The organism is Pseudoalteromonas sp. PSi26 (assembly GCF_054960575.1).
In genome coordinates this window covers 115343-173013 of the sequence record NZ_JBHNYT010000004.1, presented here as the reverse complement: position 1 = coordinate 173013, position 57671 = coordinate 115343, and the positions used below count along the sequence as shown (strand labels likewise).

Below are 57671 nucleotides of genomic sequence, written 5' to 3'. Positions count from 1 at the left end.
ATGGACATGACCCTTGCAGTCCATCAAGCAACCGCGAGTATGCTTTACGAAGGTATTACCACCACTGAAGTAGAAGCCTTTATTAAAAAGGCGCATCAAAAAGTAGGCGCTCCGGGCAACTATTTTTGCATTGTATTGTTTGGTGTTGCTACGTCATTCCCCCATGGTGTTAAAGATGCGCAAGTACTTAAAAAAGGCGATATGGTATTAATAGATACCGGCTGTAAAGTACACGATTACCTATCAGACATAACCCGCACCTATGTATTTGGTGAACCAACACTGCGACAGCGCATGTTTTGGGATCATGAGAAAGCAGCGCAACTCGCCGCATTTAACGCCGCGAGTATTGGTGCTACCTGCGAAAGTGTTGACGCAGGCGCCCGTAACTATTTAGCAGCACAAGGATTAGGGCCACAGTATCAAACACCGGGTTGCCCGCATCGAACTGGCCATGGTATTGGCTTAGATATTCACGAATGGCCCTACTTGGTAGGTGGAAATAAAACCCCACTTGCATCGGGCATGTGTTTTAGTAACGAGCCAATGCTAGTGATACCCGATGAATTTGGGGTGCGTTTAGAGGATCATTTTTATATGACCGACAACGGCCCACATTGGTTTACACAACCAAGCTATAGTATTGACGACCCGTTTGGGCTTAACGCTTAAACCCTATATAAAGAGCAGCAATTAGCTGCTCTTTTTAGTTTGAGGATTGATAATGCATACTTCATCCCAATATCCCTGATATACCAAAGCAATCCGCAAAAGGATGAATATGAAAAACTTTAAAATTGATATCGTGTCAGACGTAATGTGCCCATGGTGTGTGGTAGGTTATAAAAACCTAGAGACAGCGCTTGGCCAACTCAAAGACGAAATGAGTGCAGATATTACATGGCATCCTTTTGAGCTAAATCCAGATATGCCAGTTGAGGGTCAAGACTTAAACGAACATTTAATGCAAAAGTACAACCTAACTGAAGAGCAAGGCGATGAAAATCGTAAAAACATGTTCGAAGCAGGAAAGCGTGCTGGATTTACGTTTAACTTTGATGGCAAACGTATCATGATCAACAGCTTTGATTTGCATCGTTTATTAATGTGGGCACGTGAAGAAGGTAAGCAAACCGAGTTAAAACTCGCCTTTTTTGAAGCGCACTTCACCGATTTAAAATACTTAAACCAAGAAGACGCTCTGCTTGATGTTGTCGAAAGTGTTGGCCTTGATAAAGAAGAAGCCCGAAATATTTTGCACTCAGATAAATACGTTCAAGCTGTACGCCAAGAGCAAAATAACTTTAAACAAATGGGTATTACCTCAGTCCCTACGTTTATCATAAACGATAAATACGCACTCACTGGCGGACAACCAAGTGACTCATTTATTCAAGCACTAAAACAAATTAGCGAAGAAGAAGCCAAGCAAGACGCTTGATATACAAATAAATTTTAAAATAAAGAAAGGCTGCACATTGCAGCCTTTCTTATATATTTATGAGTTCAAAAATAATACAAACTTGTTATTTACCTTCGTTCTCTTTTGGTGTCATTATAGAAACTACATTTAACAAATCAATAATAGTACCTATAAAGGGATTTATAATGAAATATATAATTACAACACTAACTTCACTGTTTCTTTTAACTGCATGTTCGACAACACCTTTAGCTGATAGCCCTCACTCTACGCTTATAATGCCGAGCCCTCCGGAATATCCAATTAAAAACGCCCGTGAAAAGATAGAAGGTAGCGTGACAATGTCTTTTGATGTAGATACATCTGGTAAGCCAATTAATATTAAGGTGATCAAAGCTGAGCCTGTTAAAACTTTTGATAAAGCTGCAATTCGCTCTCTTTCTAAATGGCGTTACGCACCTAAAGTAGTTAATGGTATTGCAGTAGTTGATGAAGACTTAGAAATGACTATAGATTTCAATTTAGAAAAATAATAACTAACTAAAACAAAAAAAGGCTGCACATTGCAGCCTTATTTATATACCCAAAGATGCATCTTTAATTAAAGTGAACTAAGTACGATAAAGCACTTTAATAACATGCCAGCCAAATTTAGTTTTAACTAGGTGTGGCTCTAAAATAGCGCCATTAAAGGCTATTTTGTCAAACTGCGGAACCATTTGCCCGCGTCTAAACTCACCTAAGTCACCGCCTTTTTTACCCGATGGGCACGACGAATATTTTTTAGCTAAGGTTTGAAATTTTGCACCTTTACCTAATTGCTTAATAATGTCTTCTGCTATTTCTTTGTGCTTAACCAATATGTGGAGTGCGTGCGCTGTACTTGCCATTTCAAAGCCCTGATAATTTAAAACGCGGCGATTTTAGCACAGCCCCTGTTTGAGGGCATCTAATTGATTCTATAAATAGTGAAGCTCATCACATTTAGAGGGAATACGGCAATACTGATATTTTCCAAATAAGGTATAGCGGTTTAAAGCAATTTTATCGTATAGCCAATTATTAAAGCTATTTGGTAAAACACTAAATACAGTGGCTAGTTTATAGGGGTAACCTAGCTGCTTAACCACTTCAAAAAAAGCATAGCTTTGTGTGAACACTTTGCCGTTTTGTAAGTACACCATCGAGGCGTATTGGGTAGTTGAAAAACCAAAGTGAGTTAATAGCATTTCACCTTTTGGGGATTGCACGCTACATAATTTAAAAATAGCATTGGTATCGTTACTAATTATAAAATTACACCACGCACTACATAACTTACATTGTGAGTCGAATAATATAATTTTTCGATTACGCATTAGTGTGGCTGCATTTTCACTCATTTATTTACCTTAAGCGGTTAGTGCTGAACCGGCTTTTTTTGTAACTTACGTTGCAATGTGCGTCTATGCATATTTAATTGCCTAGCTGTGACCGATATATTGCCATTATTACTGTGTAGCACTTGCTGAATATGCTCCCATTCTAGGCGTTCAGGCGACATAACAGCATCATCAATACTCGCTTGAAGTTCACTTGTTTCGTTATTAAGTGCTTTTAATAATGTTGCCATATCAATAGGTTTAGTTAAATAATCGTTTGCCCCTAAGCGCATTGCTTCAACCGCAGTGGCAATGCTAGCAAACCCAGTAAGTATGACGATATGTGTATTTTCTAATAAGTTGCGCAGTGGCTTTATAAGCATTAAGCCATTGTCGTCCCCGAGTTTCATGTCTAATAAAATAGAGTCGGGTACTATTTGGCGCGCACGAAGTAACGCATCACTTTGATTATGCGCAACGTCACACATAAAGCCTTGCTTAGTTAAACGCCTAGCAAGCGTACTGGCTAAATTTATATCGTCTTCAATTATCAGTAACTTCATTGTGCTGCTTGCTCACTATTGATAATAGCTAATTGTACCTTTGCTACGGCACCGCCTTCTTTATGGTTAAATAAGGTTAGCGAGCCATTTAGTCGCTCAAATGTGACGTTAGATAACAACACGGCCAAACCCATGCCTTGCTCACTAGGCATTACTTGCCCGCCTAGTTCAGCTAGTTGTGAGGACGTAAAACCATCGCCAAAATCACGGATTAATAAGTCTATACATTGATCTTGCTGGTTAAGCTCCCAGCTTAACTCAAGCTTTGTTTTACCTTTCTTTTGATTTGCAATAGCCGCATTTTGCAACAAATTTAATATAGCCGGTAATAACATCGCATCACTTAAAAGCACGGCAGTAATTGAAGAGGCAGCCCACTTTATGTTTTGATCAGGGTATTGTAATAAAAAGGCATCAGTGATAGCTGTTTGTAATTGCGCTAGGGTCATTTGATCTTTAGCATTTTTAACCCGTATTTGCTCCGATAGCGCTCTAAAACTATTGAGCTGTTCGCGACATTGTTCAAGTGGGGTTTGCATCTGTTTAACTATAGTATTGTTTGGTTGCTCCTCTAATAATTCTTCAAACAACAATTGTAAGTTAGCTATCGGTGTTGCTAACTGATGAGTTATTTGTGCTGCTGCGCCATCAAGCGTGACTAACTGCTCATTTCGTAGTTGTTTTTCTCTTGCTTTGGCAATAATGCGTTCGCGTTCTTTTAGCGTGCGGCTCATAGCCCCTATCACAAGCGCTATTACACTGGTACTTAAAACAAAGTTAACCCACATGCCAACAAAGTGACCGCTCATGTTCATTTGATGCATACTGTGATCGGGCATATTTATTAACAAAAAGCTGTATGCAGCAATGGCAAGCAAAGCAATATAAGCTAAGCCTTTTTCACGTAGCGTTACCGCTGCTATCATAATGGGTAGCAACAACAACGACACAAAGGCATTAGTTGCGCCGCCACTTAAAGAAAGCAAAATAGTTAAAAACAAAACGTCAGCAGTGAGTTGCATTAACATAACTGAGGGCTTAGCGTGACTAACCTTTCGGTAAGCAAATAGACTGATTAATTGAAATACAGCTTCTAAAGCAATAACACCAAGTAAGGGCAGTAATGCCAATTGGTAATCAAGTAAAAAATAAACACTTAATACTGCAATTAATTGTACTGCAATAGCGCCGCTTCGAAGCATAAGTAAACGGCTGATAGTGGGATCAGTTTGCATTAACAAAACAATGATTTTCCAATTTAATAGATAAAAATGAACTGAGGTAAAACGTTACTCATCGTCCATTGAAATTGTAAAAGCAGCGCATGGTGTGCCTTGATGAAACACCATTTGCCATTGCTGTGCGCTATTTTTACGCCATAACGACATGCGAAGTGAATAATTAAATTCGGCACGGACCGAGCGTCTATACGCTGCTTGATAACTTATTTGTGCCACATCAACGCTCAGCATTCGGCCTTTAAAATGCTGATTATAAAACTGCGGCACCACTTCAGTGGGTAGGCGTGTGAGTACTTGGTATTTATTAAACGACGTGCCATTAGCAGCAATTTCGATAAACTCATCGTCAAGTAAAGCATCGAGTGCACGTTCTGATTGGCGAACTTCAGGCTCAAGTAATTGACGCTCAGCCTCAATTAAATGATTAAACAACGACGCTTTAATTTTGCTGCTCATGTGCTTCCCTATTGCTTGTAAATTTGCCCCGCTTTCATGACAAATTGCACGTTTTTAAGTACGTTTATGTCTTCAAGTGGCGAGCCATTTACGCTGATAATATCTGCTTGTTTACCAACACTCAAGTCGCCTAAGTGATGGCTTTGTCCTAACAATTTAGCAGCATACACTGTGGCTGACTTTATTGCATGCGCCTCAGTCATTCCATTATCAACCATTAAACTAAATTCGTTTGCATTAAGGCCATGGCGCGATACACCCGAATCGGTACCAAAGGCAATATTCACCTTATTTTTGAGCGCTAATTTAAACGATGCTTGCATTTTAGGCGTTACTTCTCGCACTTTATTGGCAATTGCCGCTGGCATATTAGGATTAGTAAGTACCTCTTCACTTACCGTGGCACCAGCAAGCAAAGTAGGAATTAAATAGGCCTGCGTTTTATTGAATAAATCGACTGTTTTTTTATCTAAATAAGAACCGTGCTCTATTGAATCAACCCCAGCTCTAAGCGCTGCTTTTATACCTTCTGTTCCGTGGGCATGCGCTGTTACCTTGCGTCCTAAGTGATGGGCTGTATCTACAATGGCAGCCAGCTCATCATCAGTGAGTTGCTGATTTACTCCCGCTGCGGTATTACTTAAAACACCACCCGTTGCGGTAATTTTAATTACGTCGGCACCGCTTTTAATAACTTCTCTCACTGCACGGCGGCAATCGTCAGCGCCATTACAAATGCCTAATGTCGTTTTAAACACATCGGTTATATCTTTTCTATAGCCATGCATATCAGCATGACCGCCGCTTGGCGATATTGTATTACCCGCTGCAAAAATACGAGGACCGGCAATATCTTGTCGCTCAATAGCGCGTTTTAGCGGAAAAATAACTTGGTAATCGCTGCCTAAATCACGCACCGACGTAAAGCCCGCATCAAGCGTACGCTCTAAATACTTAATAGAGCGCAGCGCGTAATCAGCCTCATACTCTGTAGCCCAACGGTGAGGGTTTGCTTTAGCATCACGTTCAAAAGTTACATGCACATGCATGTCAATCAAACCAGGCATAACGAACTGGTTTTTTAAATTAACTATGTCAGCATCGGGTAAATTAAGTGCTGACTTTGATATATAACCATCTTTAATAGCCACTATTTTGTCATGGGTAACAACCAAGGTTTGTTCTTTTTTTAGCGCCTGCTCAGGTGCCGCAAGTAAACTACCTGCGTAAATAATTTTAGAGTGTGCTGCGCTTACATTATTAGCGAACATTACCAATACAATTGAAGATAATGTTGTGAGTGCTGTTTTCATACATGCTCCTTTTTTATACTAGCTTTACCTTAAAAAAACTTTAATAGCGAATATTTACGATACAAAGCACGCTATAAACTAGTCTTATAAGTTGATTTTTGGTATAACTTGCCGGTAATAAATTGAAGTTATACCACCTTAAGAGAACACACTATGCCATACGCACATATCACTGGTTGGGGCAAATGCATACCACCAGCAAGTATTAGCAACGATGAAATTAGCGAAATAGTTGATACCACCGACGAGTGGATCACCACGCGTACTGGCATCAAATCTCGCCGTGTAAGCCATGTAAGTACAGCAGAGCTGGCAACCATTGCTGCAAAACACGCGCTTGCTTGCGCAGGTGTTGACGCAAAAGACATTGATCTTGTCATACTTGCAACCTGTACGCCTTCAACAGTTGTTGCAAATACCGCATCGCAAGTACAAAAAAATATCGGCGCAACAGGCGCAGCCGCTATGGATACAAATGCTGCGTGCTCTGGCTTTTTATATGCATTACAAGCTGCTACTGCGCAAATTCAAGCTGGTATGATAAAAAAAGCGGTTGTTATTGCTGCTGAGCGAATGACTTGGTACGTAAACTGGGCGCGCCGCGACAGTGCAGTGCTGTTTGGTGATGGCGCTGGTGCCGTTGTACTAGAAGCGGCAGAAACACCCGCAGGTTTGCTTGGCACTAAAACAGGATGTGATAGTGAAGACCGTGACATCCTTCATATCACTAATTTTGGTAGTGATTTAAACAAATATGAGCCCATTGGCCCGTCTGATCTGTTATTTGAAGGCAGAGAGATATTCAAACGTGCCGTAAAAGGTATGAGTGAAGCCTGTGACGACGTTCTTGAGCAAGCTAATTTAAGCTTAGACGACATAAACGTACTAGTACCGCATCAGGCTAATTTACGCATAATTCAGGCAATTCAGCACCGTTTAAAAGTGCCTGATGAAAAAGTAATGGTTAACATTGCAGATTATGGCAACACATCAGCTGCAACCATTGCTATTGCGCTATGTGAAGCAGTTGAACAAGGGTTAATAAAGCCTCATTCAAATATTATGTCTGCGGCTTTTGGCGCGGGTTTAACATGGGCTGCAAGCTACATAAAATGGGGCGAACGTGTAACTCCAATTAGCGTTAGCGACGCACAATTAACACCTTGCACCCAAACAGGTTTAGAGCTTGTGGCGCCAGCTGTAAAAGCATGTAAAGACGCTGAATAAGATTGCTTTAAAAACGTATAATTAAAACGCACTTTTTAGTGCGTTTTTTATTTAAGGAAAATAAATTTATGGAGCTTCTAGGTATTCATCATGCTGCAATTATTTGCAGTAATTATCCTCGCTCTAAACATTTTTATAGTGAAATTTTAAAACTCAACATTATTAACGAGCATTATAGGGAAAAGCGTAATTCTTATAAGTTAGACTTAGCAATGCCTGATGGTAGTCAAGTTGAGTTGTTTTCGTTTGAGGGTGCGCCCTCAAGGCCTAGTTACCCGGAAGCACAAGGCTTACGCCATTTAGCGTTTAAAGTCGACAATGTAACTAAAGCAAAAGAATATTTAGAAAGTAAAAGTGTGGCAGTTGAAGAGATTAGAATTGATGAAATTACAGGTAAAAAATTTACTTTTTTTGCCGACCCAGATGATTTACCGCTAGAGCTATATGAAGTTTAAGCTTCATATAGCACGCTAATGTTTTACGGGTAATTAATGATTAAAGCGGTTTTGCAAATAGTTAAACACGGCTCTAATGCCAAGTGCTTCACCGCCAGCAGGGCGACCTGGCAGCGCACGTAAATTCCATGCCATCACATCAAAATGCACCCAAGGCGTGGTTGGCTCTACAAATTCTTTTAAGTAAAGTGCGGCGGTAATTGCGCCACCAAATGGTGTACTTGCACTATTAGCCATATCTGCAACATCACTTTTCAAAAATCCGCGGTACTGCTCAAATAAAGGCAACTGCCAAACAGGGTCATTCACACTGAGTCCTGCATCTATTATACCGTTTGCTACATCTCGTTCTGTAGAAAAGAAACCAGGTAGCTCAGTACCTAACGCTACACGACATGCCCCTGTTAATGTTGCAAAATCAATAATAAGTTCTGGATTATCGTTTTGTGCTTCACTTAGCGCATCACACAGAACCAAACGTCCTTCAGCATCCGTGTTATCTATTTCAACCATAATACCTTTGCGCGTTTTTATTACATCACCTGGGCGAAATGCATTTCGCGACACCGCATTTTCAACTGCGGGTACTAACACACGTAAACGAACAGGTAATTTAGCCGCCATGATTAACTGGGCTAATGCAATTACATGCGCTGCTCCGCCCATGTCTTTTTTCATGTTGCGCATACCAGAGCTTGGCTTTAAATCGAGCCCGCCGGAGTCAAAGCACACCCCTTTACCAACAAGCGTTATAAGTGGTGCATCATCGGCTCCCCACTTTAAATCAAGTAAACGCGGTTTATTTTCACTTGCACGGCCTACCATATGGATTGTTGGATAGTTTTGCTCTAACAGTTCATCACCAACCCATTGTGAAAACTCACCACCGTGAGATGAAGCTAAATCTTCCATCACTTGCGATAAATGTTGCGGCATCATATCGACGGCAGGCGTGTTTACTAAATCACGCGCTAAAAAAATAGCTTCCGCTTGCTGTTTGATACGCGTGTATAGCTTTTCATCACCAATACACAACTCGGCTTTAACAGTTGGTTTTTCTTTGTATTCACTAAATTCGTAGCCACCAAGAACAAATCCTAATGCCACAAACTCTATAAACGTATCGTCACCTTGAATTCGATAACTACCCACAGGTAGCGTATTGGCCAAATTGCCAGCAGCCCAAAAGTCGTTTGGGCTTTGCATTAAACAAATTACTTGGGACAACTGCCCCGAATTGCTATCAGGAATTAACGCTAAACCTTGCTTTTCAAAGCCTGTATTGTTTAGCCAATTTTGAATAAATGTAGGCTGCTTTGCTTGCCAATCAGAGAGTTCGCTTTTAAGAATAAATGATAAAGGAATACCAGAAGATGTATTGCGAAGTAATGCACTCATTAAATAGCTCATAAATTGTAAAAATTGTTCTTACGAGCATACCAATAAGCACTATTAAAAGGTATCGCTAATTGTCGAGTTTTTAGTGTTATTTATTGTGTATATTTTTTTTAACTGATTCTTGATGCGATTGTTCTATTTCGTTATCAAGTTCTTTTATTGATTTATTAATGCTAAACGAGCTGGGCAATACATCCACCCCCACTAACCGCCCTAACTTAACAACAAGTGGAATAGTAACGGGCGAAAATGGAAGCACAGCAAATACGCCCAATCCAAGGCCTTTTAAAATATCGACAAACTGCTCATTCGCTCGTTTAAGCTCTGCACTATTTGTCTGCCCTTGTGTGTAACGCTTGTATATGGCCAACATTTCTTTAGTTTCTTGTTTTTCTTGTGCAAGTGCAATTTTAAGCGCCACCATAGCTCGACGAAAACGAAGCTGCTGACGCTTTTTACTAATTTTTACTACACGCCAAGGAGCACGGTGAATAACTTTATATAATCGCATTTCTATATTTTCACACATGCTGTTGGGTTAACAAAGAATAATTTACTTGATTATGACTATACTTTATCCTTTGCACCAAACTAGTGCCCAAAAAATATAAACTATGACTGATTTTACAACTCAAATTCCACAAAAACCTGAAAAACCAAAATCTGATGAATGTTGCGGCAGTGGCAATTGTTATTCATGTGTGTGGGATGAATATAGAGAAAAATTAGCAACATGGAAATTAACAAATTTGCAAACTAAAACAAAAAAACAGGATGAAATTTAAAAAGCTAACCTCGAAAAACCCTTCTCACCTGCATTAATATTCCCAATTACAACTTAACCTGCACACTAATGGTTATAAGCAGCACTAAAATGCACCACCTTTGGATTTTTTACCTAATTAAAGTTTTGTTATTTAATAGTTAATTAATAATTGCTCTTGTTGTTTTTTATGTATAGTCTGTATTCAGGAGTTAACAGAAGATGAGTATTTACGCTCTTTTGATTCGATATTTCAATCGCGTTAAACCACTCTGTTCGTTCCACCATTATGATTAAAGCGTGCTTTAAAGTACGACTAAAACAAAATTATTCTAACTGGGGAAATTTAGAATGAAATTAAAAAACAATGCGCTAAACCAAGCGATTAAATTTGCATTAGCCACAACCACCGCCGGATTATTCATCTCGGGCTCTGCAATAGCAGCAGATGAACAAAGCGAAGTTAAAGTTAATAAAAATGTAGAGAAAATTGCTGTAGTAGGTACGCGTTCAGCTCCACGTTCAATTGGCGATTCACCCGTTCCTATTGATATCATAGGTGGCGAAGAGCTAGAAAAGTCAGGTAACACTGACATGCTAGAACTTCTTAAAGGCTCAGTTCCTTCTTTCAACGTTCATCAAAACCCTATTAGTGATGCAGCATCACTAGTTCGCCCTGCTAACCTTCGTGGTTTACCATCAGACAGCACGTTAGTACTTTTAAACGGCAAACGTCGTCACCGTGCATCTGTAATCGCATTTCTAGGTGGTGGTATTAACGATGGTGCACAAGGCGCCGATATTTCAGTTATTCCTAGCATTGCAATTAAACAAGTAGAAGTACTTCGTGACGGTGCAGCCGCTCAGTACGGTTCTGATGCTATTGCAGGTGTAATGAACTTCCAATTAAAAGACGCTTCAGAAGGCGGTAAATTTGAAGTTCGTAAAGGTCAATATTTTGAAGGCGACGGCGATACAACTCAAATTTCTGGTAACGTAGGTTTACCGTTTACAGACAGTGGTTTTGCAAACTTAAGCTTCCAATACAAAACAGCAGATGCAACGAGTCGTTCAGTTCAACGACCAGATGCAGCAGGTTTTGCAGCAGCAGGCGTACCAGATGTTTCGTCTCTTGCTCAAGTTTGGGGTGCACCAGAAGTTGATGACGATATCTCACTTTTTGGTAATGTAGGCCTAGACTTAACAAACAACTCACAATTTTACATGTTTGGTAACTACTCTGAGCGCGATGTACGTGGTGGCTTTTACTATCGTAACCCGCATACTCGTTCAGGTGTATATTCAAACGATGATGGCGCAACACTCCTTGTTGCAGACTTAACTGACGACATGAGCGGTAACTGTCCTACCATTTCAATTACAGATGGTAATGTATTAGACGACCCGGCTTACGTAAACGGCGTAGCTAACAATCCAGATTGTTTTGCATTTAACGAAATGATCCCAGGTGGTTTTACACCAAACTTTGGTGGCAACATCACTGATACCTCTTTAACCATTGGTACTAAAGGTGAATTTACAGACGGCTTCATGAAAGACGTACTGTATGATTTAAGCGGTACTGTGGGTCTAAATGAATCTCGTTACTTTATTTACAATACAGTTAATGCATCTTTAGGCCCAGACACACCTCGTGATTTTAGCCCGGGCAAATACGAGCAGTTAGAGAAAAACTTTAACTTAGATCTATCTAAAGGCTTCGACTTTGGCCTTGCATACGATGTGAACGTAGCCGGTGGTTTAGAGTGGCATGAAGAAACATTCACCGTTATTTCTGGTGACGAAGCATCTTACACAGCGGGTCCATTAACAGCGCAAGGCTTTGGTATTGGCTCAAACGGCTTTCCTGGTTTCAAACCATCTCAAGCAGGTGAATTTACACGCCGTAACTACGCAGCATTTGTAGACGTTGAAGCACCATTTACAGAAGACTTTTTAATGGGCTTAGCACTTCGCTTCGAAGACTACGACTCATTTGGTAGCACAACAAACTACAAATTAATGGCTCAGTATCATATAACTGAGGACCTAAATGTTCGTGGCTCAATTAGCACAGGTTTCCGTGCACCGACTGTTGGCCAAGCAAACGTAAGTAACGTTCAAACAAACCTAAGTGATGGTGTGCTAAGAGATTCTGCATTATTACCACCAACAAACCCTGTTGCTGTTCAACTTGGTGGTACGGAGCTACAACCTGAAGAGTCGCAAAGCTATACATTTGGTGCAGTTTATACTATTGGCGATTTATTCCTAACTGTTGATTACTACAACATTCAAGTTGAAGACCGTATCAGTCAATCTGAAAAAATTACGCTTAGCCAAGCTGATAAGGATACACTTTCAGCTGCAGGCGTACCTAATGTTGAAGGTCTTGCACAAGTTAGTTTCTTCACTAATGACTTTGATACAACAACTCAAGGTGTTGATGTTGTAGCTAATTACACTGCAGATATTTTAGGTGGCAGCTCTACATTTAGCCTTGCTTACAACTGGAATGAAACTGAAGTAACTAAGTTCAGTGATATTACGGGTGAGTTTAAAGTTAAACGCCTAGAAGAAGACTTACCTAACCACCGTGCAACACTTACGTGGGCACAACAGTGGGAGTCAATCTCTGCGTTTACTCGTCTTAACTACTATGGCGAATATCAAGGCGTTCACGTAGATTACGACGCAACAGCTAAAACAGCAGACGCATCTGTAACGCTTGATGCAGAAATTACGTACTTTGTGAATGACTCAATCAGCTTCTCTGTAGGTGCACAAAACTTACTTGACCAAGATGCTGAAAAACTTGATTTCCAAGATGCGACTGGTATCCCAAATAATAACTGGGGTGGTAAATACTACGAAACATCTCCTTACGGTATTAACGGTGGTTTCTACTACGCTAAGGCCACGTATACTTTCTAATTTTTAGAATGAAAGCACTAAGGCGAAATGTTAAGACATTTCGCCTTTTTTATTTTATAGTGAATAAAAAATAAAATGTTTTACTATGCTATTAGATAAAGCCAACAAACTACTCGAACAAAACAAGCTAAAAGAAGCAGAATTTCATTACAAAACGCTACTTGCTAGTGAGCCTGAAAATGGCGAAGCCTTATTTGGTTTAGGTAAGATAGCACTAAGACTAGAAAAGTTTGATGCCGCAGTTTATTTACTACAAAAAGCCTGTGAACGTTTACCCCACATGTTAGAACCGCTGCACGCGTTGTCAGACGCTTTTAATGGTGTTAATTCACCACACGACGCACTTACCGTATTAGAATACGCAAAAAGCATAGCAAGCCATAACCCTGAGCCACATTATTACTTAGCACAGCATTATTTAACACATGGTGATTTAGATAAAGCGCACACCACATTTGCACACGCATTGAGTATGGGCTTATACCCTGTTACCGCCTATATTTTATTTGAATTAGTACAGCTAGGTCGTTTTAATAAAGAACACAATTACATTAGTAATTTGCATCACTTATTAACTCAAACAAACAACCTACGCCTTAAAATGGTGTGTTATTACGCATTAGGCAAGAGCTACGATAAACTAGGTGATACAGATCAAGCTTTTAACTATTTTGAACTAGCAAATACGCTGCAATATAAATTAAGCACATTTAAAACCAAAGAGCTCGACCCTTTTTATGATCAGATCATTAAATACAACACTCAAGATATATTAGCTTCACCTGAAAAAGACTTTTCTGGCACAATCACGCCTGTATTTATAATCGGCATGCCAAGAAGCGGGTCAACCCTGCTTGAACAAATGCTTTCAAGTCACAGCCAATGTTCGAGCCTAGGTGAAAACGCGAGTATTAGTAATAATGTTGTTGCCTTTTTAGAACAAAAAACCAAAACTCCGTATCCTCAGTGCTTAACCAATTTAACGCCCAGCCTAATTAATCAAGCTCGCAATATTTATATTGATACTCTAAAAGTAGCCAAACCGTTAAGGCCTGTTATTATTAATAAGCTACCAAGTAACTATCAATCTCTCGGACTGATTTATATGTTATTTCCCAACGCTAAGTTTATAAATTTAACACGTAACATTAACGCCACTGCATTCTCTGTATTTAGTAACTATTTTGCTGAAAACGAACCGTACTTTTGTTCTTTAACTGAATTTAAGCACTACCATGGCTTATATGAAAAACTAATGACACATTGGAATACGTTAAAACTACCGGTGTTTAATTTAGCTTATGAAGACTTAGTAAATAATCCTGAAGACCAATTAAATACTGTTTTTAACTTTTTAGGCTATAAATATGAGCAAAATTGCTTATCGTTTTACAAACAAAAAAGAGCCGTCACAACTCTCAGCAAACAAGCTGTTCGCCAGCCTGTAAATGCAAATGCTGTTAGTAAATGGGAGCGATACCAAGTCCCCCTGCTCAAACTAATGAACAAGGGTGACGCTTAAACCATTCAAGTAAATCGTTAAATTGCTCTTTGCGAGCTATCGGATGAGTTAACATGTTTATGTGGTCGTAATCTATACGGTGTCCATGGCGACGACCATAAATACGCATTTGTTGGATACCAGGGCCAGATTCATCAATAAACCTTTGAATATCAACTGGCTGCGCTAATGCTTTATCTTTAACCGCTGCAATATGTAGCGTAGGTGGCAAATGAAGTGAACGCAATGCTTTTGCGTAATCAAAATTATCATCTGAATCAACCCAAGGCCTTTTTTTAGCCCACTGCATGCTTTGATAATGAGACTTTTGGGTTTCGTCGTCACTTCCCCACTTTAAGCGCTTTGCAGGTAAATACCCGTGCTTTTTAGCTAGTAATGGCGCCATAAAATACCAAATAAAATTAGCTTGAAGTAACTTTTTTGGATGATTATTAAACAGTGAGCGTTTTGAACCAAAGTAAACACATGCTTTTACATCATCAATATAATGTGGAAAGCGTGCAAATACGCTATTCATTAAAACGCCACCCCACGAATGGGCCACCCAGTAATCTGGTTTAGAACCTTCGAGCTGCTCAATTTTATTAATAAACGCGGGAATATCTTCTAATATAGCTTCGGTTTGCCCATAGGCAGCAGATTTAGATATAACAGGCTTACTTTCTCCGCGACCACGCAGATCAGCGACATAGCAACGATATCCGTGCTCAGCTAAAAATGGAGCAAGACCTTTATTACTATGTGTATAAAAAATTTTGCCATTTTCGATTGCACCATGCATAAAAAATACAATGGGGCCATTTTGTTGTTCATCGAATATTTTGCGTAAATGCAGTGTTTGTTTATCTGCTAAATTTATAGTTATTGATTGTTGAGAAATGGCCACGCGTAATCCTTATTGTTACCCTTAACTCATCGTACCAGTATTTTTAAATATGCCAAAGTAATTGTCTGCACTTTAATTACGAGGATTTGTTACAATTAACTATTGATATAGATTGCTAAAATAAATTCATGACTAAAAATACACCACGTGCAAAACTACACCCACGCAATCAGCATAAAAACGGTTACGATTTTAACTTACTAACAGCTGCACTGCCGGCTTTAAGCCCTTATATAGTTAACACGCCTGCAGGTACTAAAAGTATTGACTTTGCAAATAATAAAGCAGTAAAAACACTCAACCAAGCGCTACTCAAAGCGCACTATAATATTGAATTTTGGGATATTCCCGAGCACAACTTATGCCCACCAATACCAGGGCGAGTAGACTATATCCATCACTTGGCCGATCTATTAAGCGAAGATAATAAACAAACAATCCCTCAAGGTAAGCAGGTTAAAGTACTCGATATAGGTACTGGTGCAAATTTAGTTTACCCATTAACAGGGACGAGTGAATATAACTGGCACTTCACTGCCTCAGATATAGACCCTATCTCGGTTAAAATAGCTAAGCAAATTACACAATTTAATGCCTTAAAAATAACGGTTAAGCTGCAAAAAAAACCGGCTAATATATTCAAAGGTGTTATAAATCAAAAAGATTTATATCACTTAACGCTTTGTAACCCGCCATTTCATGCCAGTGAACAAGAGGCAAAAAAAGGAAGTGAACGAAAATGGAAAAACTTAGGAAAAGCGCCCAGTAAAACGCTTAATTTTGGTGGTAACAACAACGAGCTTTGGTGCGAAGGTGGTGAAGTACAATTCATTACAACAATGATTGCAGAAAGTGAAGAATTTGCACAACAAGTACTGTGGTTTACATCTTTAGTCTCAAAAAAAGACTCACTTAGTGCACTTGAAGCAAAACTAAAAACATACCCAATTGCGGAATATAAAATTATTGATATGGCTCAAGGCCAAAAAGTCAGTCGATTTATTGCATGGAGCTACTTTGATAAAGAGACGCGTGAACAAATTTGTAATGAACTTGATTAAATAAGAAAAAGGAAAAACTATGATAGATTTTCGTTCAGATACGGTCACTAAACCAACAAAAGAAATGCGCGATATCATGTACAGTGCACCAGTCGGTGATGATGTTTATGGCGACGATGAAAGTGTTAATAACTTAGAACACTTCGCCATTACCCGTTTTAATTTTGAAGCCGCGCTTTTTTGCAGCTCTGGCACGCAAGCTAATTTGCTTGCGTTAATGGCACATTGTGAACGTGGGGACGAATATATTTGCGGTCAAAATGCCCACAATTATAAATTTGAAGGCGGTGGTGCAGCTGTTTTAGGCTCTATTCAGCCGCAACCGATAGAAAACGACCAAAACGGTTCCATTAACTTCAATAAAATAGCCGCTGCAATTAAACCAGACGATAGTCACTTTGCGAAAACTCGATTATTAAGCCTAGAAAATACCATTGGCGGTAAAGTACTTAGTCTAGAATACCTAGCCCAAGCACGGGACTTTGTTAATGAGCATAATTTAGCGCTGCATTTAGATGGCGCTCGCGCATTTAATGCATCGACTGAGTTAGACGTTGATATTAAACAAATAACCAAACATTTTGATTCTGTGTCTATTTGCCTATCTAAAGGGCTAGGTGCACCGATTGGATCATTATTATTGGGGTCGTCAACGTTAATAAACAAAGCTAGGCGCTGGCGTAAAGTACTCGGTGGTGGCATGCGACAAGCTGGAATGCTCGCTGCTGCAGGGCAATATGCACTTGAAAATAACGTAAACCGCTTAAAAGACGATCATGCTAATGCGCGCTACCTAGCTGAAAGTTTAAATACACTAGAAGGCTTTAACGTAGATATGAGTAATACAACCAATATGGTGTATGCCTCTTATGTAGAGGATTTTAATATTGCAGATATAGCCGAGAAGCTAAAGCAGCAAGGTATATTAATAAGCCCAAGTAAACAACTTAGGCTAGTAACGCATTTAGGGATAACACGAAAAGATATAGACACGTTTATTAACGCGTTATCGGCCCATGTTTAGAGCCGCTTTATAATGTTTGCGGCACACCGATACATAACGATCGTTGCCGCCAATTTCAACTTGATTACCATCAGCAATCGCATCACCATTTTCATCGGTACGTAATACGTGATTGGCTTTGCGCCCACAATGGCACACTGTTTTAAGCTCAATTAATTTATCAGCCCAGGCTAAAAGATATTGCGAACCGACAAATAACTCACCTCTAAAGTCGTTTCGTAAACCGTAGCAAAGCACAGGAATGCCTAACTCATCAACTACATCCGTTAACTGCATTACCTGCTCTTTGGATAAAAACTGACATTCATCGACTAATATACAATGGCGTTTTCTTTCACTATTAAGTGATTGAATTAATTCATATACATCTTTACTTGCATCAAATACATGTGCATCTGCTTGCAAACCTATTCGAGACGAAACCTTACCTACACCTGCTCTATTATCAATAGCAGCAGTGAGGATTACCGGCTCCATTCCTCGCTCTTTATAATTAAAAGCCGATTGTAATAAGGTAGTAGATTTTCCCGCATTCATTGCAGAATAGTAAAAGTATAATTGAGCCATGATGGTGCCAAGTTACAAAAAGTGCGCTTATGCTACCGTAATATGCATTGAATACCAATTTCAAATGCCAAATAAGCTTATGATTTAAAGTATTAGTTTTGAGGTTGCTTGGCAGAATTTAAATAATCAATGTAGATTGGAGCGGTATCAAATTCACTCAACCACTGCCACATTTTATGACTAAGCGTCGGATGATTTTCATAAAATTGATGTGAAAAAACTAAATAACCAAGCGTAAATTCGTATGGGGGAAAAAGTGCTTTTACATCTGTGTCACTATAAGGATAACTAGACACTTTAATTTTATCAACTTGGCAAATATCTATGCTTGAGTCCACAACCCCTTTGTTAAGTAGTTCAAATGCACTTTCTTTAGACACCGTCTCATGAACAAAAAGAGGTTCTTTTTTTAAAACAGCGCTCAAGCCATAACCGCTTGGCACAGCAATCGTAAATGTTTTGGTATTAAACTCATCACGTGATTGCCATTGCGAACGAAATTTATCACGACCTAACAAGCAACTACCAAACTTACTAATAGCAAACTGGGCATTAGGTTTTGCATTTTCATTCATTGGGTAAACGGCTATTCGCTCTCTGCCTTCTCGGAAGCTAGCAATAACTGCATTTACTTTATTTGATTCAAGATCCTTCAAGCACCTTCGCCAAGGTTTTCTTACAAACTCAATATCAACGCCATCAACCGCGTCGTCCAATAGCCGGAGTACGTCTGCTGAAGCTCCGGGCCTTTGAGCTGGGATCTCTTGCCCTGCTCCTAAAAACATCGGCGCAATTTCTTTGTCTTCATAGCAAAAAAGCAACTTTTTAGCAGCGGCGTTTGCGCCATTAATCGGTACGATGCATAAAAAGACAAACATATAAAATAGTGTATTAGCTTGCATGGCTAGATTTAATTCGAGTGTTTTTTATAGTGTAACCTTTATGGTATATGATAAAAAGCTTAAGGCTACTAATTCACAAAACCCCTTCGTGTTTTAGAAGCCAGCGTTTTCTTTCGAGTCCACCAGCGTATCCTGTGAGCGCTGCATTTGCGCCAATAACTCGATGGCAGGGTACGATAATACTAATCGGATTTTTACCGTTAGCAGCCCCCACAGCTCTAACCGCCTTTGGATTATTCAATGCATGAGCAATATCACCATACGTATTAGTTTTACCGTAAGGGACATCTAAAAGTGCGTTCCATACACTTTTTTGAAATTCAGTCCCTTTAGTATCTAAGGGAACATCAAAAATTTTACGTTTTTTATTAAAATACTCATTTAATTGTAGCGCACAGCTCAATATCGGCTCATTAGTTACTTTAGTAAAAGGCACATGTGGGTAGGTTTCAAGCGGATAAAAGCCAACGTAACTCACCCCTTTTTCAGTTGCTTGAATTATTATATTGTCTATAGGACTTGATATATATGTTTGAATAATCATGATAGTTGCTGCCAAAGTTGGAACGTTAAATAGGAACGAAATGGAGTGCACTTTTCACTATTAAATAAATTCGCCGCAGCTTGTGCTTTTTTAATTCCTAAATCACCTTCAAGTAATATATCGGGTTGGCTTTGCCCTCTTAATTTTGCATAGTTCACCGTCCATGGGCCTATTCCTTTTAAATCAAGCCATAAATCTAAGTCGCTATTGCCGGGATTATTGGTGCAAAACAAGGCTAAATTATGTAGCGCATTTTTGCGCGCTTGTGGCATTTTAAAAAAATCAAAGTTGCTTTGTGCTACCTGTTCGGCACTCGGAAAATACACATGGTTTACGTCTTTTTCTCCGAGCTCATCAACTAGTTTAGTGACTAAGCTATGTGCTGCGGCTACGCTTACTTGTTGACCTAGCACAGCCCTAATACCAGCCTCAAACTCTGACCAAATACCTGGCAACCTAAGTCCGTTACACAGTGTGAATGCATTGTTTATGTTTTTATTTAAATGAGTTTCTGTTAAATTAATATCAGCATCTAAGTCTAGAACCCGCCGTATGTTATTTATAACTGTTTGCAAATATTGTGTGTCGTCTATCTCTACCTTTACTTTAAAGTGATGTTTACTTTCGATAAATTCGGCAGTGAAACATCCTTTATAAAGCGTATTTGAAAACGTACGCCCGTAGCTATTTTCCGAAATCCATTCAACAGGTTTAATTAAACGTTTTTCTATAAACGCGCGTAAAGCAAGCCAATTATAAGGAGGCCTAAAAGGAAGGGTTAAGGTAAGTGACGTACTTTGAACTTTGGTATTTTGACGCAGTGCTGATGGTGTCATATTTAATTGTTTGAAAAAAGCATCATTAAATCGCCTTGTACTTTTAAAACCTGCCGCGTATGCAATGTCGGTTAGCGATAAATGCGTTTCTTGTATCAGCTTTTTTGCAAAATCACATTGCTTAAATATACGATATTGCGTAAGCGACAAACCAAAATGTTGTTTAAACAAACGTCTTAAATATCGGCTACTCACTCCTAACCTTTCAGCTAACTTTTCGCAATCATGTTCATCGTATTGGTCAATGAGCTGCTTTGCCCTCAAAGCGGTTGTTTTGACCCCATGCCAAGCCGCACTTCCAGGTGCACTGTCAGGCCTACAACGAATGCAAGGCCTAAAACCGTCTTGCGCTGCATTATGAGCAAACTCATAATAAATAACATTTTTTTCAAGCGCAGTAGGCGCTGGACAAATAGGCCTGCAGTAAATACCCGTACTTTTTACCGCAACATAAAAAAGACCATCAAATCGGTGATCGCGACTTTGACGTGCTTTTTGCCAGTAAGATGAAATCATAAATAGCTCTTTTAATAAGTGACTAGCACAAAGTTTAAATAAATTTTTAACCATTGCTAGCCACAATCGGTACTCAACTATTAGCGAAATTTATTAACTCTTGGCCCGTTAAACGATAAATAACCCATTCAGTTTGTGGTTTTGCACCTATACTGTCATAAAAATCTATAGCAGGCTTATTCCAATCCAACACAACCCACTCAAATCGGCCACAATTATTGCTCAACGCCTTATTGGCTAAATGCTTCATAATAGCTTTACCTGCACCTTTACCACGACTATCTGGACTAACGTATAAGTCTTCAAGATATAACCCATTTTTACCTAACCAAGTCGAATAGTTGTAAAAATAAACCGCAAAGCCAATTGGCTCATCGCCATCTAAACATATAATACTGTGCGCAGTGGCGCCTTCGCTAAATAATGTGTCTAAAATTGCTTGCTCATTTGTTTTTACAGCATCGGGTTCTTTTTCGTATATTGCAAGCTCAGTAATAAAATGTAGGATAGTATTTGCATCGCTAGGTTTAGCATCGCGAATTATAATCGACTGACTCATAGTGTTTTTCCTCTGGTGTGCTTTGCTTTTATTAGATTAAAGTATATTTTTCATAGAATTAATTAAGTATTAAGCATCAATACATTTAAATAGTTAAAGCGTTATTTTGCCCTGTATTAATGGTTTAACTTAATTGCTGTATTTAATTGCTGAAATCTTTTGCTCGTGAGTACAGCTAATTATGTCTATAAAGCCTACCATACATGCTTTAACGGTGTTGTTAGTTCATAACACCTATTTTACATCCCGTCAGAAATACTTAACTATATTAACCTGATAATAATTAAAATTTTATTTAAACTGAAATCAAAAACGCTGTATATAAAGCAAGCAGCAATGTAAACTTAAATAAGAATCAAAACCAATAGTAACACAATGATTTTTATAGAGAAAACCTTGCAATTAAATAGTTTTGTACTACACTGGCTACAATCAAAAAGTTATGGTGACATATCATGAAAGGTAATCAAAAAGTAATCGACGCATTTAATGCACTCCTTGCCAATGAGTTAGCTGCAATCGATCAATATTTTATACACTCGCGCATGTACGACGATTGGGGATTGAATAAACTTTATGAGCGTCTTAATCATGAAATGGAAGAAGAAAAAGACCATGCAGACTGGTTGATCAAACGTATTTTATTTTTAGAAGGTGTACCTAACCTTACTAAGCGTCGTGATTTACTTATCGGTAACGATGTTAAGAGCATGATGCAAAATGATTTAACACTCGAACTAGAAGTTGTGGCCTGCGTGAAAGATGTGATTGCTATCTGTGAAGAGCAGCAAGATTATCAGTCTCGTGCAATACTTCAAAAGCTATTGTTCGACACAGAAGAAGATCACGTTTATTGGTTAGAACAACAACTTGGCTTAATTGAAAAAATTGGCTCAGAAAATTATCACCAATCCCAAATGGGTTAGCAGGGGCTGAATTATGAAAGGCGATTTAGAAGTAATTAAAGCGTTAAACAACGTACTTGCTAACGAGCTTGTTGGCATCAATCAGTACTTTTTACACGCGCGCATGTTTAAAGATTTTGGCTTTAGTAAGCTTGATAAAGCCGATTATAAAGTGTCCATTCAGAAAATGAAAAACGCTGACCGCTTGATTGAACGTATTTTGTTTTTAGAAGGTTTACCAAACCTTCAAGACCTAGGTCGTTTACGTATAGGTGAGAACAGCGAAGAAATGATTGCAGCTAACATGAGCTTCGAACTCGACACTATCGACGAACTTCGCGCTGCCGTTAAACTAGCTGAAAGTAAAAAAGATTACATTAGCCGAGAAGCGCTCGACCATATTTTAAACGAGCAAGAAGAGCAAATGGATTGGTTAGAAACACAGCAGCAGCTTATTGAAAATGTAGGGATCGAAAATTACCTACAATCTCAACTTTAAACAATATTTAGTGACAAAAAAAGCAGCTTAATAAAGCTGCTTTTTTTTATAAATTTTTTAAAATGTAATTAAGCTACTTGATCAGTAATATCTGCAATTTCGATAAGTTTACGATTAAGGATCTTTTTAGTACAACCACAACACTTACCACATTGGCTGCCGACGTTAAGCTCTTTAGTTAATTCACGCATGGTGGTTGCACCATCGTCAATTGTTTGCTCAATTTTTTTATCTGTCACACCGTGACATAGACAAATATACATGAATACAAACCACTCTAATTACTTTTGATGCGACCATCTTAATCTAAATGGTAATAGTTATCAATAGTCATTCGAGCATTATTTGACTTTTATTGTTATTCCCATAACGCCGTTAAAATAACCACCAGCATAAAAGTACTCAATGAACAGCTAAAAGTGTTGCTTAAATCTGCCTGCTACACTGATTCAAACCATATATAAGCACTAAGTTTATTAACTTGTCATTGAAAAAGGACATCGAGTGCGAATTAACACCCTGGGAATTTGTTTTTAAATCAGCAGTGGTATGAAGCTATACGATATTTTTACAATAGCAACCTTTAGTATCTGCGACGAGTAAATCCGAATTAAACCCCGCAACTAAGTTATTAATTGCCGTTTCTACAAATCCACTGCCCTGCGAGCACGCTAGTCCTTCTGATAATGGCCCTGCGTAAACAAACTCGCCATGCTTATCCATAATTATCGCGGCTGGTGTTGCTGGAATAACGTGCTGTAGCTTAGCTGAGTAAGGATGCTGAATGATGTTAAAGCCTTTTTCTTCTGCAAAGCGTTTCAGAGCGGTAATATGTGCTTTAGCCTGCTTTGTGCAACCACAGTTTTGTTCTAAAACAAGAATCAAAGACGCCTCGTGTGTTTGCGTATTCAAGCCTAGTTGGTTTTTAAAACTCAAAAACCAACCATCTTGCAATAAGACTTTGTCACTATCAAACGGTTTTAGCTGATCAGCTTGAAAGTAAACTAAGCCCGATATAACAAACCCTAGCCAAGCTAGAATTATAAGATTTAAACAGCGTGGGCTACTTAAATTTAGCAATTGATTGCTCAAGCACATCAATACTTACGTCAATTAACTGAACTTTGTCAGTGAGTTGCTTAACAATGTTGGAATCTTCGTACTGGTTTTGGCGCATTTGGTCTGTGCTGTTAGCAATCTGCTCTGTATTGCCAGCTTGCTCCGAAACAACTTGTGCAACCGAGCTAGTACTACTCGACACCGCTTTTATTTGTTCACTCATTGCTAAAATATTCTCTTTCATTGCAGTACTTATTTCAGTTAAATCAACAACAAAGCTCACGCACTGAGTCATTGATTGAGTAGATGTTTTACTATTTGTAACAAGGTCTTTAAGCGTCAAGCCTATTTTATCTGTAGTCGCTTTACTGTGATTCGCCAATGATCGTACTTCATCCGCTACAACGGCAAAACCTCTACCGTGCTCGCCAGCCCTAGCTGCTTCAATAGCTGCATTAAGCGCAAGTAAATTTGTTTGCTCGGCAATTCCAGATATCTCGTTTAATAAGCTTGAGATAACATCACCAGCAGCAACGAGTTGATTAATTTGCTCTTCTGTATGATTTAACAAATTTAGTAGTTCTCTACTTTTGCTGTCGGTCTGTAATACGTCATCTAAAGCGCCTTTAGCAGATTCTGTGATGCTATCTACTTGTGTTTTCAACACCTCACTTTCTTGCTCAACTAATTTAAAACCATGCGCAACTTGAGCTCCTGAATTAGCTATATCATCTGTTTGCTGAGTGCGCTGCTGTGCACCATTTGCTAGCCTATCGTGAACATGAATTAATTCACCCGAGTTGGTTTTAAGAGAATACGATTGAGTTTTAACTTGTTTAATAACGTCCGACAAGTAATCGAGTAAGGTGTTAAAACCTACAACAGCTTCACTTTGCGTGTAATCGGCTCTAAGAGATAATTTTATATGCTCAGAGTTTTCCATTATTTGCTCAGTTGCTGAACTAAGTGATGTTCCAGCCCGGCGCTCTCTCTCCAAGGTAATGGCTATATAACCAACAACAAGCACCTCAACTATTGCATATACTGCATGAATAATTACAGTGCTAAATGCGAGTCTATCAGGGTCGAAAACATAAAAACCCGTGTTTTGCGTTTGTAGGTAGTAAAAAGACAGATGATGGACGGCTACAAACAAAATAGCTGTTATAAAAACGCGCCACTGGACAAAAACAATTAATATTGGCATTAATATAAAAATCTCAAAATGTACTTCAATTAAGCCAAACGCTTGCTGTATGTGCAAAAAAGAAAACATCATAATTGCTGCAGCAACTATGTGAGGGGTCACAGGATTGTTTTCTTGGGTTTTTAGTAGCCATATTGGTAATAAACACAACGGCAAACCAACTACAAATGCCTGAGTTAACGTATCAAAATAAAGGCCAAGGCCTATAGATTCAACAAACAAAATAATAAAAATAATTGTTAATAAACGACTAACACTAGACATAAAAACCCTAACTTTTAGTTTTGCGAATAAATTTAACTTAATAAAAAAGCCAAATAATATCGGTATTGTCAATAAATAATTTAAAGCTATAAAAAAGTAAACATTTTATTTACATTTTATACAAGTAGCCTATTTAATTATAGCTAATATTTTCTTAAACGTAGGCGTAGCTGCGGTTTTTGTCCATTGAAATATAATAATTTCCGCACATGAAATTACCGCTCCACCATGCTTTAGTTAATCTATTGCGTCTGTTACTAAAACTACCTCAAATCCACTTTTTAATAAATCGATACACGTTTGCAAAACACATACATGCGCCTCAGTGCCTACCACAACAATAGTTTTTTTGTTGAAACTGGTTAATTTGTCTAAAAAACCAGCCTCTTCACAGGCACTAAAATGAACCTTACTGAAGTACGTAGCCCGCGGTAAAACCGATTTAATTTTTTATTGGTTTCTCCTAATCCATCCACGTATTGCTCTGTAATTAGTGTCAGTACATCGTGCACGTAAGGCGCCTGCCCTAAGTTTAGCGTGTTTTTTAAAAGATTTTGAAAATCACTGATCATAGGGGAAAGTCACTCTTGAATGTCTATTATCAGTAAAAGACTATCTTTAGCTTGTATGTTTGTTAAAAACCATTTAAAACTTCCCTAAAACTCTTAAATAGTAATATACATTAGTTCATTGCATTAAATTTGCATTGACAAAATATGTTTATTTTTTGTAATAACAAAATAAAACTTGTGCTATATTTAACACTTAGCTGAATAATGCATTACCTGTTGTGGAGATCGGTCATCAGTGCCATTTAGTAAACGTTGCCTTTTTATTTTATTTTTCATGTTGTGTATTCCTAATGCATTCTCATCGCAAAATTACGCCCAACAATTACAGCGTCTTTCTACCGATGAAGGACTCTCGCAAAATTATGTTGAAAAAATACAAGAAGATGAGATTGGATACATTTGGATTGCAACACAACAAGGATTAAACAGGTTTGATGGCTATACCGTTAAAACATTCGACGGTGGTTTTGAGCTAGACAAACACTACATCTTTACACTGTTAAAAACAAACGATGGTAAGTTACTTGTTTCCACTGATATAGCTGGTGCATACCTAATAGACCCACAAACTCTTAAAACAAAAAAAATCTACTCTGGCCAGCTAGATAAAGAAACACAAGTTTATTCTCCTGTTTCAGCAATGGCCGGACAGAACGAGCTTTACCATTTAGCTATTGATAACCAAATATTCACCTACAATAAAACCACCGGTGCTTTTACAGAAACAGCGGCTATAACTAATAAAACCTCATATATACGCGCTCTAACACTACATAATAATACACTTTATATTGGCGCCAATGATGGGCTATATGCATTAAACCTTGCTAGTAATCAACTTACCGAAGTACCGCTTCACTCTGCCCAACAAATAACAGTAGACAACATTAATGTAAAGTTCTTACAGGTAGATAAAGAACTTGGTCTTCTAGTTGGTACAGTAGAAGGACTGTATAGATTCGCATTTTTAAATGATAACCACTCACTCAGCTCTAAAATAACAACGCTTATTCCCGACCTCAATATTTGGGATTACATTAGTTCTGATCATGGTGATTTTGTAGCAACCGAAAAAGGGTTGTTTAGTTTCAACCGAACAAACGGCGAAATAGAGCTCACATTAAATTATGAAAATAGTAAATTTAATATAAACGATAACACGATTAGCGATTTAACAATAAGCCAAACCGGAGTGCTTTGGTTATCCTCAAGAAGCCAGGGGGTATTCACATGGCCTATTAAAACTAGGCGGTTTAAAAATATTAATTTGCCCGTCAATAATACAATAAACAAAATTTACGAAGACAACGATAGTATTTTATGGTTTGCCACAAACGATGGCCTAGCTCAATACAACCCTAAGACAAAAACCACGCGTACCTTTTTAAACTCAACTGACTCTAAAGCAGTGTTTGGATCCTCGGCAATTCATGATATTTTTGCTTCTTCCCTTGGGAACAACCAATATTTATGGCTGTCTACATACAATGGGTTTGAATTGTTTGATAAAAACAGTAATCAACTAGTAACAAATTTGAGTAGTAATAACGATTTACTCACTCAACCGACTGTTTTCGGTTTTGCCCAAATTGACTCTCATCACTATGCGTTTGCAAACGACAAAAACTTTTACCTATTTAACGAAATAACGGGTGATATAAGGGTTATTAAAGGACTTAAAAACTTCCTAGACCCTATGTATACCTATGTGCTTCTCCCACCACTTGAAACTCATCCTAATGAACTTTTAATTAGCATGACCAATAGCCTGTTTAGGTATAACGAAGAAACACAAAAATTAACCCTCATATTTCAATCATCAAAAAATAGAGATGACATTTATTACACGGTAGATAATTACTACCTTGACTTGAAAAGAAATGTTTTATGGCTTGCAACTACTCATGAAGGTTTAATTGGCATAGACCCACAAAGCTACGAACAAAAGCATTCTTTAGGCCTTAAAAACTCTTTAAATTCTAATTCAATTTTGTCTTTAGTGCCTGATGAAAAAGGCTATCTGTGGGCAAGCTCTGAAAATGGACTCTACAAGGTAAACCTCGACACGCTTAATGTTACAAGTTTTTCCGTTAAAGATGGTTTAAACACCAATAAATTTACAGACTATGCACAAAAAAAATTGAATAATGGGCAAATAATAATTGGCAGTAATGCAGGCGCCCTACTTTTTAACCCTGCTGATTTCAATACAAAAGAAGCAACTAAAATACATGAATTAGCAATTACAGATGTCAGTTTATTAACAAGGGAATTGACTTTTTCACCCTTTAAATACAGTAATCAACCGCTCAGTCTTAACCATGATGATATGGGGTTAACGGTAAGTTTTTCTGATTTTTCGTATCCAGATACAAATAAAACGTTCTATGATGTGGTTCTTGATGGTCCAACATCACTTACCTATGAAAACTTAAAATCAAATCAGGTGTTTTTTACTAAACTTCGACCAGGTAGCTACTCTCTCACTATCAACGCACATTTTAAAGATGGTGTAATTAAAGCCCAACCAGTTAAGCTGAGTATGAATGTAGCCTATGCCCCTTGGAAGTCACCCTTTGCAATATTTACATATATTTTAGTTATGTTAAGTCTCTTCGCTTTATTTTTCTGGCAATACCGTAATCGCCAAAATGTTATTCAACAAGCGCATACAGACACCATAAACTCAAAAAAGCAAACAGAACTCGCCCTTAGAAACAATAAAAGTGGCGTATGGGATTATCAATTTTTAGACCGCTCAGTAAATACTTTACGTGGCACAGAACTGGGCTACGAAAACCTAGAAGAACGGGTAGCTATAGAGCAGTTTTTTTCTATTATACATCCTGACGATAAGCGCCGCTTTGAAACCAAGTGGCAAAACTATATAAGTAATAAAAGTAAAAATAAAAATTGGCAATTAACATTTCGTCTTCGCCATAAAAATGGTCAGTGGCTATGGTACCAAGATACTGGCCAAATAATTTTTGATACTCAAACAGGCAAACCTTTGTATGTATCAGGTATTTATACCAATATTACAGAGCAGCGTGCCAATGAGGAACAAGCCAAAATACTAGGTGAAGCATTTAGCCAAATAAACGATTGGTTGCTGATTTTAGACGACCAATTAATGCCATTTTCAGCAAATAATAGCTTTATGAGAACGTTCTCAGATACACAAACATCTACAAATATTAGCCCTAAACTATTTGTAAAATCTCTTGGTATAGAAAAGTGTAAAGAATTTGCTAAAACATTAAAGGCATTGCAGCCAACTGAAAACTGGCATATAGATACCTTAATTAAAACAGCTAAAAGCAATACGCATCCCGTGCATATTAATGTGACTGCAGTAGCTAAAAGCACAACAGAAGTAAGCTACTATGTAATTGTTATTTCTGACCTAACAGAGCAAAAAAGAGCTGAAAATGAGCTGCGTTATTTAGCTAACTATGACGCACTTACAAAACTGCCAAACCGTAGTTTAATGTACCAAAACATTGAGGAAGCCATTGAACAAGCCAAAAGATCGAATACACATTGCGCACTCCTGTTTATAGATTTAGATAAGTTTAAACCAGTGAATGACTCTTTTGGTCATGCTGTAGGTGATAAGCTTCTTTGCAATATTACTGAGCGGGTCAGTAATATACTTAACGAAAATGCACAGCTTGGCCGTCAAAGCGGAGATGAGTTTTTAGTTCTTATTAAAAATATAGAATCCCAGGACTCATTAAAAGAAACCGTCAAACTAATTAGTGCTGAATTAGCAAATAAAGTGATGATTGAAGACTTTGCTATTAATATTTCTGCCAGTATAGGCGTTGCTTTGTACCCATTTGATGCAGTAACAACCGACATCTTAATTCGCAACGCCGACGTTGCAATGATGCAAGCAAAACAAAATGGCAGGAACGGTTTTAGCTTCTTTAGCGATGAAATGAACGAACAAATAAAACAAAAGCTAATGCTCGAAAATGATCTAAAAGATGCAGTAAAAGCCGACTTATTACTAAACCACTATCAGCCAATTGTTGATATTGAAGCAAGAACAATAAATGGTGTAGAGTTACTAATGCGCTGGAAAAACAAAGGGCAATTTGTTTCACCTGCGGTGTTTATTCCTATTTCAGAAGAAACCGGTTTAATTGAGCGCTTAACTGAGTTTTCTCTCAAACGCGCACTTATTGAGTTAGCGCCTCTACTGGATGAAAATCCATTATTTTATATTTCCTTAAACCTATCACCAAAACATATATTGAAGGAGAATATAACCGAGCGTCTACAATATATCCTAGCAGACGCGGGTATTCTGCCAAAGCAACTGAGGCTCGAAATTACAGAGAGCATATTACTTGAAGATAAACTGAAAGCTGCTAAGCAATTACAAAAATTAAAAGCAGCAGGATTTAAATTATTGCTTGATGACTTTGGCACAGGGTATTCATCATTAACTTATTTAAGCCAATTCCCAATCAACGTCATAAAGATAGACCAAAGTTTTGTAAATAGTATAGGTGAAGACAATGGAGACGAATCGATCATCAGAACGATACTCTCTTTAGCTGAAAATTTGAACCTATATTGCATTGCTGAAGGAGTCGAAAACCGCCAACAAATGGAGTTTTTATCGAATGAAGGTTGTCATGTACTTCAAGGCTATTACTTTGCAAGACCTATGGATGCAAAAGCACTGAAAGAAGCGCATTGCTTTAATAAGATTATTGAACTCATCTGATAAGATGATTAGTTAACTGGTCAACAGTCAAAATATTAATTAATGAATATGGTGACATTCATGGCTTTCAATTTGTAGTACGCTACTGGTTACTCTAAACCTTTCAGCAAGCAGGTTTTCTACCTTTAAACGGCATGCTTCATCGTGTTTTTCAATAGTACAGTGCTTTTTGAGTACCACATGAGCCCCCACGACTAGGCCATCGTAATTACGTGTTACAGTTACATTATGTACATTATGTACGTGTTCTATGCTTGTGATTTCGCTTTCAATATCTGTTACCTTTGGAAGTTTTGCTTTATTTAAACGCAAACCTTTAATACAACTTATAATTACTTTAACGCCCGTAAACAATACAAACGATGCTATGAGCATACTCGATAAAATATCGATGACCGCAAGACCTGTTAAATATATTAATACACCGGCAATAAAAGTGGACACAGTAGAAATCAAATCAAAAAACGAATGTAAGAACACAGCGTAAACATTAATGCTTGCTTTTCGTCCTTTGTATAATACCCAAGCAGCCGCACCGTGAAACAAAAAGCCTAGCCCCGCAATTACCGACATTAAGTAACTATTTATCTCAAGCTCGTTACCTTCATGCTGATGGATAAACCGCTCCCCACCTTCATATAGAATCACCAAGCTAATGGCGAGATATAAAATACCATTAATAAGCCCCCCCATTAACTCAGCCCGTTGATAGCCATCATTGAAAGTTTTAGCTAAGTGAATAGCAAAACTTGAAGCTATTAAGGCAATAAATAGCGAACTATTATGCACAAACAAGTGTCCTGCATCAGCTAATACAGCAAGCGAATTAGCATAGTATGCGCCAATTACTTGTATGATCATAAATGAGCATGTTATGGCTAGCGCAATGAGTAAGCGCCTTCGAGAAGCTTGGTGTGTTGTAATTTCAGTCATGAAATACTTGGGTTACCTATACTTAAAATGCAAGTAAACCGCTTAAGGCTCACTGAGAAAGGAGTAATGATATACAGTATCAATTATAATGCGTCACTCACATTAACGCACTAAAAAAGTTAGTAATATCAACAAAACTGTACTAAAACTATATTATAAGAATAAAAATCAATCGGATATATCCTATCTTCGATAGAAAATGAGGTAACTTAAGCGTTGAACTCGATAAAAGAAATCTGGAGTACATTAAAGTGTCTCCCTTTTGCTGTTTTAGTGCACGACTCAAAAACACGCTACTACAAAGCGAACGAGTCCGCTTTAAACCTGTTTAATTTAAAGCAGCATTCTGACTTAAATGAAAATCACTTTGATCACATAAAACTAATAAGCCCTTTAAGTAAAAAAACTTTATTATTACAAAACCTTTTTGATGTTTACCTTTTACCTAATGTTCAAAATAAAGTGGTGCTTGAAGTTGATCAAACAGCCTTTTTACTGAACATTAAATTTGCCAATATTACTGAGACCGTTTCAATGATCACCTTTGAAATAGAAAAACAAACAATTGATGAACAATATAATTTTGATGTTGTTATATCGAATATATCAGCCGATCTCATTGATATTCAGAACGATAATATAGATAGCCATATAGATTATGCACTAAAAGCAATTGGCACTGTATGCCATGCAGATCGCAGCTACCTATTTAAATTTAACGACGAAAACACACAAATGAGTAATACACATGAATGGGTAAATAAAGGCATAACGCCTTTTAAGGATTCGTTGCAAAATGTACCTAAAAGCGAACTCCCTTACTTTTTTAAATTAATGAACGACACTTACCTTTTTAAAGTAAATGATGTTACGGATCTACCAGCCTCTGCAGGTGGTGAAAAAAAAGAATTTGAACTACAAAAAATCAAATCAGTACTGTGTATTGGCTTAAGCTACGAAAAAGAGCTTGTTGGTTTTATTGGTTGCGATTGTGTAGCAGTAAAACGTGAATGGACAAACCTTGACTTAATCAGAATAAAATTAGTTGGTGAAATACTAACCAATGCGTTCAAAAATATAAACTATAAAAAAAAATTAGAACTTACTCAGCAGCAACTTATCACAGCCAATCAAAAATTAAGTGAGCTGGTAAATACAGACGGCTTGACTAACATAGCTAATCGTCGATGCTTTGATCAAACTATAGATGACGAAATACAACGATGCGTTCGTTACCAACAACCCATCAGTTTACTTATTTGCGACATCGACTTCTTTAAAAAATACAACGATAGTTATGGTCATCAAAAAGGGGATGAGGCATTAAAACAAGTTGCAGAAACACTCCAAAATTTATGTAAGCGCCCTGGCGACTTAGCAGCTCGATATGGTGGTGAAGAATTTGCACTTATTTTACCCTGTACCAATACGGATAATGCATATTGTTTTTCCACTCTAATTCAAAAAGAAATAGCCAAGTTGGGCATAGAGCATAAATATTCTGAAGTAAGTGACATACTTACTTTAAGCATTGGTTTTTATAGCCTAATTCCTAATACAAAAACGATAGCTGAAGATATTATTGCAAAAGCAGATGCTGCTCTTTATAACGCGAAAGAAACTGGTCGAAATAAAATTTCAGAGAGCCCCCCTCGATAATATGTACTTCTTAAGTAGCCACTTTTTGTAGGTAATTACATTGAAAAGTGGTAGTCTTTATTAGTTCAAAATTAAAACAACACACCATTTTATGATTAATTATTATAAGGAATATTTAAATGGATCCAGTGTCACAAATCCTCAATATCGTATTTACTGTTGAGGCATTCTTACTCATATTTGTTATTGTGCTTCTAAAAAGCAGTGTTAAATTTGTACCTCAAAATAGAGCTTGGCTAATTGAACGGTTTGGTAAATACCAATCAACCAAAGAAGCCGGCCTTAACTTTATTATCCCTTTTATTGATAGAATATCTGCCGACCGCAGTTTAAAAGAACAGGCGCAAGATGTGCCATCACAATCAGCTATAACAAAAGATAACATCTCGTTAATTGTAGACGGCGTATTATACTTTCGGGTATTAGACCCGTACAAAGCTACCTATGGTGTTGACGATTATACATTTGCAGTTGTTCAGCTTTCGCAAACAACAATGCGCTCAGAGCTCGGTAAAATGGAGCTAGATAAAACCTTTGAAGAGCGTGACCTACTAAATACAAATATAGTAGCTGCAATAAACCAGGCATCTGAGCCATGGGGTATTCAAGTGCTGCGTTACGAAATTAAAGATATTGTGCCACCGAACTCGATTATGGAAGCTATGGAAGCACAAATGAAGGCTGAGCGTGTAAAACGTGCTCAAATTTTAGAGTCTGAAGGTGACCGTCAAGCAAACATAAATGTCGCTGAAGGTAAAAAGCAAGCACAAGTACTTGCTGCAGAAGCAGATAAAGCTGAGCAAATTTTACGTGCAGAAGGTGAAGCTACCGCAATTACAACCGTCGCAGAAGCGCAAGCCAATGCACTATTAAAAGTCGGTGAAGCAGCTGACACAGAGCAAGGACAAAAAGCAATTCAACTTGATTTAGCTACCAAAGCCATTTCGGCTAAAGAAGCCATTGCACGTGAATCATCTGTTGTTCTACTCCCTGACAACGCAACAGATGCAAGCTCAATGGTTGCGCAAGGCATGGCAATCATAAATAGTTTAAATAAGCAAAACAAAGGTTAACGCCTAAAGAGGTTTGTATGGATTTTATTCTGCAAAATTTACCACAAGCGCTTATGGTGCTTGGTATAATTGCCTTGATAATAGAAGTAGCCGTGCTGGGTCTCTCTACTATTATTCTATTATTTTTTGGCTTATCATTACTGATAACTGGTTTTTCAATGAGCATAGGTATACTGCCTGACTCATTAACAACTGCACTATGGAGTAACACAGTGGTAACGGCAATTTTAGCCATTGGTCTGTGGAAACCTCTAAAAAAAATGCAAAACCGTGTGGACACAAAGCCCGTAACAAACGATTTTGCAGAGCTTACGTTTACCCTAGATGGCGACGTTACCGATCAAGGGTTAACTACGTATAATTATTCAGGTATTAGCTGGAAATTAAAAAGTGAGCAAGCAATTTCTGCAGGCACTCGAGTATACGTTATGAAAAAAGATGTTGGCGTTATGTGGGTCAAACCAGTCTCCTAGTAACCTGTAAGCAAATTATAAAATAACGGGTGGCTCTAGTTGTCCGTTTTTTATCCCGCTAATTTGAAGTGTCGTCCCTTGTATATTTTGTAAGTCATTATTAGAATCGCACAATGCTGAAGTGACAAATAGCAACTCACCTTGTTTGCCGCCAAATACTGTACATGTAGGATTGAGGTTATTTACTTTTATTGTATGAATTACTTCTGCATCAGGCGATAAACACATAATACAGCCCATTCCCCATACCGCTAACCACAAGTTACCAATACTATCAACAACGCAACCATCGGGATCTACATCACTGTTATTAAATTGATAGAATACCTTTGCCGTACCAACAACTTCACCTGTATTAACATCAAGGTCAAGAACGTAAATACAGCTTGTAAAAGAGTCACAGTAGTAACCACGAGAGCGAGCTTTATCAAAACACAAACCATTAGGAATGGTTAAATCAGTAACAATGCAATCAAGCTTTTTATTGTAATAGCGGTATATCTTGCCTTGCCCTTTTTCGGCAGACTTATCCATTGTACTTAACCAAAAGCCCCCCCAGGGATCAGCACGCCCATCGTTTGAGCGCCTATTCGTGTCGCCACTTTCAAGTTCCGTAATTAACTGAAGTATTTTACGCTTTATATGATAACGATAAATTCCAGATTCAGTTCCTAAAATTAAATGTTCTGCATCATGCCAAGCTATAGCTGTCACTATAAAAGGCATTTCAACCGAGTAAAAATTTACTGATTTATCAAGTGAGCGACAAAACAACAGTTTTTTATTGATATCAACCCAAAAGAGTGTTGCCAACATTGGGTGCCATAGCGGACTTTCACCAAGCTGATTTTGCGTATTATTAAATAAGGTGATTTTAAAATTGCTCATTATAGAGTTTATTTACCTTTGAGGAGCAAACTATGGCCTTGGTACAATTAATCGCAGTACAAGGCTCTTAAATTAACGGGCTCGATAGCAACAACGGCTAAATTATACTAAATTACGTTCGCGATATAATAACTATAAATATGTCAATTTATGCAAAAATAATGACGCGTATTATCCATCTTAATGTTGCAAAATTAGTGACCCTTTTAAAGGTTTATTATTAACATAAGCTTAAAGCCTAACATTAACAAAAAATATAAGTCAGTGCGATGTAATTACAGCCATAAAATTACTAAAAATATCATGTCGATTAATTAATATATTAACTAACAACATATTTATTAAATTAAACGTCTGATTTATTGCTCACTTATTATTGAATTAACCTTTAATATGAATGCAACTTATTGATAATATGTGTTTTATAACTCGCTCTCACTAGCCTTAGTTGATAACATAAAGTCAGATTAAAAGGAGTTAAAATTATGGCTAAAAATATAAAACATGCACTTGTAGTCGAAGGTGGCGCAATGCGCGGTATATTTGCTGCAGGCGTCCTTGATGAATTTTTATCGCATAATCATCAGCCCTTTGATTGTTACTTTGGCGTTTCTGCAGGAGCAACTAATATAGCCGCATTCTTATGTAAGCAACCTATGCGAAACTACAAAGTGATAACTGATTATTCATGTAGGCCGGAGTTTATTAATCTGGCTCGGTTTTTAAAAGGTGGTCACTTATTTGACCTTGATTGGTTATGGGAAGAAACTATTCGTGAAATTCGTCTACAAACCGAAATATTTGAGCACAACCCACAACCGTTTTATATTGTTGCTACCGCTATAGATTCAGGTAAAGCCTATTATTTAGAAGCAACAAACGACAATATGGTTGAGCAATTAAAAGCATCCTGCGCAATTCCTATTGCATATCGTGGGTACCCGATTATAAATAACACACCTATGACGGATGGTGGAGTTGCAGACTCTATTCCTGTTATCAAGGCGTATGAAATGGGGGCGCGCGAAATAACGGTTATCTTGTCACGTTCACGAGGGTACAAGAAAAAAGCGACAAAAATTCCTTGGCTCACTAAACAAATTTACAGGGGCTATCCTGCACTCATAAATGCAGCATTAAATAGAGCTGACGTATATAATAAAAGTATCGATTTTATAGAAAACCCACCCAGCGATTGTATCGTTAATATTATTGCACCACCAAAGCACTTTAAAGTGGGCAGAACCACCAAATCGTTTAATACTTTAAATAACGGATACCAAATGGGCATAGCTGAGGCACGTTCATACTTGCAAGCAGTCTAAAATAAACAATTAAAGAAAATACTTTAACCGCCGATATTAATTTAGTTAGGAGAAGTTTATGAGTGAAAAAATGAATGAAGATGCCCTTCACGCTCTTAAAATAGCATTTACGTATATGCCAAAAGCTATTGAAGTAACTAAATACGAATACGGTGAACGTTATCAATCAGTACTGAGTCATATTGAAACTGTAAGAGAAACACTGCTGATAAACGATGTTGATCCCGAAGAAGTTGATGGAGATATCAACCCAGAGTACACACCTAACTCAACTTATTAAATAAGCACTAAATAACTAATATTCTTAAATTACGTTTTATTTAAAAAGCGTCTTTATATTATTTAGTTAGTGAGTAATAAATCGACACTGTTTCAATTTTGTTCTATCTGTATATGCTGCTAGTTAAAATTGGATTTGAAAAATAATTTCTAAAGGATCTTTTTCTATTGAATTTTCTTAGGCAATTTCACGACATAGTCTCTGATCAAAATTTGGCTTTTGATGATAAAACGCAAAAATTATTAAATTTTGGGCTTAAAATCTTTGACCTCGATTTAGCTATCATCAGTGAAGTAGAAGAGCGTATTTACACCGTTTTATACGCAGTGACCCCAGACAACGGACTTGCTATCGGCACGCAATTTAATTTAGATGATACTTACTGCGTTCATACACTTAATGCAGGCTCTGCACTTGCGTTTCATAATGTATCTCAAAGCGAAATAGCCGATCACCCATGCTTTGCTAATTTTCAACTAGAGTCTTACATTGGTGCTCCAATTAAAGTTGGAAATGAGGTTTTTGGAACTGTTAACTTTTCATCAGCCAGTCAATCTCCGGTATTCACCGATCAAGCCTATGACTATATAGAATTATTTGCACAATGGTTAGGTGCGGAATTTGCCAGAAGCCAAACAAAAGATCGCCTAATAAAAAACAGCAATAGCCTTTTAAAACTCGAAAGCGTTGCAAACATTGGCACGTGGGAAGTTGATGTTGTTCACAATAAAATTTTTTGGAGCAAACAAACTAAGCTTATTCATGAAGTTGATGAAAACTATCAACCAATGATGGAAACAGCAATAAACTTCTACAAAGAAGGACCTAGCCGAGAAAAAATTACCAGAGCAGTAGAATTAGCTGTTGGCAAAGGCGAAAAGTGGAATTTAGAATTAGAAATTGTTACCGCAAATAATAACAACATCTGGGTTTCTACATTCGGTGAAGCTGAATTTGAAGGCGACACCTGCGTAAGGCTGTTTGGTACATTTCAAGATATTACTGAATCGATGAAACTACGCGAAGAGCTTGAAAGTAAAAAAGCAGAAGCTGAACGCTTACTTTTTGATAGAAGCATGCTTTTTGCAAAAATAAGCCATGAACTCAGAACACCGCTTAATGGTATCACAGGCATGCTCACCAATTTGATAGATGAGCATGACCCAGAAAAAAGAACAGAAAAAATTAAAGTTGCGCTTCGAAGCTCAGACACATTATTAAGTATCATTAATGAAGTTCTTGATTTTTCAAAAATTAATCATGGTGAGCTTAAGCTTGAGCCAAATAATGTTTTATTAAAAACTGTTTTTACTGACCTTGTTTCACTTTACACCCCGTTATTTACTGATAAGCGTGTTGCACTTGAAGTAAAAAATGAAATTACTGACGATTACTGGGCCTATTGCGATAACACACGCTTAAGCCAAATAACCTCCAATTTACTCAGTAATGCATTAAAATTTACAGAACAAGGTAGTGTAAAGCTGGACACATTTTTAACCAATAATGACGGCGCTTCATCACTCACTATTACCGTGACTGATTCAGGCAGAGGGATGACGCCTGAATTTCTTAAATCGCTATTTTCGCCATTTACGCAAGAAGTCGATGCTAAAAATACAAAAGGTGGCACCGGCCTGGGCCTAGCAATTGTAAAAGAACTTGTGCAGTACATGGGTGGAAAAATTGAAGTTACTAGCGAAATAAATAAAGGTTCTACATTTTCAGTTTATGTCCCAATAACCCAAGGTGAAGAACAAATAGTTGAGGATAAACCCCTCGCTAACATTAATATTAATACAAGTGAGTTATCTGTACTTGTTGTTGATGACAACGACATAAATAGATTAGTGCTTAACGCATCCTTAAATAAGCTTGATATAAATCCCGACTTTGCTGTGGACGGGCAAGACGCTGTTTTAAAATGTAAGCAAAAGCGTTATGACCTTATTTTTATGGATTGTATCATGCCTATATTAGACGGCTTTGAGGCAACTAAGCAGCTAAGAGAGCAAAATATTTGTCCTGCTCATGAAACCTATATTGTTGCTTTAACTGCTAATACATCGTCTCAAGACAAGCTTGCGTGTAAACAAGCCGGGATGGATTTATTTTTATCAAAGCCATTTAAAATGTATTCGTTAGAATCAGCCATAGCAGCAGCAATAAAAACTGTAAAACCAGAATTACATTAAATGTACCTGAGAATAAGTTAAAGGAAATAACAATGAAATTAATAGTTAGAACCATTTTAATCTTTATTTTAGCCTTATCACTTTATGCTGGATATTCGTCACAGGATTGGCATTCAGTCATAGTAATTTTAATCGTTAGTAGCTTTTTATTACTACTTACCTTTTTCAATACAAGCTCAAAAAAAGGTGTAACCACTTACAACAGTGGTTCTAGCTACTCTGATCATAGTTGCAGTGGCTCAGTTTCTGGTTGTGGTGGCGATTAGCCTATTTTTTAAAAAGTTATTCGCATCATAAAAAAGCCGCCTTTGGAGAGGGCGGCTTGGGTTAACAAACAGCGTTGGGTGTACCTTGCTGTTATATCAAGAGAGGGTTTTGCGGATTAAGCGGCTGTTTTGTCTTCATCGCCTTCTTCGCTGTGGCGAATTAAATAATCAAAAGCACCTAAACTTGCTGTTGCACCGCTGCCCATGGCGATAATAATTTGCTTAAATGGGGTGTTTGTTGCATCACCAGCGCCATAAACACCTGGTAATGAAGTAGCACCTTTTGCATCAACTAATATTTCACCAAATTTACTTAACTCTAAGTCACTAGTTTTTAACCACTCAGTGTTAGGAATTAAACCTATTTGTACGAAAATACCCGCTAAAGTAAGCGCCTTACTATTACCTGTTACTCGGTCAGTGTAAGTAAGTCCTGTCACCTTTTTACCGTCACCAAGTACTTCTGTAGTTTGGGCATTTTTAATAATAGTAATATTGTTTAAGCTGTTTGCTTTACGAATCAGTACTTCATCTGCGCGTAGTGTATCTGCAAACTCAAGCACTGTTACATGCTCAACAATGTTTGCCAAATCGATTGCGGCTTCAATACCAGAGTTACCACCACCAATTACAGCTACAGGCTTACCTTTAAACAAAGGCCCATCACAATGCGGACAGTATGCTACACCATGTCCGCGGTACGCTTGCTCACCGGGTACGTTCATTTCTCGCCAGCGTGCACCGGTTGCTAAAACAAGCGATTTAGCTTTTAAAGTAGCCCCATTTTCTAACGTAATTTCGTATTTGTTATTAACTCGTTCGAGCGCTGCTGCGCGTTGGTTGTGCATTACGTCAACATCGTAATCTTTCACATGCTCTTCAAGCTGTGCAACAAGCTTAGGACCTTCAGTGGCTTTAACTGAGATAAAGTTTTCAATACCCAATGTATCTGCAACTTGTCCGCCAAATCGCTCTGCAACAATACCTGTATTTAACCCTTTACGTGCAGAATAAATAGCAGCTGATGCACCGGCAGGTCCGCCACCTACGACTAATACGTCAAATTCATCTTTTTCGCTAAGTGCCGCAGCTTGGCGTGCTGCACCTTTACTATCTACTTTGTTTAATATGTCAGTTAGGCTTACTGCACCTTGGCTAAATGGTTCGCCATTTAAGTAAACAGCTGGTACTGCTAAAATGTTGCGCTCTTCTACTTCTTCTTGAAATAGTGCGCCGTCAATCATTGTTGCTTTAATCTTGCTATTCGTCGCGGCCATTGTATTTAGCGCCTGCACTACTTGTGGGCATGTTTGGCAGCTCAAGCTAATGTAAATTTCAAAATTAAGCTCTTGATCAAGTGATTGTATTTGTTCAATGTCTTCGCTTTTTGCTTTACTTGCGTGTCCGCCAGTATGTAAAAGCGCCAACACTAAACTTGTAAATTCGTGTCCCATCGGTACGCCTGCAAACGTAATGTGGGTATTTTTAACTGGTGAATGTACAATCATAGACGGGCGACGTGCGCTTGTATCTGGGTTGTTAATTACCGTAAACTTATCGCTTAGTGATGCTAAATCGTTTGCTAAGCTTTCAACTTCTGCTGATTTTTTGCTGTCATCCAAGGCAATAAGCAGCTCAACGGGTTGAGTAAGCGATTCAAAATGGCTCTTTAATTGATTTTTAATGTTGTTATCTAACATGGCTTAACCCTTTTTAGGAAAATTTAAACAGCAAGCCTCCCATGCCAATAAAACGCATGTGCTTAATTATCAAATTGAGATAGGAGGCACCAATAAACGAATATTTATTGGTTTAAGGGCAGTTGTCTGCCCTTACAGTAGGGATAAATCTATATTTAGATTTTACCAACTAGGTCTAGTGAAGGAGCAAGTGTGTCTTCACCTGGCTGCCAAGATGCAGGGCAAACTTCACCGTCGTGAGTTGCAATGTATTGTGCAGCTTGTACTTTACGTACTAACTCTTTAGCGCTACGGCCAATACCTAAATCGTGAGTTTCGATTACTTTGATTTCGCCCTCTGGGTTCATTACAAACGTACCACGAAGTGCTAGGCCTTCTTCTTCAATCATTACACCGAAGCTGCGAGTAATACGGCCAGTTGGGTCGCCAATCATTGGGTAAGTAATTTTACCGATTGTGTCTGACGTATCGTGCCATGCTTTATGAGTGAAATGAGTATCAGTTGATACTGAGTAAACTTCCACGCCCATTTCTTGTAGCTGTGCGTAGTGATCTGCAAGGTCGCCTAGCTCTGTAGGACATACAAATGTGAAATCGGCAGGGTAAAAGAAGAAGATTGACCACTTACCAAGTACATCTTTTTCAGATACTTCTACAAAATCTCCATTGTGGTATGCAGTTGCGTTGAAAGGTTGGATTTTTGTGTTGATTAATGAAGTGCTCATAGTATTCCTCATTTATATTTAATGTATTTGTTTAATTTACCAAGCAAAGGAGAGTTGTTGGCTAACCTTGCTGGCTTGATTAATACAATAAGCCCATTAATTAACAAAATAAAATTGATTGTTTAGATTAAAGTAATCGATTTTTAAGATTAAACTAAATTATAGATAGATCCGTATTTTATTCATTGCAACATATCGGTTTGCACGCTTAAGGCTGATACAATTGCCTCGCTCACTATTAAAATATTCAAGGCACACTGTTATGAACAAGTTTATCAATCACATTCAATTAGGCTATCTTGGCCTAATACCATTTCTAGCCTGTTTAGCGTGGCCGCTGATGCTAGGTAGTAACAGTGTTAACTTAGAGTTTTTTACGTTTTATAGCATTTCTATTCTTGCCTTTATGGCAGGTAATCTTTGGCATGCCGGCCAGCAAAGCTATGCCGATGCAATAAAAGCGGTATTACCCGTTATCCCGGTACCATTTTTAGCATTTTTACCTATTGAATGGATTTTAGGATGGTTATCGCTGAGTTTTTGGCTTGTTCTACTTTTTGAAAAATCAACACCACAGTGGCAAACCTACCACAAAGACTATCAAAAAATGCGCTTTGTACTGACGTCGGTCGTGTTTGTGTGCCATATATTTATTATTGGTATGAGTATTTACCCAAAATAGCAGCTATTACCTTAAAAATTGCACGGTAATAATGTACCATCCGCGCACAGCTATTTGAGGACTCACCATGATTGACCAATTACGCCAGCAGCTTGACGAGCTTGGCGAAAACTATGTAGAAAAAAACGCCGCTTTTAAAATCAAGGTCATTCCTTTTTTTTGCGCTATTAGCATAAAAAAAGATCACAAAAATGAAAACCGCCTCAACTTTTATTCAAATCAACTTATTGAGATATTTTTAGTTGTTTTGCTCATATTATTTGGCGTAACGCTATATAAAGCTGACGGTGGGTTTACAGATGGTCCACTGCATTTTGCATTTGCTATTGTAATCACTTTTAACTTAATTATGAAACAAATAGCCATCGAAGGCCTAAAAACGAGGCTTGCTTTTGAGCGTTTAAATACGGCGAATAAGCAACTTCAAAACGTTAATAAGCAAAACACATAACAAAGTATGTACTTAAACCCTAAATGGCGAATACTTACTGTTGGCGATGGCGATTTATCGTTTTCTCATGCAATTTTTGAGCACGTAAAACCAAACACGTTGGTAGCCTCAACTTACGATAGCCCGCAAACCATAGAACAAAAGTACCCTGATAACGCTTTAAATAAATTGCGTGAATGCAGTGTTGAAGTTCTTAATAATTTTGATTTTACAAACAAAGCGTGTTGGCAAGCGTTAAAAAGTTATAATCAACGCTTTGACGTTGTTATTTTTCAGTTTCCACTTATTCCTGCATTTGTAGGTAAAAATGAATATGAAGCTAATACTCGTCAATCAAGTATAAATGTTTTAAATAGAGCCTTATTACATCAATTTATTAAATACGCCACTGAGTTTGCACTAAACCCAAATGGCCCAATGCTGTGCTTTATTACCTCTAAAGATGTAAAACCTTATCGTGAATGGAACATAGAAGGCAGTTTAAACGAACGTTTAAGCAGCGAGTACTGCGGCCAAATGCCATTTGATATAACACGTTTTTCGGGATATAAAATTCGTAATGTTGACCGTGACAAACACGTCAAAGACACCAGCGGGATCACGTATGTATTTAGCCCAAAAAGTAGTGCCTTAGAACCCCAACTAGCCAAACAATTAACTAAACCCAGCTACTTATCACAAAACCACTGTCCCCTTTGCCGAGTAGGGCCTTTTATAGCTGACGAAGATCAAATAAAACATTTTAAAGCTAAAAAGCACTTACAAATGTTACGTTTAGAATCTGATTGGCAACACTGGCTAAACACCTTTTATAGCTAACTATTAGCTGCCTTAATTAAGTCAGCCGCCTTTTCTGCAATCGCTATAACGGGGGCATTAGTGTTACCTGTGACGATTGTGGGCATTATTGACGCGTCAACAACACGTAAATTATTAACGCCATTCACTTTCAATGTGCTATCGACAACCGACATATCATCATTACCCATTTTACACGTCCCAACAGGATGATATTCGGTATCAGCTGTTTGGCGAATAAACTCTATTAGCTGCTGATCATTATTTATATCTAGTGGATAAACCATATCTGCACGAATTTCATCAAAGGCTGGGCTATTCATTATTGCGAGTGTTTTTTTCAAACCCAACAACATTATGTTTAAGTCATCTGGATGGCTTAAATAATTAGGATCAATGAGCGGTGGTGCGTGTGGGTCATTGTTTGCAAGCTTAATGGCCCCTCTGCTTTTAGGTCGCATAATACTGCTATGAATACTGTACCCATGGCCATAATGCAACTTACGACTATGATCGTCTACGAGCCCAATTACGAATTCGAGTTGGACATCAGGTGCCGGCGAATCTTTAAACAATTTAATAAACGCATGAGACTCCGCAAAGTTACTTGTTAAACATCCGTTTCGTTTACTAAACCAATCTGCAACCCCTTTGGTAACTTGAAGCGCACCTTTTGGGCTTATACCAAAGGTGCCCGCGCTATTGTTGGCTATAAAAAGTGGAACAACTGTAAGGTGATCTTGTAAATTTTCACCTACTCCCTCTAACGCAACTTTTACATCAATATTATGTAATTTTAATTGCTCTGTTGGGCCAATCCCCGACAGCATTAAAATTTGGGGCGAATTAATAGCCCCCGCACTCAAAATCACCTCTTTTTTAGCTGTTAACTCTATTTGCTTTTTATTCTGCTCTATTTGCACCCCTTGCGCGGTTTTATTTTTTATCTTTATTTTATTAACGTGGCAATGAGTGAGTACTGTTAAATTATGCCTATTTAAATTAGGTGTTAAATACGCTTTTGCGGCACTACAGCGTTCTCCATTATACTGCGTAACCTGCGACAAACGTGCGCCACTTTGCTCTTCTGCGTTAATATCACTATTTAGTGGTACCCCTTGTTCTACACAGGCATTTAAAAAGTATTGATTAACAAAACTTGGGGCATTGAGGTCTTGCACATGAAGCGGCCCATCATCACCATGCAATGGGTGATTAATAAATGCTTTGTTGTTTTCAGCTTTTATAAAATAAGGAAGCATATTTTTAAAACCCCAACCCGTGTTGCCCAAACTCTCCCATTGGTCGTAGTCGTATTTATTACCACGAATGTAAACCATTGCATTGATTGAACTTGAGCCACCCAGTACTTTACCTCTTGGCACAAAACCGCACCGATTATTAAGTGCTTTTTGGGGCACTGTATTATAGTGCCAACTGTTAATACCATAAGGTACACTGGCAGCAATTGCAGCTGGCATTTGAACAAAAGCACTTTTATCGCCCCCGCCAGCTTCAATTAAACATACACTCACATTTTTATCTTCAGATAAACGCGAAGCAATAACACAACCTGCACTACCTGCCCCTATTACAATGTAATCAAATGTTGTGCTTTGCATGTGAGCCCTTATGAAAAATTAATACCTTATTAATACTGCATAGAAAAACACATCAAAACTTGATATTTTTAGACACCAAGTTGCTGGAGCAATGCATGAAAAATTTTATTAAGGCCACATCACTACAAGGGATAGACTCGCTTGTTAATAGCTTAGGCGCTGACATATCACAAATAATGACACAGCTTGACCTTAACATTTGCTTTAATAACTTAGAGCAACAATACTTGCCCTATAGTACTTACGCCGAACTACTTGAATATTGTGCACAAACGCTTAAATGCCCAAGCTTTGGGCTGCAACTGGCCTATAAGCAAAGCTTTGATATACTTGGCCCTATTGCTATTGCAGCAAAAAGTAGCACTAATTTAGGTGATGCGCTTAACTGGGTTATAAAATATTTGCACCTACACACACCTGCTTTAAGTTTGACTATTCATCCTTTAGAAGCTGATAAAACGCTCTTTTTATCATTTCAAATAAACTTAAATCCATTACCTAAAACAACGCAAGTGCTCGAACTAACTATTGGCCTCGCCATGGGTGTAATAAAAAAATTAAGTAATAACGCCTGTAAACCACAAGCAGTATTTTTACCCCAAAAGCAGCCCACTAATACCCGCGCATATAACACTTACTTAGGCTGTAAAGTCACACAAAATAGAAATAGTGCCGGCATTGTTATTTTAAAAACCGATTTAGCCCTAACAATTACACAACCTCAGCACGATAAAGTACCTGCCGCACTGCAGTTTTTAGCTCAAAGCGAACAACATAATCAATCCCTTCCCGCGCAAGTAAGCGCGTTAATTAGGCCCATGTTGCCAATATATCAATGCACAAACGAAACCATAGCAGCAGCGCTGGGTATGCACCCAAGAACATTGCACAGAGAGTTAAATAAACACAACACAAGCTTTGTAAAACTAAAAGACTCAACCCGACGCTCATTAGCTGCGCACTATTTGGCGCAAAACCATTACAGTATTTCAACCATCTCAGAGCTATTAGGCTATCAAGAACAAGCGACTCTCAGCGCCAGTGTAAAACGTTGGTTTGGGTATTCTCCGCGAGCATACAGAGCTAAAAAAATGATAAACTTAAATAAACATTATTCTGAGGAATGAGTATGAACTTTGTAATTGTAGGTACTAATTTTATAAGCGACACATTACTTGACGCTGCTAATACCCTCGCTGATTTTAATTTATACGGAGTCTGCTCTCGCGCGCATTCAAGTGGCGAAGCATTTTTAGCAAAGCACCCGCAAAATATACATGCAAAAACGTTTACCAGTATTGAACAAGTTTGCCAAGACGAATGCGTTGACGCAGTTTATATAGCCGCGCCCAACAGCTTACACAAACAGTATGCGGTTAGGTGTTTAAACGCAGGTAAACATGTACTCGGTGAAAAGCCATCCGCAGCCAATAGCCAAGAACTAAAAGAAATCATAGCCACCGCTAAGCAAAACCAGTGCTTATACATGGAAGCAATGATGACCACCCATTTACCTAACTTCACATTGTTAAAGCAAGCACTTAGCAGAATAGGCACTCCTCGAAAATACATTGGTCAATACAGTCAATATTCATCTCGTTACGATAAGTACAAAAATGGGGAGCGTCCTAACACCTTTTTACCTGAATTTGCCAACGGTGCTTTGGTCGATTTAGGTATATACCCTCTTTACTTGTTAATTGCACTTTGGGGCGCGCCGCAAAGTGTAAATGCAAGTGGCGTATTACTAGATACCGGTGTTGATGGCGCAGGCGATGTACTGCTTAATTACTCAAATAAGCAAGCTGTAATTAGCTACTCAAAAATATCGCAAGGTGACAACATAACAGAAATACAGGGTGAACTAGGCAGAATGCGTATTGAAGCCGTATCGCAACTCAAAAAAGTAGAGTTTATTGCTAACAATGGCGAATCAGAAATTATATCTGAACAATTTGATGAGCATTTTATGAAGTTTGAAGTTGCTCACTTTATGCAACTCATAGAAAAAAAACAGTGGGAATCTGATGTAAACACCTTCGCGTTGTCATTAGATGTTATGAATGTACTTGACGAAGCTCGTAAACAATTAGGTGTGATTTATCCAAACGATAAAACACATTAATTTAGCCCTTGACTGGGGTAAGCTGTATATGGGCGTTAACCAACGACAGTTAACGCCCATGGGGGAATGCAAATCACTATACTAACAACACACTTTTTACTTATATACATTTAGGTAACGATCCCCATCCGTGGGCAATCAGTTTGATAAAATCACCTAAAGTATTTACCAATTCCTGACGAGATAATAGAAACTATTACTCAATCTTCATCAGAAAACAGCCATTACTCATTTTATCGGTGTAAATCCAAACTAACACACAAAAACATAACCAATCAAGCTAGCCAATTATTTAATTTTAAACTAAATTGGTATTACACAAATCAAAGCAACTAACAATATTGTTTTATAACCAAATCATAACGCTAGAATTTTGACATATTAGTGGGGTTTGGGGTAACCTTGTCGGTTAATAAATGATATAAATTTTTAGACCTAAATGGTCAATATTCCTTAGGGTATGAAGGTACAATATGGGTAATCGTCGCTTATTTTGGCGCATTGTTGATAAAATAGAGTCTTTAATAAATCAAGGTGAGTTTACTGCTGGGAGTCGTTTACCTCCTGAGCGTGAACTTGCAGAAATGTTTGACGTAAGTCGCCCAACAATTCGAGAAGCAATTATTGCATTAGAAGTACGTGGACGGGTTGAAGTTAAAACCGGTTCGGGTGTTTATGTTGTTGAACAAAAAAATGCCTCTATAAAATCAAAAGAGATCAGCGCATTTGAATTAACTCAGGCCCGCGCACTCATCGAAGGCGAAATTGCAGCACTTGCCGCTCAAAGCATTACAGAAGAAGAACTTGAGCAGCTAAATCAAACGCTAATAGTAATGGAAAAAGGGCTTTATGTAGAGCAAGCAGACCGCGAATTTCATGAAATTATTGCAAGAGCAACACGCAATAAAGCGCTTGAATTTGCTGTTTCTAACTTGTGGGATTTGCGATTAAAAAACCCACAAATTGTCGCTGATTACAGTAGTGTTTGTACTAATAACAACGAATGTGTGATGGATGAGCACACCGCTATTTACACGGCACTAAAAGCACATGACGCAAGTGCAGCTCGTGCGGCCATGCATAAACACTTCAACCGGTTAATAAATGCATTGTTTGACGCTGTAGAAGCGCGTGCTTTAGAAGAAATAAAACGTAAAAATGACGAAAAACGCGGTCTTTACTCGTTAGACGGCTTAGTTAATAAAAGCGCTCACTAAGTTTAAACATACTAGCAAACACCTGTTTGCTAGTATGTTGCCCTTCATTAGATCTTACTCTAAACAGCCACACCTATTTTTTAATCGCAAACACTTACCAATCGTACTAAAAGCAGATATTATCCCGCCACAAAATATAGCCATTGCATCTTAAATAGTAGAAATTTATTAACACCTATTAACAGTGCTTTACATTAGGGACAACAATGCAATCAAGTACCAAAGACTTCATATTAGCAACTGTTTGCTTATTAATTGCCATGATGACCATTCAATCGGGTGCGTCGTTTGCAAAGCAACTATTCCCAATTGTTGGCCCCGAAGGGACGACCGCGCTTAGGCTTGGTTTTTCTGCACTTATATTATGTTTAGTTTTTACACCATGGAAACATATACCCACTAGAGGAAACCGCTTAGCTATTGTGGTTTATGGTTTAAACCTAGGTGGAATGAACATTCTGTTTTACTACGCTATTGAGCGCATACCCTTGGGTATTGGTGTAGCACTGGAATTTACTGGTCCCCTTGCCGTTGCTTTATTTAGCTCTCGCCGTAAACGCGATTTATTTTGGGTTGCCTGCGCCATTGCCGGTATATTACTTTTATTGCCCGATATGAGCGGTGAAGAGAGCTTAGATCCTGTTGGTGTTATTTTAGCTTTAGCAGCAGGTGCATGTTGGGCTGGCTATATTTTGTTTGGTAAAAAAACCGGAATGCAAAGCTCAGGTGGTGCAACGGTTGCCCTAGGTATGATAGTTGCAGCCATTGTGCTTGTGCCCTACGGAGGCATTATGCAAGCAAGCGCATTCACGTGGGAGGTTATTCCTCTGGGGATTGGTATTGCAGTTTTATCAAGTGCGTTACCTTATACGCTTGAAATGGTGGCACTGCGTAATATGCCTTCTCAAGGCTTTAGCATAATGATGAGCCTTGAACCTGCCATTGCATCACTTGCTGCCTTTGTTATTTTAGGCGAGCTACTCACACTTTGGCAGTGGTTAGCCATTTTATTAGTAATAATAGCCTCGGCAGGAAGCTCATTCTCTGGCGAGTCAAAAAAGTAGCCTAAACCAAAAGCCATCAACCACGATGGCTTTTTTGTTAAGCTGTATGTGCTTTTTGTTTTTCTTTTTTAGCAGAATAAACAAATCCTATTAACGCAATAAGCGGCATTGCAGCCGCAACTAAAGCTATACTTTCCCACCCCCCAAACTCATATAATGAACTAGCAATTAATGACCCAACAGCACCGCCTAAAAATATACTGGTCATGTAAATGGCGTTAAGCCGAGCACGGCTTTGTGGCTCTAGCGAATAGATTACCCGCTGACCAAGTACCATATTGGCTTGCACTGCAAAATCAATTAAAACACCAGTTAGCGCCAATATGATAATGCCGTTTGGTAAATCAAATAAGCTGGGTAAAAAACACAATAATGCAATCACTTTGGCTAATAACGACATTTCGTAGGTATAGCCTTTGTCAGCTAAACGCCCAACAATAGGCGCTGCAACAGCACCGGCTGCGCCCACTAAAGTAAACAATGCTATTTGAGTTTGCGAAAAACCATATTCTCTGGCAAGCACAACAGGCACTGTCGTCCAAAACAAGCTAAATGACGCAAACATGAGCCCTTGATAAAAAGCACGTTGACGAAGCACAGGTTGACTTATTACCAGCGACTTTAACGATCGTAATAAAGCAAAGTAACTTGTTTTATGGGTTGGCAACCTTGTGGGTATAGCAAAGTGAATAACTAAAGCAATAAATACCATGCATCCCGCGGCAAAAAAGAACACGGCACGCCAGCCAAAATGATCAGCAATTATGCTGGCTACAGGTCTTGCTAGCAAAATACCCAACAACAGCCCCGCCATAATATTACCTAAAACTTGCCCACGCTTTTCGTCTGACGATAAATGCGCCGCCAACGGAATAAGTACCTGCACCGATACCGAGCTTGCCCCCACTAGCAAACACAAAAACAGCATTGTATTTGGTGTTTGAACAACCCCCAGTCCAATTAAGCTAAAAAATGTAATACACAGAGTAATTAACATTAACCGTTTATTTTCAACTAAGTCGGCTAACGGCACTAAAAAAAATAAGCCAATGGCATAGCCAATTTGAGTTAAAGACACAATAAAGCTGGCACTGTGTGCACTTAAACCCACATCCGGGGCTAACAATTCTATAATAGGTTGTGCATAGTAAATGTTGGCAACAATTAAGCCGCAACATAGTGCAATAACGCTTACAAGAGTACGGCTGATCTGCACAGGGTCTGCGCTTAAATTAGACATGGCATTCTCAAAATTAATTAAATAAAACCTCAAGAAACTAAGGTTTTTTATTAGGTCACTTTATGGGCGAAGGCTTTCCATGCGGGCTTGAACGTAAATATTGCTTAGGTGCGTTAACTGTTGCACCCAATTCAGCAGCTGCATGCCATGGCCAATGTGGGTTATATAAAATCCCTCTCGCTAATGCGACTGCATCGGCTTGCCGCTCTTTTAAAATATTTTCTGCTTGTTGCGCTTCGGTAATTAAACCTACCGCAATAACCGGCATATTAACGGCCTGTTTTATTGCAGTAGCAAAAGGCACCTGAAAGCAAGGCTCAACAGGTATTTGCTGTAAAGGGCTTAAACCTGCTGTGCTTACATGAATAAAATCACAGCCAAGCTCATCAAGCGCTTTAGCAAGCACTATTGATTGCTCTAAATCCCAACCACCTTCAACCCAGTCAGTCGCCGAGATTCGAATACCAACTGGTTTATTAACATCAAACTCAGCGCGCACCGCTTTAAAAACCTCCATTACTATGCGCATACGGTTTTGTAAACTGCCTCCATATTCATCATCGCGCTTATTACTCAAAGGTGATAAAAACTGATGCAACAAATACCCATGAGCACCATGTAATTCGATAAGATCAAGGCCTAGCTCGTCGGCGCGTTTAGCAGCGCTTGAAAAGTCCGCAATTAATTGCGCTATATCTGCTTTACTCATTGCAACAGGTTCAAACGAATGCTCATCGTAAGCCTGTGCTGATGGCGCAATAGTTTGCCAACCATTTTTATCGCTAGGTGAAATAGCACCTACATCGTCCCACGGTTTACCGGTTGACGCTTTACGCCCTGCATGCGCCAGCTGAATACCTATGGGCATGTCACTATATTGCCTAACCGCGTTTAAAGTTTTAGCTAATGCTTTTTGGGTTTCATTATTCCACAGACCTAAATCACCATAGCTTATTCGCCCCTCAGGGCTTACAGCCGTCGCTTCCATAATAAGTAAACCGGCTCCACTTAAACTCAGTTGACCTAAATGAATAGTATGCCAATCAGTTGCCTCACCATTAATAGCTGAATATTGGCACATAGGTGCAATAATAATGCGGTTAGGTAAACTGAGCTTACCCAAAGATAACGGCGAAAAAAGCTGGCTCATAACAGATCCTTGATGCATACGAATTAAAAATTAAATTGAATGTACGAACTAATAAACACATTCGCCCATTTAGTCATATAAAAATCTTTATTTAAAAGTAGGTTATGGGGAGGTAAAACTTTTTTTAAACCGCTACAACTTACTAAAAAATAAATGGCTCCCTGCCCAGCCAAATAAACTTACAAAAAATTAACACCACAAAAATACAAGCATGCAAAAAAGGATGAATAGTCATTCAAATATTCACAAAAATTAAAACCGTACATAAATTGTACCTTTCGCGGGTAAAGCCAACAATAAATGGGTGATAAATTTAATAAACCCAACAAACCACACCCAACCAATCCTTTTTTATTCTAAAAAAGTGAATTTTAATTCAATTTACACATTCCCTGATTCGATTGTGACTGATATCATATTCACTGTACTTTACTTATGTTAAATCTTTGAACTAGGGATCATTTTTATGTTTAAACCAAGCTTGTTAACCTTGGCTATGTCGGGCGCCCTATCTAGCGCTTTTTTACTTCCAAATACTGCGTTTGCCCAAGAGCAAGAAACCGCAAAAGACAAATCACTTGAAGTTATTGAAGTAACAGCAACACGACGTAGCGGCTCAGTGCAAAACGCACCGCTTAACATTACAGCGCTTGATGCCGACATAATGAAAGACCAAAACATCAGCGAGCTCGCCGATGTAGCACGTTGGGTACCTGGTTTAACAATTACCGACCAAGGTGGTCGTTCTGGTTCACCTATTATTGTACGTGGTTTAAACACAAACTCTTCAGGTCCATCATCAGACGGTGGCACCGTTGCAACTTACATTAACGAGATCCCAGTCGCCATTGATATGCGCCTAGTCGACGTAGAGCGCGTAGAGGTTCTTATTGGGCCACAAGGTACGCTTTACGGTGCAGGAACATTAGGTGGTGCTATCCGTTACATGCTTAAAGAGCCTGAGCTTGATTTCACATCACTTGAAGTATTTGGCAATGTATCGCAAACACAAGAAAGCGACTCTATTGGCGGTGAAGGTGGATTCATATTTAACTTACCATTAATTGAAGACACACTTGCCGTTCGTGCTAGCTTAAACGTTTACGAAGACCCAGGTTTTATTGACTATGGTTACGTAGTGCGTGAGCCGGGCGTTTCGTTACCTGATCCAGATTGGACCGACAGCGCAGCAGTTAACAACAACCTTAAAAAGGTAGAATACGCCAACGGTGAATCAACCACTACAGGGCGTATTTCTGTTCGCTTTAAACCAAGCGAAACATTTGAAGGTACACTTAACTACTTTTACCAAAACCAAGACAGCGAAGGTCGTTCAATTGTTCATTACAATACATTAAGCGCCGATAACGGTCTTAGCGATTTAATTGGTGAATACGAGTCAGGTTATCGCTACGAAGAACCACGTGAAAAAGAAAACCAACTACTAAGCTTAGAGTTAAAAGCAGACCTAGGTTTTGCTGAATTAGTATCGGCAACAGGTATTTCAAATTTTGATGCCGACGGCCAACGTGACCAAACCGATTTACTTATTCGCCTTGATTACGGCTACGAAGAATTTCCTGCGTTTTCATCGTTCACACGTGAAATTGAAGAGCAAGACACGTTCACACAAGAAATTCGTTTAGTATCACAAAATGACAGTGACATTAACTGGATTGTAGGTGGCTTTTACAACAAAATTGAAAGTGATGCGTCTAGCCAAGAATACACGCCAGGCTTTGGCGATTTTGCAGTAGAAAACTTTGGTGCAGATCAATCTCGTCCAGACCAACTTGAGTACTACTCAATTGACCGCGTTGAAATAACAGAGTCAGCTTTATTTGGTGAAATTGGTTACCAAGTTACCGACAAACTCGATATTACTGTAGGCGCTCGTTTTTACAAATACGATGTTGAGTCTGAGTCAGCGGTCGATTTTCCATTATTTAATACCTTATTTGGCGGCGCAGGCCCAGACGACGTAACGCTTAACTTTGAACAAAATGAAGCAAGCGACAACGGCAGCCTATTTAAATTTAACGCCAAGTATCAATTTACTAATTCAGTAATGGGTTACGCAACAATAAGTGAAGGCTTCAGAATTGGTGGTTCAAATGGTTTAGCACCTTGTCCTGATCCATTACCAGCTAACCAAGCGGGTTGTGGTAACCCAAGTGAAATGCTTTACGATGCAGATACAACAACTAACTACGAGCTTGGTTTTAAAAGCACATGGTTAAGAAGCCGTTTACACTTTAACGCCGCATTATTTAATATAGATTGGGACGACGCACAAGTTGCCGGTGCAACTGAGGTAGGCCAACTACCGTACTTGTCTAATGCCGGTTCAGCCAATGCGAAAGGTATTGAAATATCGTCGCGTGCAATTTTATCTGACTCATTCTCTGTGTATTCTACATATGCATACACAAAAGCAGAGTTAACATCAGACGCACCATTCTTATTTAATTCAGACGGCACAGATGGTGCAGAAGATGGCGACCGTTTACCAGGCTCGTCTGAGCACCAGTTTTCAATGGGTGTAAACTATCAAACCGATGTGTTTAACGACAAAACGCTTGATATTAACTACGGTATTACCGCACAAAGCGATGTAATTTCTCGTGTTGGTTTACGCGATAACGGTGAAACATTACCAGGTTATAGCTTAAGCAATATTTCAGCTAAACTAACCGCCGATGAGTGGTCTGCGACCGTTTACGTAGACAACGTATTTAATAAATACGCCGTTACGTCTGTTCGCCGTTCAGATGCCGATATCACCTCAGCAAATAGAGCTGACATACAACGTAACTATGGTTACTTTATCAACCGTCCATTAACGGTAGGCATTAAATTTAATTATAAGTTTGAAATATAATTAACTGTTAAGTTTAAGTACAATCAAAAGGCTCAAATTTATTTGGGCCTTTTTTCTTTATTAACGCATAACTAAACAATACAAATAAAAAATGCAGCCAAATTTAAAACAACTCCATCAAAGCGCCATTAAATATTTAAACGAAGGCAAAGTACAACTTGCCCACAAAAGCTTAGTTGAACTGGTTTCGCATAAACCTAACTTTGCCGATGGCTATTTTTTACTGGCAATGGTTAACTTGCAAGTAGGGCAAATTTATAAAGCCATCAAGCTAATCGAAAAAGCCTTAACACTTGACTCTAGCATTGAATATACTGCTCAACTGGCAAAATGTTATGCGCTTACCGGTGACTTAAAAAAAGCAAAAAATGTAGCGCTGTCGGTGCCTATTACACAAATAAAAAAAGCACTCGACGCCGATACTCTAGGCGTTGCACTTACGCAAGCAGGCCTACACGAACACGCTTTACATTATTTTGAATGTGCACTCACATTAGCCAATGCCAAACAAAAACCTAAACCCCAGTTTTATTACAACTTTGCAGTAAGCGCCAAGTTTTTGGGCTTATTTGACAAGGCACACACCGCGTTTGAACATGCCATTGCACTTAACCCGCTTCATCATCAAAGCCACTTTGCACTTAGTGATTTAACTAAAGTAACAAAGAAAAAAAATAATATTACACGGTTAAAGCAAGTGTTTGAGCAGGTTTCACACCCTGATGCTAAATTACACATAGGCCATGCACTGGCAAAAGAATACCAAGATATTGGCGCATTTTCTGACGCCTTTACCGCGTTACAACAAGGTAAAGCAGCAAAGCATGCGCTTACCCCGTTTGATAACGCATCGTCAAACGCGTTGTTTGAACACATTAAACAACTCAGTGCTGAGCACAAAAACCAACAAGTAAACGGCAACCTCACCGCTGAGCCTATTTTTGTACTAGGTATGCCCCGCTCTGGCACCACATTAGTTGAGAGAATATTATCGAGCCATAGCAACGTGCAATCGGCTGGTGAACTACAAGACTTCGGCCTAAGTGTAAAAAGGTTAAGCAACACACCCACACCAAACGTGCTCGACATACAAACACTCACTAAAGCGTATGAACTTGATTTTAATCAGCTTGGCTCAACATATTTAAACGCCACCCGCGTTACTACCGGTAGCCATAAACATTTTATAGACAAACTCCCGTTTAACTTTTTTTATATCGACTTAATCACTAAAGCACTGCCAAACGCTAAAATTATTTGTATGCTGCGCGACCCAATGGACACCTGTATTGGTAACTACCGCCAGCTATTTACTATTAACAACCCTTACTACGCGTATTCGCTAGACCTACTCGACACTGCTAAATTTTATAGCCGCTTTTACTCACTCATGCAGCACTTCAGCGCCCTGCACAGCAATATACAAATAGTAAAATACGAAGAATTAGTCGCACAGCCCGAGCAGCAAATAAAAGAGTTAGTCAGCTTTTGTGATTTAGAATGGCAAGCACAATGTATAGACTTTCACTTAAACACCGCACCGGTATCTACTGCCAGTAAAGTGCAAGTACGCCAACCGCTAAACAACAAAGCCATTGGGCGCTGGAAGGCATTTAAACCTCATACTGACGAGGCTAAAAATTACTTGTTAGAGCAAGGAATTACGTTGCAATAGCCATTAATTATGCATTGCTTTAGTAAAAGTGAATTTATAAGCCAAAGTTAAAGCTTAGGTTTATATATTCATAACACAATAAACTTCCCAGCTTTCACTAGAGAGTTTTTATATATTGCAATTGAGAGTATTTAACTTGGCTTTTTAGATTGAACTTTTCTTATTTGAGAAATAGCTTCCATTAAAAAAGCCGTATTAAGCCCTACAATTATTAACCCATTAACAGCAGTTAAACTGCCAAGCAGCCTCCATTGAGTGCCCAACACAACGTCGCCATAACCAAGTGTTGTAAAGGTAACAACCGAAAAGTAAAGTGCGGACTCTAATTCGCTAAAAACATCAAAAATTAAAAATATAGCAGCCCATAACCACGCACTCGCCGTTAAGCCTCCTACCAACCAAATTACCATTGCCGTGACGACTAAAATCATCTTTAGAGTTTTTGAGCCAT

At 38.4% G+C, this 57671-nt stretch carries 54 protein-coding genes and 1 pseudogene (2 of these 55 running past the window's edge); 29 read left to right on the top strand and 26 right to left on the bottom strand.

The window, feature by feature from the left end; all coding sequences use genetic code 11:
* The 3 genes from ACFI34_RS06095 to ACFI34_RS06085 form a co-directional block, all read left to right on the top strand.
* Positions 1-672: the 3' portion of a M24 family metallopeptidase gene (locus ACFI34_RS06095; RefSeq protein WP_462672803.1), read on the top strand. The gene continues 549 nt to the left of window position 1, outside the view; 672 of the gene's 1221 nt are visible here — the last part of the coding sequence; the start codon falls outside the window, past its left edge; the stop codon is at positions 670-672.
* Between the two features lie 109 nt (positions 673-781).
* Positions 782-1441, top strand: coding sequence for a DsbA family oxidoreductase (locus ACFI34_RS06090; RefSeq protein ID WP_006791653.1), 660 nt, complete (start codon positions 782-784; stop codon positions 1439-1441).
* Positions 1442-1608: 167 nt separating this feature from the next.
* Positions 1609-1956: an energy transducer TonB gene (locus tag ACFI34_RS06085; RefSeq protein WP_006791652.1), complete on the top strand. Its 348-nt coding sequence runs from the start codon at positions 1609-1611 to the stop codon at positions 1954-1956.
* A 78-nt stretch (positions 1957-2034) separates the two neighbouring features.
* Here the strand turns inward: ACFI34_RS06085 and ACFI34_RS06080 are convergent, their stop codons facing one another.
* From ACFI34_RS06080 to ACFI34_RS06055, 6 genes are all read right to left on the bottom strand, one after another.
* Positions 2035-2313: a peptidylprolyl isomerase gene (locus ACFI34_RS06080; protein WP_004588770.1), complete on the bottom strand. Its 279-nt coding sequence runs from the start codon at positions 2311-2313 to the stop codon at positions 2035-2037.
* Positions 2314-2382: 69 nt separating this feature from the next.
* Positions 2383-2805, bottom strand: a complete 423-nt coding sequence (locus ACFI34_RS06075; protein WP_462672802.1) for a thiol-disulfide oxidoreductase DCC family protein — start codon at positions 2803-2805, stop codon at positions 2383-2385.
* A gap of 17 nt (positions 2806-2822) precedes the next feature.
* Positions 2823-3347 carry a response regulator transcription factor gene (locus ACFI34_RS06070; protein WP_462672801.1) on the bottom strand — a complete coding sequence of 175 codons (525 nt, stop codon included), beginning with the start codon at positions 3345-3347 and terminating at the stop codon, positions 2823-2825.
* Positions 3344-4582 (bottom strand): ATP-binding protein, encoded by a 1239-nt coding sequence (locus ACFI34_RS06065; RefSeq protein ID WP_462672800.1) that lies wholly within the window; start codon positions 4580-4582, stop codon positions 3344-3346. The genes ACFI34_RS06070 and ACFI34_RS06065 overlap by 4 nt, the downstream gene beginning before the upstream one ends.
* 54 nt (positions 4583-4636) lie before the next feature.
* Complete coding sequence (locus tag ACFI34_RS06060; protein ID WP_462672799.1) at positions 4637-5044, bottom strand: nuclear transport factor 2 family protein; 408 nt, start codon at positions 5042-5044, stop codon at positions 4637-4639.
* An 8-nt stretch (positions 5045-5052) separates the two neighbouring features.
* Complete coding sequence (locus tag ACFI34_RS06055; protein WP_462672798.1) at positions 5053-6357, bottom strand: metal-dependent hydrolase family protein; 1305 nt, start codon at positions 6355-6357, stop codon at positions 5053-5055.
* A 153-nt stretch (positions 6358-6510) separates the two neighbouring features.
* Here ACFI34_RS06055 and ACFI34_RS06050 point away from each other — a divergent pair, with 153 nt between their 5' ends.
* Together ACFI34_RS06050 and gloA2 are read left to right on the top strand one after the other, a co-directional pair.
* Positions 6511-7584, top strand: coding sequence for a beta-ketoacyl-ACP synthase 3 (locus tag ACFI34_RS06050; RefSeq protein ID WP_462672797.1), 1074 nt, complete (start codon positions 6511-6513; stop codon positions 7582-7584).
* 68 nt (positions 7585-7652) lie between these two features.
* The gene (gene gloA2, locus ACFI34_RS06045) at positions 7653-8039 is read left to right on the top strand and encodes an SMU1112c/YaeR family gloxylase I-like metalloprotein (protein ID WP_203987382.1); all 387 of its coding nucleotides are present in this window, start codon (positions 7653-7655) and stop codon (positions 8037-8039) included.
* A gap of 33 nt (positions 8040-8072) precedes the next feature.
* On the opposite strand, the gene ACFI34_RS06040 is transcribed toward gloA2, so the two are convergent.
* Complete coding sequence (locus tag ACFI34_RS06040; RefSeq protein WP_462672796.1) at positions 8073-9437, bottom strand: leucyl aminopeptidase family protein; 1365 nt, start codon at positions 9435-9437, stop codon at positions 8073-8075.
* 88 nt (positions 9438-9525) lie between these two features.
* Positions 9526-9948: a hypothetical protein gene (locus ACFI34_RS06035; RefSeq protein WP_033018928.1), complete on the bottom strand. Its 423-nt coding sequence runs from the start codon at positions 9946-9948 to the stop codon at positions 9526-9528.
* Between the two features lie 103 nt (positions 9949-10051).
* Here ACFI34_RS06035 and ACFI34_RS06030 point away from each other — a divergent pair, with 103 nt between their 5' ends.
* The 3 genes from ACFI34_RS06030 to ACFI34_RS06020 all read left to right on the top strand — a co-directional run bounded on the left by ACFI34_RS06030 (position 10052) and on the right by ACFI34_RS06020 (position 14656).
* The gene (locus ACFI34_RS06030) at positions 10052-10222 is read left to right on the top strand and encodes an oxidoreductase-like domain-containing protein (protein ID WP_462672795.1); all 171 of its coding nucleotides are present in this window, start codon (positions 10052-10054) and stop codon (positions 10220-10222) included.
* Positions 10223-10551: 329 nt separating this feature from the next.
* Positions 10552-13134, top strand: a complete 2583-nt coding sequence (locus tag ACFI34_RS06025; RefSeq protein ID WP_462672794.1) for a TonB-dependent receptor plug domain-containing protein — start codon at positions 10552-10554, stop codon at positions 13132-13134.
* Positions 13135-13219: 85 nt separating this feature from the next.
* Positions 13220-14656, top strand: coding sequence for a tetratricopeptide repeat-containing sulfotransferase family protein (locus ACFI34_RS06020; RefSeq protein WP_462672793.1), 1437 nt, complete (start codon positions 13220-13222; stop codon positions 14654-14656).
* Here the strand turns inward: ACFI34_RS06020 and ACFI34_RS06015 are convergent.
* Positions 14628-15542 (bottom strand): alpha/beta fold hydrolase, encoded by a 915-nt coding sequence (locus tag ACFI34_RS06015; protein ID WP_462672792.1) that lies wholly within the window; start codon positions 15540-15542, stop codon positions 14628-14630. The genes ACFI34_RS06020 and ACFI34_RS06015 overlap by 29 nt on opposite strands.
* A gap of 128 nt (positions 15543-15670) precedes the next feature.
* On the opposite strand from ACFI34_RS06015, the gene rlmF reads away from it, so the two are divergent.
* Together rlmF and ltaE are read left to right on the top strand one after the other, a co-directional pair.
* Positions 15671-16603, top strand: a complete 933-nt coding sequence (rlmF, locus tag ACFI34_RS06010; RefSeq protein ID WP_462672791.1) for a 23S rRNA (adenine(1618)-N(6))-methyltransferase RlmF — start codon at positions 15671-15673, stop codon at positions 16601-16603.
* Positions 16604-16622: 19 nt separating this feature from the next.
* The gene (ltaE, locus tag ACFI34_RS06005) at positions 16623-17627 is read left to right on the top strand and encodes a low-specificity L-threonine aldolase (protein ID WP_462672790.1); all 1005 of its coding nucleotides are present in this window, start codon (positions 16623-16625) and stop codon (positions 17625-17627) included.
* Here the strand turns inward: ltaE and ACFI34_RS06000 are convergent.
* The 5 genes from ACFI34_RS06000 to ACFI34_RS05980 all read right to left on the bottom strand — a co-directional run bounded on the left by ACFI34_RS06000 (position 17610) and on the right by ACFI34_RS05980 (position 21551).
* Positions 17610-18194: a thymidine kinase gene (locus ACFI34_RS06000; protein ID WP_058404633.1), complete on the bottom strand. Its 585-nt coding sequence runs from the start codon at positions 18192-18194 to the stop codon at positions 17610-17612. The two genes, ltaE and ACFI34_RS06000, sit on opposite strands and share 18 nt — an antisense overlap.
* Positions 18195-18286: 92 nt before the next feature.
* Complete coding sequence (locus ACFI34_RS05995; protein WP_462672789.1) at positions 18287-19096, bottom strand: amino acid ABC transporter substrate-binding protein; 810 nt, start codon at positions 19094-19096, stop codon at positions 18287-18289.
* Positions 19097-19169: 73 nt separating this feature from the next.
* A complete protein-coding gene (locus tag ACFI34_RS05990; RefSeq protein ID WP_462672788.1) occupies positions 19170-19640 on the bottom strand; it encodes a methylated-DNA--[protein]-cysteine S-methyltransferase in 471 nt (156 codons plus the stop codon).
* Complete coding sequence (locus ACFI34_RS05985) at positions 19637-20992, bottom strand: DNA-3-methyladenine glycosylase 2 family protein (RefSeq protein WP_462672787.1); 1356 nt, start codon at positions 20990-20992, stop codon at positions 19637-19639. The genes ACFI34_RS05990 and ACFI34_RS05985 overlap by 4 nt, the downstream gene beginning before the upstream one ends.
* 73 nt (positions 20993-21065) lie before the next feature.
* Positions 21066-21551 carry an N-acetyltransferase family protein gene (locus tag ACFI34_RS05980; protein ID WP_462672786.1) on the bottom strand — a complete coding sequence of 162 codons (486 nt, stop codon included), beginning with the start codon at positions 21549-21551 and terminating at the stop codon, positions 21066-21068.
* Between the two features lie 455 nt (positions 21552-22006).
* On the opposite strand from ACFI34_RS05980, the gene bfr (ACFI34_RS05975) reads away from it, so the two are divergent.
* The gene (gene bfr / locus ACFI34_RS05975) at positions 22007-22477 is read left to right on the top strand and encodes a bacterioferritin (RefSeq protein WP_006791631.1); all 471 of its coding nucleotides are present in this window, start codon (positions 22007-22009) and stop codon (positions 22475-22477) included.
* 13 nt (positions 22478-22490) lie between these two features.
* Complete coding sequence (gene bfr, locus ACFI34_RS05970) at positions 22491-22955, top strand: bacterioferritin (protein WP_058404609.1); 465 nt, start codon at positions 22491-22493, stop codon at positions 22953-22955.
* 68 nt (positions 22956-23023) lie between these two features.
* Here the strand turns inward: bfr (ACFI34_RS05970) and ACFI34_RS05965 are convergent, their stop codons facing one another.
* From ACFI34_RS05965 to ACFI34_RS05950, 4 genes and pseudogenes are all read right to left on the bottom strand, one after another.
* The gene (locus tag ACFI34_RS05965) at positions 23024-23218 is read right to left on the bottom strand and encodes a (2Fe-2S)-binding protein (protein WP_462672785.1); all 195 of its coding nucleotides are present in this window, start codon (positions 23216-23218) and stop codon (positions 23024-23026) included.
* Between the two features lie 292 nt (positions 23219-23510).
* Positions 23511-24053 (bottom strand): DUF6436 domain-containing protein, encoded by a 543-nt coding sequence (locus ACFI34_RS05960; RefSeq protein ID WP_462672784.1) that lies wholly within the window; start codon positions 24051-24053, stop codon positions 23511-23513.
* Positions 24019-25485, bottom strand: a complete 1467-nt coding sequence (locus ACFI34_RS05955) for a methyl-accepting chemotaxis protein (RefSeq protein ID WP_462672783.1) — start codon at positions 25483-25485, stop codon at positions 24019-24021. The genes ACFI34_RS05960 and ACFI34_RS05955 overlap by 35 nt, the downstream gene beginning before the upstream one ends.
* A gap of 129 nt (positions 25486-25614) precedes the next feature.
* Positions 25615-26114 (bottom strand): annotated as a pseudogene (locus tag ACFI34_RS05950) (isochorismatase family protein).
* A 217-nt stretch (positions 26115-26331) separates the two neighbouring features.
* Here ACFI34_RS05950 and ACFI34_RS05945 point away from each other — a divergent pair.
* Positions 26332-30798 carry an EAL domain-containing protein gene (locus tag ACFI34_RS05945; RefSeq protein WP_462672875.1) on the top strand — a complete coding sequence of 1489 codons (4467 nt, stop codon included), beginning with the start codon at positions 26332-26334 and terminating at the stop codon, positions 30796-30798.
* A gap of 39 nt (positions 30799-30837) precedes the next feature.
* Here ACFI34_RS05945 and ACFI34_RS05940 read toward each other — a convergent pair whose 3' ends face one another.
* Positions 30838-31731, bottom strand: a complete 894-nt coding sequence (locus tag ACFI34_RS05940) for a cation diffusion facilitator family transporter (protein ID WP_462672782.1) — start codon at positions 31729-31731, stop codon at positions 30838-30840.
* A 273-nt stretch (positions 31732-32004) separates the two neighbouring features.
* Between ACFI34_RS05940 and ACFI34_RS05935 the strand changes: the two genes are divergently transcribed.
* From ACFI34_RS05935 to ACFI34_RS05925, 3 genes are all read left to right on the top strand, one after another.
* Positions 32005-33390 (top strand): sensor domain-containing diguanylate cyclase, encoded by a 1386-nt coding sequence (locus ACFI34_RS05935; protein ID WP_462672781.1) that lies wholly within the window; start codon positions 32005-32007, stop codon positions 33388-33390.
* Between the two features lie 119 nt (positions 33391-33509).
* The gene (locus ACFI34_RS05930; RefSeq protein ID WP_462672780.1) at positions 33510-34463 is read left to right on the top strand and encodes an SPFH domain-containing protein; all 954 of its coding nucleotides are present in this window, start codon (positions 33510-33512) and stop codon (positions 34461-34463) included.
* A 17-nt stretch (positions 34464-34480) separates the two neighbouring features.
* Positions 34481-34936 carry an NfeD family protein gene (locus tag ACFI34_RS05925; RefSeq protein WP_462672779.1) on the top strand — a complete coding sequence of 152 codons (456 nt, stop codon included), beginning with the start codon at positions 34481-34483 and terminating at the stop codon, positions 34934-34936.
* Positions 34937-34951: 15 nt separating this feature from the next.
* Here the strand turns inward: ACFI34_RS05925 and ACFI34_RS05920 are convergent, their stop codons facing one another.
* The gene (locus ACFI34_RS05920; RefSeq protein WP_462672778.1) at positions 34952-35824 is read right to left on the bottom strand and encodes an SMP-30/gluconolactonase/LRE family protein; all 873 of its coding nucleotides are present in this window, start codon (positions 35822-35824) and stop codon (positions 34952-34954) included.
* A gap of 485 nt (positions 35825-36309) precedes the next feature.
* Between ACFI34_RS05920 and ACFI34_RS05915 the strand changes: the two genes are divergently transcribed.
* From ACFI34_RS05915 to ACFI34_RS05900, 4 genes are all read left to right on the top strand, one after another.
* On the top strand, positions 36310-37149 hold the full coding sequence (locus ACFI34_RS05915) for a patatin-like phospholipase family protein (RefSeq protein WP_462672777.1): 840 nt from the start codon (positions 36310-36312) through the stop codon (positions 37147-37149).
* Between the two features lie 58 nt (positions 37150-37207).
* On the top strand, positions 37208-37429 hold the full coding sequence (locus tag ACFI34_RS05910; protein WP_462672776.1) for a penicillin-binding protein: 222 nt from the start codon (positions 37208-37210) through the stop codon (positions 37427-37429).
* Positions 37430-37596: 167 nt separating this feature from the next.
* Positions 37597-39624 (top strand): hybrid sensor histidine kinase/response regulator, encoded by a 2028-nt coding sequence (locus ACFI34_RS05905; RefSeq protein WP_462672775.1) that lies wholly within the window; start codon positions 37597-37599, stop codon positions 39622-39624.
* Positions 39625-39656: 32 nt separating this feature from the next.
* The gene (locus ACFI34_RS05900; protein WP_462672774.1) at positions 39657-39890 is read left to right on the top strand and encodes a hypothetical protein; all 234 of its coding nucleotides are present in this window, start codon (positions 39657-39659) and stop codon (positions 39888-39890) included.
* 116 nt (positions 39891-40006) lie between these two features.
* On the opposite strand, the gene ahpF is transcribed toward ACFI34_RS05900, so the two are convergent.
* Entirely contained in the window at positions 40007-41590 is a 1584-nt protein-coding gene (ahpF, locus tag ACFI34_RS05895; protein WP_462672773.1) for an alkyl hydroperoxide reductase subunit F, read from the bottom strand.
* Positions 41591-41745: 155 nt separating this feature from the next.
* Entirely contained in the window at positions 41746-42315 is a 570-nt protein-coding gene (ahpC, locus tag ACFI34_RS05890; RefSeq protein ID WP_087533406.1) for an alkyl hydroperoxide reductase subunit C, read from the bottom strand.
* A gap of 262 nt (positions 42316-42577) precedes the next feature.
* Here ahpC and ACFI34_RS05885 point away from each other — a divergent pair, with 262 nt between their 5' ends.
* From ACFI34_RS05885 to ACFI34_RS05875, 3 genes are all read left to right on the top strand, one after another.
* A complete protein-coding gene (locus ACFI34_RS05885; protein WP_462672772.1) occupies positions 42578-42997 on the top strand; it encodes a DUF3429 domain-containing protein in 420 nt (139 codons plus the stop codon).
* A 67-nt stretch (positions 42998-43064) separates the two neighbouring features.
* Positions 43065-43448: a hypothetical protein gene (locus ACFI34_RS05880; protein WP_462672771.1), complete on the top strand. Its 384-nt coding sequence runs from the start codon at positions 43065-43067 to the stop codon at positions 43446-43448.
* A 6-nt stretch (positions 43449-43454) separates the two neighbouring features.
* On the top strand, positions 43455-44267 hold the full coding sequence (locus tag ACFI34_RS05875) for a class I SAM-dependent methyltransferase (RefSeq protein WP_462672770.1): 813 nt from the start codon (positions 43455-43457) through the stop codon (positions 44265-44267).
* Here ACFI34_RS05875 and ACFI34_RS05870 read toward each other — a convergent pair.
* Entirely contained in the window at positions 44264-45868 is a 1605-nt protein-coding gene (locus ACFI34_RS05870) for a GMC family oxidoreductase (protein WP_462672769.1), read from the bottom strand. The genes ACFI34_RS05875 and ACFI34_RS05870 overlap by 4 nt on opposite strands.
* 95 nt (positions 45869-45963) lie before the next feature.
* On the opposite strand from ACFI34_RS05870, the gene ACFI34_RS05865 reads away from it, so the two are divergent.
* From ACFI34_RS05865 to ACFI34_RS05850, 4 genes are all read left to right on the top strand, one after another.
* On the top strand, positions 45964-46995 hold the full coding sequence (locus ACFI34_RS05865) for an AraC family transcriptional regulator (RefSeq protein WP_462672768.1): 1032 nt from the start codon (positions 45964-45966) through the stop codon (positions 46993-46995).
* A gap of 2 nt (positions 46996-46997) precedes the next feature.
* Positions 46998-47993: a Gfo/Idh/MocA family protein gene (locus tag ACFI34_RS05860; RefSeq protein ID WP_462672767.1), complete on the top strand. Its 996-nt coding sequence runs from the start codon at positions 46998-47000 to the stop codon at positions 47991-47993.
* Positions 47994-48466: 473 nt separating this feature from the next.
* Positions 48467-49210: a FadR/GntR family transcriptional regulator gene (locus ACFI34_RS05855; RefSeq protein ID WP_006791608.1), complete on the top strand. Its 744-nt coding sequence runs from the start codon at positions 48467-48469 to the stop codon at positions 49208-49210.
* Between the two features lie 206 nt (positions 49211-49416).
* On the top strand, positions 49417-50274 hold the full coding sequence (locus tag ACFI34_RS05850; RefSeq protein WP_462672766.1) for an EamA family transporter: 858 nt from the start codon (positions 49417-49419) through the stop codon (positions 50272-50274).
* Between the two features lie 37 nt (positions 50275-50311).
* Here ACFI34_RS05850 and ACFI34_RS05845 read toward each other — a convergent pair whose 3' ends face one another.
* Both ACFI34_RS05845 and ACFI34_RS05840 read right to left on the bottom strand, forming a co-directional pair.
* Positions 50312-51514 carry an MFS transporter gene (locus tag ACFI34_RS05845; protein ID WP_462672765.1) on the bottom strand — a complete coding sequence of 401 codons (1203 nt, stop codon included), beginning with the start codon at positions 51512-51514 and terminating at the stop codon, positions 50312-50314.
* Between the two features lie 55 nt (positions 51515-51569).
* A complete protein-coding gene (locus ACFI34_RS05840) occupies positions 51570-52664 on the bottom strand; it encodes an NADH:flavin oxidoreductase/NADH oxidase (protein ID WP_462672764.1) in 1095 nt (364 codons plus the stop codon).
* A 466-nt stretch (positions 52665-53130) separates the two neighbouring features.
* On the opposite strand from ACFI34_RS05840, the gene ACFI34_RS05835 reads away from it, so the two are divergent.
* Both ACFI34_RS05835 and ACFI34_RS05830 read left to right on the top strand, forming a co-directional pair.
* On the top strand, positions 53131-55545 hold the full coding sequence (locus ACFI34_RS05835; protein ID WP_462672763.1) for a TonB-dependent receptor: 2415 nt from the start codon (positions 53131-53133) through the stop codon (positions 55543-55545).
* Positions 55546-55636: 91 nt separating this feature from the next.
* Positions 55637-57220: a tetratricopeptide repeat-containing sulfotransferase family protein gene (locus ACFI34_RS05830; protein WP_462672762.1), complete on the top strand. Its 1584-nt coding sequence runs from the start codon at positions 55637-55639 to the stop codon at positions 57218-57220.
* Between the two features lie 131 nt (positions 57221-57351).
* Here the strand turns inward: ACFI34_RS05830 and ACFI34_RS05825 are convergent, their stop codons facing one another.
* Positions 57352-57671, bottom strand: the 3' portion of a protein-coding gene (locus ACFI34_RS05825) for a potassium channel family protein (protein ID WP_006791602.1). 115 nt of this gene lie beyond the right edge of the window; 320 of the gene's 435 nt are visible here — the last part of the coding sequence; its start codon lies beyond the right edge, outside the window; it ends in the stop codon at positions 57352-57354.

Bases quoted from the DNA above. Each gene is read 5' to 3' on its own strand.
- ACFI34_RS05940 (WP_462672782.1), bottom strand. From the start codon at position 31,731: ATGACTGAAATTACAACACACCAAGCTTCTCGAAGGCGCTTACTCATT.
- ACFI34_RS05835 (WP_462672763.1), top strand. From the start codon at position 53,131: ATGTTTAAACCAAGCTTGTTAACCTTGGCTATGTCGGGCGCCCTATCT.
- ACFI34_RS05945 (WP_462672875.1), top strand. From the start codon at position 26,332: ATGTTGTGTATTCCTAATGCATTCTCATCGCAAAATTACGCCCAACAA.
- gloA2 (WP_203987382.1), top strand. From the start codon at position 7,653: ATGGAGCTTCTAGGTATTCATCATGCTGCAATTATTTGCAGTAATTAT.
- ACFI34_RS05930 (WP_462672780.1), top strand. From the start codon at position 33,510: ATGGATCCAGTGTCACAAATCCTCAATATCGTATTTACTGTTGAGGCA.
- ACFI34_RS06075 (WP_462672802.1), bottom strand. From the start codon at position 2,805: ATGAGTGAAAATGCAGCCACACTAATGCGTAATCGAAAAATTATATTA.
- ahpC (WP_087533406.1), bottom strand. From the start codon at position 42,315: ATGAGCACTTCATTAATCAACACAAAAATCCAACCTTTCAACGCAACT.
- ACFI34_RS05995 (WP_462672789.1), bottom strand. From the start codon at position 19,096: ATGCAAGCTAATACACTATTTTATATGTTTGTCTTTTTATGCATCGTA.
- ACFI34_RS05900 (WP_462672774.1), top strand. From the start codon at position 39,657: ATGAAATTAATAGTTAGAACCATTTTAATCTTTATTTTAGCCTTATCA.
- ACFI34_RS05840 (WP_462672764.1), bottom strand. From the start codon at position 52,664: ATGAGCCAGCTTTTTTCGCCGTTATCTTTGGGTAAGCTCAGTTTACCT.
- ACFI34_RS05960 (WP_462672784.1), bottom strand. From the start codon at position 24,053: ATGTGCTTGAGCAATCAATTGCTAAATTTAAGTAGCCCACGCTGTTTA.
- bfr (WP_006791631.1), top strand. From the start codon at position 22,007: ATGAAAGGTAATCAAAAAGTAATCGACGCATTTAATGCACTCCTTGCC.
- ACFI34_RS06070 (WP_462672801.1), bottom strand. From the start codon at position 3,347: ATGAAGTTACTGATAATTGAAGACGATATAAATTTAGCCAGTACGCTT.
- ahpF (WP_462672773.1), bottom strand. From the start codon at position 41,590: ATGTTAGATAACAACATTAAAAATCAATTAAAGAGCCATTTTGAATCG.
- ACFI34_RS06040 (WP_462672796.1), bottom strand. From the start codon at position 9,437: ATGAGTGCATTACTTCGCAATACATCTTCTGGTATTCCTTTATCATTT.
- ACFI34_RS05850 (WP_462672766.1), top strand. From the start codon at position 49,417: ATGCAATCAAGTACCAAAGACTTCATATTAGCAACTGTTTGCTTATTA.
- ACFI34_RS05875 (WP_462672770.1), top strand. From the start codon at position 43,455: ATGTACTTAAACCCTAAATGGCGAATACTTACTGTTGGCGATGGCGAT.
- ACFI34_RS06020 (WP_462672793.1), top strand. From the start codon at position 13,220: ATGCTATTAGATAAAGCCAACAAACTACTCGAACAAAACAAGCTAAAA.
- ltaE (WP_462672790.1), top strand. From the start codon at position 16,623: ATGATAGATTTTCGTTCAGATACGGTCACTAAACCAACAAAAGAAATG.
- bfr (WP_058404609.1), top strand. From the start codon at position 22,491: ATGAAAGGCGATTTAGAAGTAATTAAAGCGTTAAACAACGTACTTGCT.
- ACFI34_RS06035 (WP_033018928.1), bottom strand. From the start codon at position 9,948: ATGCGATTATATAAAGTTATTCACCGTGCTCCTTGGCGTGTAGTAAAA.
- ACFI34_RS05955 (WP_462672783.1), bottom strand. From the start codon at position 25,485: ATGTCTAGTGTTAGTCGTTTATTAACAATTATTTTTATTATTTTGTTT.
- rlmF (WP_462672791.1), top strand. From the start codon at position 15,671: ATGACTAAAAATACACCACGTGCAAAACTACACCCACGCAATCAGCAT.
- ACFI34_RS06000 (WP_058404633.1), bottom strand. From the start codon at position 18,194: ATGGCTCAATTATACTTTTACTATTCTGCAATGAATGCGGGAAAATCT.
- ACFI34_RS05845 (WP_462672765.1), bottom strand. From the start codon at position 51,514: ATGTCTAATTTAAGCGCAGACCCTGTGCAGATCAGCCGTACTCTTGTA.
- ACFI34_RS06060 (WP_462672799.1), bottom strand. From the start codon at position 5,044: ATGAGCAGCAAAATTAAAGCGTCGTTGTTTAATCATTTAATTGAGGCT.
- ACFI34_RS06030 (WP_462672795.1), top strand. From the start codon at position 10,052: ATGACTGATTTTACAACTCAAATTCCACAAAAACCTGAAAAACCAAAA.
- ACFI34_RS06025 (WP_462672794.1), top strand. From the start codon at position 10,552: ATGAAATTAAAAAACAATGCGCTAAACCAAGCGATTAAATTTGCATTA.
- ACFI34_RS06065 (WP_462672800.1), bottom strand. From the start codon at position 4,582: ATGCAAACTGATCCCACTATCAGCCGTTTACTTATGCTTCGAAGCGGC.
- ACFI34_RS05910 (WP_462672776.1), top strand. From the start codon at position 37,208: ATGAGTGAAAAAATGAATGAAGATGCCCTTCACGCTCTTAAAATAGCA.
- ACFI34_RS06080 (WP_004588770.1), bottom strand. From the start codon at position 2,313: ATGGCAAGTACAGCGCACGCACTCCACATATTGGTTAAGCACAAAGAA.
- ACFI34_RS05925 (WP_462672779.1), top strand. From the start codon at position 34,481: ATGGATTTTATTCTGCAAAATTTACCACAAGCGCTTATGGTGCTTGGT.
- ACFI34_RS06090 (WP_006791653.1), top strand. From the start codon at position 782: ATGAAAAACTTTAAAATTGATATCGTGTCAGACGTAATGTGCCCATGG.
- ACFI34_RS05855 (WP_006791608.1), top strand. From the start codon at position 48,467: ATGGGTAATCGTCGCTTATTTTGGCGCATTGTTGATAAAATAGAGTCT.
- ACFI34_RS05920 (WP_462672778.1), bottom strand. From the start codon at position 35,824: ATGAGCAATTTTAAAATCACCTTATTTAATAATACGCAAAATCAGCTT.
- ACFI34_RS06055 (WP_462672798.1), bottom strand. From the start codon at position 6,357: ATGAAAACAGCACTCACAACATTATCTTCAATTGTATTGGTAATGTTC.
- ACFI34_RS05860 (WP_462672767.1), top strand. From the start codon at position 46,998: ATGAACTTTGTAATTGTAGGTACTAATTTTATAAGCGACACATTACTT.
- ACFI34_RS05870 (WP_462672769.1), bottom strand. From the start codon at position 45,868: ATGCAAAGCACAACATTTGATTACATTGTAATAGGGGCAGGTAGTGCA.
- ACFI34_RS05965 (WP_462672785.1), bottom strand. From the start codon at position 23,218: ATGTATATTTGTCTATGTCACGGTGTGACAGATAAAAAAATTGAGCAA.
- ACFI34_RS05915 (WP_462672777.1), top strand. From the start codon at position 36,310: ATGGCTAAAAATATAAAACATGCACTTGTAGTCGAAGGTGGCGCAATG.
- ACFI34_RS05830 (WP_462672762.1), top strand. From the start codon at position 55,637: ATGCAGCCAAATTTAAAACAACTCCATCAAAGCGCCATTAAATATTTA.
- ACFI34_RS05985 (WP_462672787.1), bottom strand. From the start codon at position 20,992: ATGATTTCATCTTACTGGCAAAAAGCACGTCAAAGTCGCGATCACCGA.
- ACFI34_RS05880 (WP_462672771.1), top strand. From the start codon at position 43,065: ATGATTGACCAATTACGCCAGCAGCTTGACGAGCTTGGCGAAAACTAT.
- ACFI34_RS05990 (WP_462672788.1), bottom strand. From the start codon at position 19,640: ATGATTATTCAAACATATATATCAAGTCCTATAGACAATATAATAATT.
- ACFI34_RS06085 (WP_006791652.1), top strand. From the start codon at position 1,609: ATGAAATATATAATTACAACACTAACTTCACTGTTTCTTTTAACTGCA.
- ACFI34_RS05885 (WP_462672772.1), top strand. From the start codon at position 42,578: ATGAACAAGTTTATCAATCACATTCAATTAGGCTATCTTGGCCTAATA.
- ACFI34_RS05980 (WP_462672786.1), bottom strand. From the start codon at position 21,551: ATGAGTCAGTCGATTATAATTCGCGATGCTAAACCTAGCGATGCAAAT.
- ACFI34_RS06050 (WP_462672797.1), top strand. From the start codon at position 6,511: ATGCCATACGCACATATCACTGGTTGGGGCAAATGCATACCACCAGCA.
- ACFI34_RS05865 (WP_462672768.1), top strand. From the start codon at position 45,964: ATGAAAAATTTTATTAAGGCCACATCACTACAAGGGATAGACTCGCTT.